The organism is Micromonospora sp. NPDC047740 (genome assembly GCF_043204735.1).
Taxonomy (GTDB): Bacteria; Actinomycetota; Actinomycetes; order Mycobacteriales; family Micromonosporaceae; genus Micromonospora.
Window position 1 is genome coordinate 1 of sequence record NZ_JBIDCT010000010.1, and the last position, 57,671, is coordinate 57,671.

A 57,671-nucleotide genomic window follows, 5' to 3' on the forward strand; every position below is an offset into this window, starting at 1 on the left:
ACCTCCCAAGAAGCTGGCGACGTCAGCGGGCGACCGGACCACCATTTTCACGCCTGCGTGGCGTCCGGAACAGGTCGGAATGACTCTGATCAGCTTAGCGATCCTGAGTCGGATTGAGTTTCCGGGATCGTTTCCCACCGTGGTGGAGATGCGTGGGCGTGGAGGTGGAATCCGGCGCCCAGTGCGGCTCCTCGTGGCCGGTGGCCGGTGGTGGTGGGTGTGCTGGTCGTGGTCACGCTCTGGTGTCGGTGGGCTGCGCGGGGCAGCTTCCGGTCCGTTGGTGCGTGTCCCTCCGGACGCTTGCCCGCCCGGCTGTGGGGCCGGGTGGGGGAGGGTGCCCTGCGTCGCCTGGGCGCGGGGCGTGTTGGCTTGTGCCGGGTGGGGCTGGTCTTCGACCGGTCCCTCCGGCTGGCATTGGAGCTCGGGGTGACGACGGCGTTGGCTTCGAGCATGTCCACGACCGAGCGGATCACCATCGCCCCGGTGGTGCGGTCGATGGCTGTCTTGGCTTGATGGGTGAGTCCGCGGGCGGCGATACGCCGCCAGCCGCCGTGGTCACGGTCGCCCTGCCAGCCGCACCCGGTGTTGGGGCAGATGGCCCACTTCCATCCCGACGCGGTGGGCCGGTCGGGGGCTTTACGGTGCTGTAGCGGGGTCAAACATTGCGGGCAGTAGAAAGACCTCGAAGCGTTTGGGAGCTGAGGTCAGGAACGTCCTCCCTGGTGGGATAGACGGGCTTGATGTCCCAGACCTACCGAGGAGGACGTTCGTGGCCAAGCGTAGCGGGTTGACTCGAGGAGATCGGCGGCGGAACAACCGAATCGCCGTGTTGCGGGCGCTGGTGCGAGAAGACCGGGCGATCCTGGCGATCGACCTGGGCGAGGACAAGCAGGTCGCGGCGTTGATGGACCACGATGGTCGGGTGCTGGGGCGCAGGACGATGCTGGTCAAGGCTCATGCGTTGGGCGGGCTGTTGGCTTGGGCCGCCGGGCAGGCGGCTCGGCACGGGTATGCCGGGATCGTGGTCGGTTGCGAGCCGACCGGGCACCGCTGGCGGTCGGTGATGGGCCTGGCCGACGCCGCCGAGATGGGATCTGTGTGCGTGCAGTCCCTCGCGGTGCACCTGGCACGCGAGGCTGACGACTACACCCGTGACAAGACCGACCATAAAGACGCGGTGCTCATCGGCAGGTTGATCGCTCGGCTGGACTGCTACCTGCCCGAACGCGCCGACGCCGACTGGGCTCGGCTGCGGCACCTGGGTGCCCGCCGGTTCCGGCTGGTCGTCGAGACCGTCGCGTGTGGGCGGCAGATCGCTGATCTGCTGTCGTGCTGTTGGCCGGCGGCGCTGGCGTGTGCGGCCAAGCCCTTGGACTCCACGACCTGGCTGGCGTGCCTGGCAGCGACCGTCGACCGCTGCGCTGGCGACCCGGCCCGGCTACGGCGGCTCGGCCGTGACGGGTTCTTCGCCGCCGCACGCGGGCAGCTGCCCCGCTTCGGCGCGGAGCGGCTGTGCCACCGGGTGGCCGGACGGTTCTTCGACGCCCTGGCCGATCGTGGCGGGGTGGGCGCCCAGCGCCGTGGTGGGCTGGAACGGGTGCGTTTCCTGCTCGACGACTGGCGTGCCGCCCTGGCCCGCCTGGATGATGTCGAGCAGCGCATGGTGGACGTCCTGGATACCCTGGGCCTGACCGACCTGGCCGCATCGATTCCTGGGGTGTCGGCAGTCGGGGCGGCGGTGATCCTGGCCGAGACCGGCGACCCGGCCCGGTTCGCCAGCGCCCGCAGCGTGGTCAAACACGCCGGGCTCAACCCGTCCGAGAACACCTCGGCCACCTTCCGCGGCCTGACCCGCGTGTCCCGGCGGGGCCGTCCCGGGCTGCGGGCCGCAGCATGGCGCGCCATGTGGGGCGCACTGCCCCACAACCCGGTCCTGGCCGACAAGTTCACCCACCTGACCACCCGCGAGCGCGGCCGGCTGACGCCGGCCCAAGCCCGGGTGGCCTGCGCCGCAGCCCTGCTGCGCTGGCTATACGCCATTGTCACTCACCGGCGGGCGTGGGATGCCACCATCGCCGCTGGCGCCGATGACGCCTCCCGTCCCGCCCTCGCCGCCGCAGCCTGACCAGCCCCCGACGACCAGCGCGACCCACGACAACTGCATAGACCGCCCTCCGCCGCGGGGCAAGCCCGTAAGGCAGTTGAGCCACCAAGCTCGTCAAGCACCAAGGGCCGCCCCGCCGCACCCCGCACAAGCTCGGTTGCGCGCTGTCGGGACCCCGCCGAAGCGGGACAAGCCCGGTTAACGATCTACGAAGAGACGCGGGATGTGCAGCGGAGCCCCCGCCACCCACGGACGGCGACCACACCTACGCCGATCGGCAGCCGCCACCGACCGGCCGCCCCCGCCTGCCCGCGACCGATCCCCCGCTGCCCACCACACGCGCACCCACGCAGCCGCACCACCACGAACAGCGCAAACTCCTGACCCACGACACTCTCAGCGACCGACTTGACAACCAGCTCTTACGTTGGTGCTTGGACGTGTTGCGGGCGGGGACAGTGACCACGGCGATGCCGTGCTCGGCGGCGAGGTGCCGCATCCGGTCGCTGATCTTTCCGCGGACCTGCTGGGACAGGCGCGTGTTCAGGCTGCGCCCCATGCCCTTGGCTTCCAACGACCGCAGATCCTCCAGATAGATCACCGTCGCCCGGGCGGCGATCGCCTGGTCCACCGTCCAGCGGGCGGCAGCCCACGCGAGCGCATCGTTGAGGTTGGATCGGCGGGTGGACACGTGGCGGATCTCGCCGGCCAGCACCTCACGTTTCGCCCTCAGATGCTCGTCGGGGCGGCCGCCGAGCAGCCGCGCGTACTGGTCGGCCTTCGCATGCAGCCGTTCTGACAGGCGTCGGAGCAGGTGCTGCTTGGCGAGGATGCCGGCGGCGCGGAACTGTCCACCAGCCCCCAACGCCGTGATCCGCCCATCCTCTCCCAGTCGTAGGGCTCCGGCGCTGAGGAGGGTGTTGAGGCCCCAATCCACACCGACCGCCACCGTGTGGCCGGTGCGCGCGGCTTTCGGCACCGGGTGCGTGTATGCAACATCGGCACGCACCTGCCCGCCGGTTATTCGGAGGGTGGGCAGGTGCAGCAACGCCGAGGCGGGAACCGTGGACGGCAGCCTGATCGGGCAGGCGACCCACGTCCAGTCCCGATACGTCTGCGGATCCGGACGGGTGGGCAACTGCAGCCGCAGCAGCGCCCTGCCCGGGTCGGTGTCGCTGCGCTCGATCGTGGCCTGCTGCCGATCACACGCGGCCAACAGCAACATCCGTCCGATCCTCGGGACGCCTTCGAGTTCGAACACGTCCACCGGCAGCCGACCGTTGGCCTTGGCGAACGTGACGGCCTGCCGGGTGCGGCCCTTGATGACGCTGGATGGCAGATGCTGCCCGCCGGGGATCGAGGCCCGCACCTGATCCCACTCCGCGGGCGTGCGCTTGCGCGGATCAGCCGGCCACGTCGCCAGGACCCCGCCGGTCACATCGGCGCGCCACTTCACCGAACGCAGCGCACGCCCCGCCTGCTCCTGCGCCATCCGCACGACCCGGTCATTGACCCTCACACCCCCAGGCGCAGTCACCGCCCACCCCAGGCGCCGCAGCGCCATCCACGCGTTCGACGGCAACCTCCGCCCACCCGCATCCACCCGGAAGCCAACACCTGCACATCCACGCTGTTCCAATGCTCGCCGATCAGCGCGGCCACCATGCCCGCCACCAGGCCGGCACACCACCCGACCCGCTGCGCCAGCACCGCCTGAGACAGGACCTCGCCGGTTGCCTCGTCCACCCCCACGCGCAGCACAGCACGGGCACACGCGGTGCGGGCCGTCTCACTCTCGGTCAGCCGCAGCTTCCCGCTCACCGACTCAACGCCTCAACACCGATCCACAAAAACCGGCCCTCACCGCCGGCCCACGCCACCGGAACCCTCCCCGAGCCAACCCAAACGTGATGCGCCACGGGGTGAACACCGACACGCTTCCCGGCCTTGGAAAGCCGAAAACGTCCCACACAGGCCAATCTATGATCACTGATCATCGATAATCAAATCGGTTAGGCCTCGATCGAACAAGCCGGTGTTGCATCCACCGCTGGCCGCACTCGGTCAGGTTGTGCAGTACTACGTGAAGGGCGTACGGAGCTTCATTGAACAGCAAGTCGGCGTGTCCATGCTGGCCATCGTGTTCGCTTTCGTGCTGGTGTGGCTTGCTGTCAACCTTCGACATTGGCCGGTGGCTACCCGCGTCGCCGGTGTGTTCATCGCGCTGGGCGCTGCTTTGAACGGCCTGGCCATCGCGCTCAACGGTCGGATGCCTTACGAACCCGCCGTGGCCGCCGCAGTGGGGGCCTGCGTCCGGGCCTGGCGACACCCAAACGAATCTGCCGACGCCAACACACGGTTGCCGTTCCTCGGCGACACTATCCCGATCGCACCCCTGCACAAGGTCATCAGCCCTGGCGATGTCCTGATCAGCGGCGGCGCCTGCGCGATGGTCGTGCTGGCCATGTGTCGCCACCGGCGGGGACAATCTGTTCCGTCACAGACCGAGGGGGGTGAATCATGACTCTGGCTGTCAACTGGCGGCGCGTCATGCTGGCGATGTTCACGCTCGCATCGCTGGCACTGCTGCTCTACACGGTGGGCGCACCGCTGACGGAGGGAAGCTAGACGCTCGCCGGCTGGAGCACATCTGGGAGGTGGCCCAGCCGGCGCGCTTCTCTGCGTTCACCCGGAAGCCAGCTGAGGCAGCACGCGAACCACGTGCCGGACCGGGCGGGACGTGCGGTAGTCAGCCGGCCGACGCGTCGGCCCGCCGTACCACTTCGGCAGCGGTGCGGACCACGGCCCGGTCCAGCAGTCGGCCGTCGGCGTCGGTCGCCACACCGGAGCCACGACGTTCTGCCCGCTCCATCGCCTCCAGGACCGCCCGGGCGGACGCCAACTCGGCGGCGGTGGGGGCGAACACGTCGTTGATGACCGCGAGTTGTCCGGGGTGGATGGCGGTGCGGGCCCGGAAGCCCTGCCGGAGCAGGGCCCGGGTCGTCTGCTCCAGCCGGGCTGCATCGCGCAGCGTTGTCTCGACGGGCCCCACGGGAGGGGTGATCCCGGCTGCGGCCGAGGCGACGACGACCTGCGAGCGGATTGGGCCGAACTCCGCCCGGTCCGCCCCCGGCTGCAGCCCGAGCTCACCGGCCAGGTCCGCCTCGCCGATGCCGAGTCGGAGCACGCGTGGCGCGGCGGCCACCTGCGCCGCGGTGAGCACCCCTCGGGCGGTCTCGATCAGCGCCACCACCTGGAAGGTCGGCGCACCCGGGCCGAGCCGCCGCTCGGCCCGGGTGAGCGCCGCGTCGACCTCATGGAGCAGGTTCGGTTCGGCCTTGGGCACCCAGATACCCACCGCCGCCGCGGAGAGGACGGCGATGTCCGCCTCGATCTGGTCACTGTTGATCCTGACCCACAGGCCAGGCCCGTTCCGCGGGGCGGCGGCGAGGAACGCGCCGACCGTCTCACGGGCCTGCTCCTTGCGGGCCGCGATCACCGCGTCCTCGAGGTCGAGTACGAGCGCGTCGGCGCCCCGCCCGGGGGCCTTGTCCAGCAGGTCCGCCCGGTCGCCGGGCACGTACAGATAACTGCGCGCCACCGTCTGCACTCCTCGCCTCCCTACCGCTGCGGCCGGGAGATGTACCGGCCGTGCGGCTCGCCGGCGACCTTGCCGTCGACGAGCACCTGCTCGCCGCGGACGAAGGTGTCGGTCACCTTGGCGGTCAGCTCGAAGCCCTCGAACGGCGTGTACTCCTGGGTCGACTCGGAGTCCTCGGCCCGAACCGTCCAGGTCACGTCCGGGTCCACCAGGCAGATGTCCGCGTCGTAGCCCTCGGCGATCGCGCCCTTGTGGTGCAGACCGAAGCGGCGGGCCGGGTTCCACGAGGTCAGCTCGGCCACCCGCTGGTACGACAGGCCGCGCCGGCTGCCCTCGGTGACCAGGCCGGGCAGCAGGTACTCGGCGCCGCCGAAGCCGGACTTCGCCACGAAGATGTCGTCGCGCGGTTCACCGAATTTCACCTCGTCCCGGCAGCAGGCGTGGTCGCTGACCACCCAGTCGATCTTGCCGTCCAGGACGTACTCCCAGAGTGCCTCGACGTCCTCGCGGGGGCGCAGCGGTGGGTTGACCTTGCCGCCGAGCCCGTGCGCGGTGCTGATGTCGGCCAGCAGGTGCCCGATTGTGACCTCCCGGCGGAAGTCGATGTGCGGGAACGCCTGTGCCATTCGCAGCGCCGCGTCAACGGCCTTGTACGAGGACAGGTGCAGCAGGTTGATCTTCGGCAGCCCGGTCTCGTGCGCCAGGTACGACGCGATCGACACGGCCAGCCCCTCCGAGTGCGGTGGCCGGGAGGCGTGATAGGCCTCCAGCCCTTGCAGCCTGCCCTCCTGCTCGACCTGCCTGGTGTAGGCGCTCATGATCTCGGCGGTCTCGCAGTGCAGCGACAGCGAGATGTCGTCGGCCAGCTCAGGGAACTGTTCACGGGCCGCCTGCACTCCCCGCATGACGAACTCGAAGTGGGCGTAGTCGTACCGCTCACCCTCCGGGATCATCAGGAATGAGTTCTGGTCGGCGGAGCGGCCGTGCAGCCCGTGGCTGCCGTAGAACATGAAGATCTTGAACGAGGTGACCCCGTGCTCCGCCACCAACTGCGGGATCTCGTTGATGTGCTCGCGCATCATCGGGGCCAGGTGGAAACCGTAGTCGATGTATGAGCGGCCCTCGGCGGCGGCGAGGACGTCCGGGAAGAAGTCGTCGTACCGGCCGCCGCGGTTGAGGTAGTACTGCCCGGTGCGCATGTAGTTCAGTGCGGTGGTCACGCCGCCCTGCACCGAGGCGCGGCTCTCCGACACGGTGTCCTCGCCCAGCGGGTTGTAGATGCCCCAGTGCTGGTGGGCGTCGACCACCCCGGGGAAGGCGAGCCGCCCCCCACCGTCGACCGCCCGGGCGGCCTCGCTCACCTCGATGTGTGGGGCGATTCGGCTGATCCGGCCGTCGGTGACAGCGACGTCCAGCAGCTCGGGTTCGGGCCGGTCGTGCCGGACGACGCGAATGTTGGTCAGCAGCAGGTCGAAGGTCGTCATGGGGGTGCTCCTCGTTGTCGGTTCAGCGGCTCGGCGCCACCGGCGCGGCGTCGGTGGCCCTCTCACACGTGATCAAGCTGGTCAGCTGCCGGACGTCGGGGGCCTGGTCCAGCCGGTGGACCTCCTCCTCGATCTGGGCGGCGATCTGCGCCGGCAGCCCGGCTGCGGTGTTGTGGTGGAACTTCACCGCCAGTTCAGCCTCGCTGAGCGGGCGTTGCGGCCCGCCGCGGTTGGCCAGGACCGCCTCGGTCCACTCCTGTCCGTCGCGGGTGACCACCCGCAGTACCGCTGGGAACTGGTTGGGGAAGATGGCGTCGCACCGTTCGTCGGGCACCACCTCGACCTTTGCCATCAGGGCCCGGCGGACCGGCTCACGGGCCAGGTCGTCGGTGAAGTCGGCCAGCCCGACGCCGAGCCCGCCGCCCCCGCACAGTCCGGCGGCGACCGCGTACGGGCCGCTGAACTGCGCCTCGTAGCCGGTCTGCGGGGCGCGCTTGCGTTCGATGGGTTGCCCGATGGTGCGGATCACCGGCGACGGCACGCCGAGTGTGATCGAGTCGATCTGGTCGATCGGCAGCCCCCGCTCCCGCAGCGCGATCGCCGCGTCGATCGCGGCGTGGGTGAAGTGGTTGGCCGGGTACGGCTTGAAGAAGATGCCGGGCACCGCCCAGTCGGTGTCGAGCCCTCGGACGACCTCGTCGGCGTCGAACTCGCCGCGCAGGAACGCCTGGAAGAAGCCGAACCGTCCCTCCAGCACCGTCGGTGGGCCGGTCACGCCGTGCCGGGCCAGCAGTGCCGCGCTGACCGCCGAATGCGCCGCCCAGCCACAGTGGATCCGTTTGACCGTGCCGCCGTTGCGGTTGGACTCGATCAGCCCGGCGGCCATCGAGGCGGCCACCCCGAGGGCGTCCAGGGTGCTGCCGGCGTCCAGCCTCAGCAGCCGGGCTGCGGCGACCGCTCCGCCGAGCGTCCCGCAGATCGAGGTGGCGTGCTGGCCGTGCTCGAAGAAGACCGAATTGCCGACGGTCCGGTCGTAGCCGGCCATGCCGAGGCGTACACACACCTCCAGGCCGACGGCGATGGCGGCGACCGTTTCTCGGCCGGACGCGCCGGCCAGTTCGGCGGCGGCGAGGGCGGCCGGCACCACCGACGCGCTGGGGTGCAGCACCGACGGCAGGTGCGTGTCGTCGTAGTCGAGGGAGTGCGCCAGCACGCCGTTGGCGAACGCCGCCAGCGCCGCGGGCACCCGCTCCGCCAGGCCGACCACCGAGGCCTGGCCCCGGCCGCCCTGCTCGGTGACGTACGCCAGGGCCGCCTGACTGGTCGGCAGCGGGTACGCCGCCACGCAGAGCCCGATGATGTCCAGCACCCGGGCGCGGACGCTGGCGACCACCTCGTCGGGGAGTGCGTCGGCGGGTGTGTCGGCGGCGAAGGCGGCCAGGCGCTGGCCCAGGGTGGGCTCAGTCACGGCTGATCACCGCCAGTGGACGCACCGGTGAGCCGGTGGCACCGTACAGCGGCAGCGGCGACATGATGAAGGTGAACTCGTACACCTCGTCGCGGGCGAGTTCCTCCAGCGCCAGCGTCTCGATCAGGTAGATGCCGTGTTCCACCAGGAGGATGCGGTGCGCCGGCAGCACGCTGTGTCCCTTGCCAGGCGGCAGGCACTCGAAGGCGATGGTGTCGGCTCCGGCGGCGTGTACCCGGCGTTCGGCCAGCCAGGTGGCACCGTCCGCGCCGATCCCGGGCACCCCGGACTCCTTCCCGATGTAGCGGGTGCGGTCCTCGTGGTCGAACAGCCGCCCCCAGCCGCTGCGGATGAGCACGACGTCGCCCGGTCCCACCGACGTGCCCTGCCGGCACACCGCGGCGTCGAGGTCGGCGTCCGTGATCTCGTAGCCGGCCGAGCAGCTCTCCTGCGCCAGCGCGCCCGGGATGTCGAGCAGGACGCCCCGGCGGACCATCGGCGCGACGGTGTGCACGCCCAACTCGTGGAACCGGCCGCCGACCTGCGCGGCGGTGGCGTCCACCCCGCCGTGCATCCGGCCGTTGTGGGACACGTGCGCGAGGGCATCGACGTGCGTGCCGACGTGGGTGCCCATCACCAGCAGGTCGTTGGCGGCGGAGCCGCCGTCGGGCCGGACCGTGTCGCCGTGCCGGCGCGGCAGGGTGATCCAGAACGGCGGGTGGTTCGGTGACTGCGGCATGCCGACGGTGAGCGGCCGGCCCAGGTCGTAGATCGTGACGCCGGCCTGCACGGCGTCGAGCAGGCTGTCGGCGGTTCTGGCAGTGGTGGCCACGGGGGTTCCTCGCGTTTCGGCTGTCATCGCGGCGTCGTCAGGCGACGATGTCGCGGGCTTTCAGGTCGGCGATCTCGGTCGGGTCGCAGCCGAGCTCGTCGACGAGCAGGGCGTCGGTGTCGGCACCGGGATCGCGGCCGGTGAACCGGATCCGGCCCGGGGTCTCCGACATCCGCCACATCACGTTGTGCATCCGCATCGGACCGAGGTCGGGGTCGTCGGCCACGGTGATCATCTCGGTGGCTTGGACGTGCGGATCCTCGACAATGTCCTTGGCGCTGTAGATCGGGGCGACGGCGGCGCCGACCTCGGCGAACGCCTGGGTCACCTCGTCGCGGGTGCGCTCACCGATCCAGGCGCCGACGTAGGCGTCGAGCTCGTCGGCGTGCGCCACCCGCCCGACGCCGGTACGGAACCAGGGCTCGTCGATCACCTCGGGGTGCCCGACCAACCGGAGGACCCGCTCGGCGATGGCCTGGGCGCTGGTGGACACGGCCACCCACGAACCGTCCTTGGTCCGATACGTGTTGCGGGGCGCGTTGTTGGTGGACCGGTTGCCCTGCCGCTGTTCCACCACCCCGAGCTGGTCGTAGACGGTGGGACCGGGACCGACGGCGGTCATGATCGGTTCCAGCAGGCTCATGTCGATGACCTGGCCCCGGCCGGAGCGTTCCCGGTGCCACAACGCCATCATCACCGCTGACGAGGTGGCGATCCCGCAGATGCTGTCAGCCAGCCCGAACGCGGGCAGCGTGGGCGGCCCGTCGGCGGTGCCGGTGAGGTGGGCGAAGCCGCTCATCGCCTCGGCCAGAGTGCCGAAGCCGGCGCGAGAGGCGTACGGCCCGGCCTGGCCGAAGCCGGTGATCCGGGCGATCACCAGACCGGGGTTGACCTGGTGCAGCCGTTCGGGGCCGATGCCCCACCGCTCCAGCGTGCCCGGGCGGAAGTTCTCCACCAGCACGTCGGCCCTGGCGGCTAGGCGCAGCAGCAGCGCCGCCCCCTCCGGCGCGGAGAGGCTCAGGCCGATCAGCCGCTTGTTGCGGGAGATCTCCTTCCACCACAGGGGATGGCCGTCCTTGGACTTGCCGTGCCCACGCATGCTGTCACCCATCGTCGGGTGCTCGATCTTGATCACCTCGGCGCCGAAGTCGCCGAGGATCTGACAGCACAGGGGCCCGGCGAGGATTGTCGAGACGTCCAGGACCCGCAGACCTGTCAGCGGTCCGTTGCTCACCCGTTCCACCTCCCCAGTCATCGCTCGGTTCAGCGGAAGACCATTCCGCCGAGCAGAAAATTTCGGTCGTACCTACTGGGTCAACGCCGTGCCGGTCGGCCTTCAACCGGCTCACCCGCGCGCTGCGCGGGCGCCCGGAAACCCAGCTCGGCGGAGATCTCCGCCGCCGCCGCGGCGACCAGGGCGCCGTGCCCGGCGCACACCTCGGGCGTGAACCGGTTCTGCGGTCCGCACAGCGAGATCGATCCGAACACCTGACCGGTGGAGTAGCGCACCGCCGCCGCCACGCTTCCCGCACCGCTCTGCCGCTCGCCCATGCTCACCGCGTACCCCTGGCGGCGGATCCGAGCCAGCTCGGCCCGCAGCCGCACCGGTGAGGTGATGGTGGACGGGGTGACCGCCTCCAGCGGCTGGTTGTCCAGATAGTCCTCGGCCTCCGCGTCGGACAGCGCGGCGAGGATGGCCTTGGACGACGACCCGGAGTGCAGCGGATGGCTGGTGCCCAGCGACACCGACATCCGCACCTCGTGCGGCGAGAGCACCTGGTCGATGTAGACCCGGTACCAGCCCTGCCGCACCGACAAGGTGGCCGTCTCACCACTGGTGCGCACCAGCCGGACCAGATACCGCCGGGCGATGTCCGGCACGTCCATGGCGCGCAGCGCGGCCAGCCCCACCGTCAGCGCGCCGGCGCCGAGCCGGTACCGCTTGGTCTCCTCGTCGAAGCTGAGGAACTCGTCGGCCACCAGCTCCTTGAGGATCCGGTGCGCGACCGCCTTCGGCAGCCCCAGCTCCCGGGCGATCGTCGACACGCCGAGGGTCTCCGGCGCCCGGGCGGCGATGATGTTGATGACATCAAGGGCACGTCCGAGGCCCGACCGGGTCCGGCTGGCGTCATTGTCAATGACGGGTGTCGTGGTCATCCTCAGTCCTTACTGTCGACGTAGGTGGGCGGGCAGCGCCGGGCGTCAGGTGGGTGCGACAGGTGTGCCGGCCGGCAGACCCTCGACCTGCCGGGGTCGTTCCACCGCGATGACCAGCGCCACCGAGGCGAGTACGACCACCCCGGCAACCACCTGCCGGCCGGTCAGCCTTTCATTCAGCATCATCATGCCGAGCAGCACCGCCACCACCGGATTGACGTACGCGTAGGTGGCGGCCAATTGCAGCGGCGCGTTTCGCAGCAACCAGGTGTAGACGCTGAACCCCACGACGGTGCAGACCACCATCAGATAGGCCCAAGCCAGCCAGGAGCGGCCGGTCACCTCCGCCAGCCGCAACCGCCCCGCCTCGCCGCTGACCACGCTCGCCACCGCCACCGCCACCCCGCCGACCAGCATCTGCCACCCGGTGCCGACCAGATGGTCCGCCGGCGACCTCAGCCGCTGTGCCAGCGTCGAGCCCAGCGCCCACACCATCGTGGAGAGCACCACCAGCAGCATCCCGCCGAGGTGCCACTGCCCGGTCGGCGCCGCGAACAGCAGCGCCAGGCCGGCCACCCCGCCCAGTACGCCAACCGCCGCCAGCGACGACGGCCGCGGCCCGACGCCCAACCGGAGCACCAGCACCCACAGCGGCATGCCGGCCACCAGCAGCGAGGCCAGTCCAGTCGGGACGTACTGCTGACCCAGGGCCAGCAGCGCGCTGCCCGCCCCGACCATCAGCAGTCCACTGGCCACCACCCCGCCCCACTCGCCCCGCGCCGGCCGCAGCCCGACCCGTCCCCGCCGCGACGCCGCCACCGCGAACAGCAGCAGCGCCGCGGCCAGGAACCGCGCCGAGGTGCACACCATCGGAGGCAGGCTCTCCAGGGCCACCCGGTTGCCCAGGTAGGTCGAGCCCCAGAGCAGGTAGATCGCCGCGAGCCCGACGGCCAGCGCCACGGGGCCGGCAGGCCGCGGCGATGCCGCCACCGGCCTCGCCGTGGCGACACGGGACAGGTCAGCGGTGTCCATCGACCTGGATCGTCACCGGAGTGTTGCCCCGCAGGGCGTTCGAGTACGGGCACAGCTGGTCCGCCAGCGCCACCGCGCGCTCCAGGTCCGCCTGGGGGCACTCCGGCGCCGACACCTCCAGCACCACCGCGATGGCGTACCGGCCCGCATCGGTCTGCCCGAGGGAGACTGAGGCGGTGACCGTGGTCGGCCCCGGTTTCGCCCCCACCTGGCGGGCGGCGATGGCCAGCGCGCTGTCGAAGCAGGCCGCGTAACCGGCGGCGAAGAGTTCCTCGGGATCGGTGCCCGCCGCGTCCGGGCCCCGCTGGGCCGGCCGGGTGAGGTCGACCCGTAGCGACCCGGTCAACGACCGCGCCGCCCCGCCCCGCCCGCCCGACACCCGCACCGCCGCGGTGTAGATGACGTTCGCCGGGACCGCCGTCGCGGCCTCGGCCGGTGTCCCGATGCTCATGCCGGCCGCCCTTCCAGGTCCGCCTGCACCTGCGCGGCCACTGCGTCGGCGAACGCCTCCGGCTGCTCGTCGGCGACGAAGTCCGTCCCGCCGGGGATGGTGACCAGCGGCGCGTGCGGCAGCGCGGCCCGCACCTGCGGCGTCATCCGGTCGAGCAGGTCGTCGGCTCCGTGCAGCAGCACGATGGGCAGCGCGTCCAACGCCGCGGTGTCCACGTGATGGTCGAAGACCGCCCGGTACGCCGTGGCGTAGTCCGGTCCGGTCAACAGGTACTCGGTGACCTGCCGGTTCGCCTCCTCCGGGGTCAGTCTCGGGTAGAGGCCGTACACCCGGTCCCAGATCACCCGCAGGTGCCCGCCGTCACGCGCCGGGAGGTAACCCGGGGCGTACGACCGCTTCTTCTCCGCCCGCTCCTGCTCGTCGTAGAGCGGGATACCCTGCAGGATCAGCCGGTGTACCCGCTGCGGGGCGCGCATCATCGCCTCGGCCCCGATGATCGCGCCGGTGTGCTGCCCGAGCAGGTGCAGCCGGGGCAGTCCGAGGGCGTCGGCGATCTGCCACACGGCGTCGGCGTATTCGGGAATGGACCAGGGGCGTGGCGGCGGGTCGGACATCCCGAACCCCGGCGTGTCCAGGGCGACGACCCGCAGGCCCCGCCGGGCCAGGGGCTCGACGACCGCGTCGTAGGTCGCCGAGGACAGCGGGGACTGGTGGAGGATCAGCAGTACCGGCCGGTCGGGGTCGCCGCCGTGGCGGTAGTGCACCTGTCCCCACGGCAGGTCGACGTATGCCCGGCGGGCCACCCCGCGCGCCCGGCTCACTTCGCCACCGCCATGGCCGCCATGATCTCGATGACGTGCTTGATGCCGGCGCGGTAGTCGTCCAGCCGGATGTGCTCGTTGGGGCCGTCCACCCCGGAATCGGCCCGGGACACGCCGATCCCGACGATCGGGCGGTCGGCGAGCACCCCCTGGTTGCCGATCCACTGGGTGTACGGCTCGACCACCGGCTCCGTCCCGTACACCCGGCGGGCCGCGTCGGCGACCAGCGCGACGAACGGATCGCGATGGTCGGTGATGTTGGGCTGGCTGGTGGCCATGACCTCGATGCGCAGGTCACCGAAGCCGGTCGCCGCCAGGTGGTCCCGGAGGCAGCCCAGCACCCGCTCCGGGTCTTGGCCCGGGACCAGCCGGATCTCCAGCTTCGCCGACGCGGTCGACGGGATGCCCAGCGTCACGTCGTCGCGCATGTCGCCGCCGGCAAAACCGGCGACGGTCAGCGTCGGCACGGTACGGATGGCCAGCGCCGCCTGCCGGTCGTCGAGGTCCCCGGTGAACCGCTCGACCTCGGCCCGCTTGCGGAGGAAGTCCCCGTCGAACGCCACATTCGCCAGCAGTTCCCGTTCCGCCTCGGTCGGCGGGCGGGCGTCGTCGGCGAAGCCGGGGATCGTCACCGTACCGTCAGGGCGCTGCAACTGGGCCAGGGCGGCGGCCAGCCGGGCCGTGGCGGCGGGCAGCAGCGCGGTGTTCTGGCTGGTCAGGTCCCGGGGCAGGGTCTGCGCGGTGAGCCGCAGGTAGAGCACGCCCTTCTCGCTGAGCTTGAGCAGCAGCCGGTCGTCGCCGTCGAGCCAGGAGTTCTCCCACAGCGCCGCGTCGCTGGCCAGCCGGCGGGCGTGCGCCCGCACGAAGGAGCCGAGGCCGGGGCTGTGCAGCCACTTCTTGCCCTCGAAGATGATCCTGCTGGTGACCGGCGGGGTGAGGCCGGCCAGCCGCCAGGCCGCCACCGCGTGGATCCGGGACATGACGACGCCCTTGTCGTCGGCCACGCCGCGGGCGTAGAGCCGCCCGTCGTGGATCTCCGCCGCGTACGGCGGGCTGATCCAGTCGGCGTCGTCCCCGGCCGGCTCGACCTCCACGTCGTAGTGGGTGAAGTGCAGCAGGGCCGCCTCGCCGTCCCCGGGCACCTCGGCGAGCACGTACGGGTAGGACTGCTCCCAGGGGATTATCTCGGCGCTGCCGCCCCAGCGGCGTACCGAGCCGGCGATGAACTCGGCCGTGGCCGCCATCTGCTCCGGCTCCTGCCGGCGACTGCGGATGCGGCACAGCTGCTGTAACTCCTCGACGAACTCGTCGAAGTGCGCGTCGACCGCCGCCAGGGCGGCTGCGGTGTCAGGGTGTGGCATGCGGGTTCCTCACACAGGGGTGGCAGGGGCTCAGTGGATGGTGACGCCGCCGTCGACGAAGATCGTCTGGCCGGTGATCATGGCGGCGGCGTCGCTCAGCAGGTAGGCGACCGCGTTGGCGACGTCCTGCGGCTCGGCCATCCGACCCAACGGGATGGTGGCCATCTTGTCCGCCAGGTACGCCGGGTCGCCGCGTAGGTCGGAGGTCATGTCGGTGGGCACGATGGTCGGTCCGACCGCGTTGACCCGGATGTGGTCCGGTGCCCATTCGAGGGCCAGCACCCGCGCCATGTGCATGACGCCGGCCTTGCTCACGCAGTAGCCCAGCGTGTTCAGCACCGCGATGTGCCCGTTGGTGGAGCCGATGTTCACCACCGCGCCGCGCGCGTCCCGCAGGGCCGGGTACGCGGCCTGGCACATCCGGAACGTACCGGTCAGGTTGACGTCGACGACGGTGGTGAAGTCCTCCTCGGACATCGTCGCCGCCGGCCCGCGGCGGACCACGCCGGCGTTGTTGACCAGGAGGTCCAGGCGGCCGTGCCGGTCCAGGACCGCCGCGACCAGGCCGGCGCAGGACCGCGCCGACCGCACGTCCACCAGGTGCCGGGTGTGCGTCCCGCCGGACAGCTCGCTGTCCCAGTCGTCGAGGACGTCGGCGCGGGCCACCGTGGCCCCCCGCTCGGCGAGGGTGGCGGCGATGCGGGCGCCGATGCCGCGTGCCGCACCGGTGACCACGGCCACCCGGCCGTCGAACCGGTTCGGGTCACTGCTCATGGCCTGCTCCACGTTTTCCCGGGCCGGTCACCGGCCGGGCGGGCGGACGCCCGGCCCGACCGGTGCCGCGCGCCCGTGACGACGGTCCCGTCCACGGTCGTCACGCGCCGATCACCTTGGTCTCCTCGGCCCAGAAGGCCACCCGCTTCTGCACCAGCCGGATGACGAAGTGGGCCAGCAGACCCATCACCGACAGGACCACCAGTACGGCGAACATGCCCGCGATGTCGAAGTTGTAGTTCGTCTGGAGCAGTAGGTAGCCGAGGCCTTCCTTGGCGCCGATGAACTCACCGACGACCGCGCCGAGGATGGCGAAGACGATGCCGATGTCCAGGCCGGCGAAGATGAACGGCAGTGCGCTGGGCAGCCGTACCATCCGGAAGATCTGCGTCTTGCTCGCCCCGAACACCGTCAGCATCTGGATCTTGTCGGCGTCGGCCGCCCGTAGCCCCTCGATGACGTTGACCAGCATCGGGAAGAACGAGATCACCGCCGCCATGACCACCTTGCTGGTCAGGCCGAAGCCGAACCAGACCACGAACAGCGGGGCCAGGGCGACCTTCGGCACGGTCTGGAAGGCCACGATGTAGGGCATCAGGGTGGCCTCGACGACCTTGACCTGGGAGATGAAGGTGCCCAGCAGCACCGCGGCCCCCACGCCGATGACGAACCCGACCAGCGCTTCCTGGCTGGTCACCCGGAAGTGACCCCAGAACTGGTCGTCGCCGAGCTGCCGCCACAGGGAGTCGACCACCTGCGAGGGTCGGGGCAGGACGTACTCGTCGACACCGATCAGCTGGATGCCGTACTCCCACAGCAGCACGACCACGACGAAGACCGCCGGGACCAGCCAGAGTTGCGGCTTCTCCCGGAAGTCCAGGCGGCGCCGGGCGGCGCCGGTGGCCGCCGACGTCGGTGGCTCGGCCGGCTTGTCGACCAGGTTGGTTGTTGCCATGGCTGCCTCCTCGTCAGTCGATTACGCCGGCGGCGTTGAAGTGTCGGCGGATCCGGTCCACGTAGGTCCCGGCCCGGTCGGAGGACATGACGCTGAGGTCACGGGGCCGGTCCAGGTCGATCGGCATGATCTCGGCGATCCGGCCCGGTCGGGGGCTGAGAACGACCACCCGGTCGGAAAGGAAGACCGCCTCCGGGATGGAGTGCGTGACCAGCACGATCGTCTGCCCGCTCTCCTGCCAGATCCGCAGCAGTTCGACGTTCATGTACTCGCGGGTCATCGCGTCGAGCGCGCCGAACGGCTCGTCCATCAGCAGCACCGCCGGGTCGTGCACCAGCGCCCGGCAGATACCGGCCCGCTGCTGCATACCGCCGCTGAGCTCGTGCGGGTACTTACGCTCGAATCCGTTCAGGCCCACCATGTCCAACAGTTGCTGGGCGCGTTCCCGGTGCCGGCGGGGATCCAGCTTCTGGATCTCCGCCGGCACCATCACGTTGTCGAAGATGGTGCGCCAGGGCAGCAGGGTCGGTGCCTGGAACACCATCCCGACCTCGGGAAGGGGCTTCGTGACGTCCCGCCCGGCGATCCGCACGGTCCCCCCGGTCTTCGGGCTCAGCCCGGCGAGGATCTTCAGCAATGTGGTCTTGCCGCATCCGGACGGTCCCACGACCGAGATGAACTCGCCGCGGCGTGCGGTCAGGTTGATGTCGCTGAGCGCCTGGGTCGGGGCCGACTTGCGGGGCCGGTACTCCTTGTCCAGCCCGGCGATCTCGATCCAGGAACTCTCCGACACCGATGCCGGGGTCTGCGTCGCGCGGGCCGCCGCCTTGATGGCCATCGAAATCCCTTCCGCTACCGCTAGCTGACGGTGTAGTGGGCGGCCTTGTCGAGCACCGCCGCCTTGTCGAAGTTGTTGGCACCGGAGAGCAGGCTCGGGTCCCACAGCTTCTTCAGGTCGACCTCGCCGGTGATCTGGCCGGCCTCCTTGGTGTACGCCTGGGTCTTCGCCCACTCCTGGTCGCTGATCGCGCCCCAGTCGGCGAACTGCTCCGGCGTGCCGCTGGCCGGGGTGGCCGTCTTCAGCCAGGCCGTCAGACTCTTGGTGTCGGCAGCCAGCCGCTCGTCGACGGTCTTGCCGGCCAGGATCTGCGGGAACACCTTGTAACCGATCCGCATGGCGGCTTCCGGGTTCTTCGCCGAGAAGAGCATCGCCTTGTACCCCGCGCGCAGGAACCGCGTGTACACGTCCCGCTTGTCGGCGAAGTCGCGCGCCCCGACGCTGAAGGTCAGCGAGCGGATGCCGGTGAAGATGTCCGGGTTGGTCAGGTACTTCAGCTGGATGCCCGAGTTCTCGATCACCGCGTACGCCTGGGTGTAGAGCGCCAGCATGTCAACCTTGCCGTCGTTGAGCGCGGCGGCGGCCGGCGCCCCGACACCCACCGGCAGCAACTCGACGTCCTTGGCCGGGTCCAGCCCGGCCGCCCGGACGTAGGCGCGGGCGTACGGGGCGGAGCCGGAGGCCAGGCTGATCACACCGATCTTCTTGCCGCGCAGGTCGGCGCCGCCGGCGATGGTGCTGTCCGGCTTGACCGCCATCACCCAGGGCCAGTTCTGCACCAGGCCGCCGATCGCCTTGATCGGGACGTTCTTCTCCGCGGCGCCGAGCACCGAGCCGGAATCGGCGGCGGTGATGTCGGCGCTGCCCGAGGCGACCGCCTGCAGCGCGGCGACCGAACCGTCGGCGTTGATGGTGTCGATGGTCAGCTTCTCGTCGGCGAAGTAGCCGAGCTCCTTGGCGACCGCGTATACGGCCACCTCCTCCTTGGGGCCGATCACCGCGGAGGCGATCGCCATCGTCACCTTGGCCTCCTTGGTCCCGCCGCCGGCCGTGAACCCCTCATCGGAGCCACCGCCGCATGCGGACAGGACCAGCGCGGCGGCCAGTGCCGCCGGCAGCAAACCCCACGTGCGTTTCATCTCCAACACCTCGTCATCAGTCGGAAGGTCCGGCCGGCCGCCGATGGCGGCGACCGTCAATCAGGTGTTCAGCAGCGAGGCGGCGATCGCCAGGTCGTTGTAGACGTGCTGCTCGACGATCAGCCCGTCGTCGAGGACGAACACGTCCGCATAGCGGATGCCATCGAACGGGCTGCCGTCGTGCCACTGCCCGTACAGCCGCCCGAGTGAGGTCACCGAGATCCGTCCCTCGGCGTCGCCCACCAGGTACCGGTCGCGGTGTTTGCGGACCCACCGGTAGGTCCCGGTCGACGCGGCCGCCATCTGCTTCAGGGAGGAGTACTCCCGGCCGGCGGGGAAGACCAGCCGCGCTCCCGGCGCGAGGAACCGGCCGGCCTCGTCGAGGTTGCGGTCCTCGCACAGCTGCAGGTAGTGGTCGACCAGTCGGACCCCGTCGTGGATACCCATCAGCCGGTCTTGCCGCTCAGCGCCGCCTCCCACTGGTCCCGCAGCGGGTGCTCGGCGGGACCGTGCTCGGTGAGGATCCGCATCAGTCGGGCCAGCAGCTCGTCCCGTTCGCGGTCGAGGACCTGCTGCTCCTCCTGCCCGGCCACGAAACCGTCGACGGCGCCCGCGCCGAGGATGTTCCCGCGGACCAGCAACGCCTCCACGACGCGCAACCGCTGCCGGGTCACGTGCAGCTCGGTGGAGAGCTGCAACAGCAGGTCGAGCAGCTTGCCGACCTTGGGGTCTCCGAAGTAGTCGAACTCGGTGCTCATCACGCCTCCGGCTTGGTCGCGGCCAGTACGGCCCAGGGGAAGTGCCACTCCGAACGGTCGCCCCAGCCCTGCGGCTGGACACCGCTTCGGCGCTCGTCGAACGGGGTCCAGGACACGTCGGTGAGACCGGCCTCGGTGCACACCGCGATCAGGTCGGAGCCGAACAGGGCCCGGAAGAAGGGCTCGTTGTTCCGCTCGGCGTGCTCATAGATGGTGGCGTCGCGCAGCGGGTCGCCGGTGAGCATGAACTCCAGGAACCGCAGCGAGCCGCCCGGCTTGAGCAGGCGGGCCGCCTCCTCGATCGTTTCGCGGATCGCGTCGGCCGGCATCTCGTGCAGCACCATTGTCCCGGTGACGACGTCGCAGCTGTCGGCCTCGAAGCCGGTCGCCCGGCCGTCGACCTGGCGGTAGTCGACGGCCAGCCCGGCCGCCTCCGCCTCGGCGTGGGCGAGCCGCAGCCCAGGGGCGGCCAGGTCGACGCCGATCACCTGCGCCGTCGGGTACCGGCCCACCAGCGGGCGGGTGCTCTTGCCGAACCCGCAGCCGATGTCGACCACCCGCGTCGCCGCCGGCAGCTCCGGCAGCGCGGTCTCGGTGAACAGCTTGTGGAACTTGTAGCCGTCGTTGTCGCGCAGCATGACGATGCGCGCCCCGAACTCGTACACATACGCCGACATGTCGTCGGAGAAGAAGCTCCCCGGCTGGATGTGGATGTCGTAATCGGTGTACCAGTCCGGAAGGTCCAGCTCCGGGTCCAGCTCGAGGGAGCCCGCGGGCTGCTCGGGCAGCGCCTTCATCTGGTCGGCCAGCTCATCGCGGCGGCTCAGCACCGCGTCGCCGGCGAGCTTCCACAACATCTTCTGCTGGACCCGCTCCAGGTGGCTGAACCACGGGTACAGCGGGAGGCCGCGCAGCACCTGCCCGGCGTCAGCGACTGTCGTCGCCGGCGAGCCGGTGGCGCCGTATTCCTGGCGCAGCGCGGGGTAGACGGTGTCCGCCCAGCGCTTGCGCAGACTGAGGACGAAATCCACGGCGGAACGCTCATCCAAGGTGAGGCGCTCCTCGACATCGAACATGCCTTGTCTCCTCTTCGGACTGTGGTGGGGGACGGTCGACCAGGGCGGGCCGGGCGACCGGGTGGACGGGTCAGTGAGCGTGCAGCACCCGCTGCGCGGAGGCGGTGTCGTAGCTGCCAAGGAATGCGCCCGCCAACCGCCCCTCGTAGACGGCCTCGAAGGCGGTCCGGGGGGCGTTGGCGTCGCCGACGAGGTGGACTCGCGGACCGTCGGGCAGTGCGTCGAGCTGTCGGTACAGCTCGTCGTCGGCGAGCGCCGAGCCGGCATCGACCACCGCGGTGACCTCGTCGAGGCGGAGGTCGTCGCCGGCGAGCGGGCCGGTGAGGGTGACCGCCGAAGCGCCAGCCCCGCGGACGGCCCGTAGTGGATGGGCCACGACGCCCAGGTCCGCGAAGCGTTTGAGCAGCGCCAGCCGCGAGTACGTCGTGATCCGGGCGCTCAACCCGGCGGTGGGGGAGACCAGGTGGACGCGGGCTCCCCGCCGGGCGAGGTTCTCCGCGATCGAGGCCGCCGCCCAGGTGCCCTCGTCGTCGAGAACCACCACGGCGCCGGAGGGCCGGAAGGCCGGATCGGCCAGGCGGTCGACCGCCTGCCAGAGGTCGATCACCGGTGGGCCGTCCGGCAGCGACCGGCGGGCGGGGCGGGACCCGGTCGCCAGGATGACGTCCTGGTAGTCGCCGGCCAGCACCTCCTCAACACTGATCCGGCGGCCGAGCCGCACCTGCACACCGGCGGCCCGCACGTCGCGCGCCAGGTCCTGGGTGAGTAGGCCGAACCGCTGCCGTCCGGGCACCCGCGCGGCCAGCTCCACCTGGCCGCCGAGCCGCTCGCGTGCCTCGACCAGGGTCACCTGGTGCCCGGCCCGCCGGGCGGCGATCGCGGCCTCCAGACCGGCGGGACCACCGCCGACCACGAGGACCCGGCGGATACCGGCCGGCCCGGGCAGCTCCGGCCAGGCCTGCGACCATTCCCGCTCGGCGCCGACCTCCGGGTTGACCACGCAGGAGATCGGCAGGCTCGCCTCCAACCGGCCGATGCACCCCTGGTTGCAGGCCAGGCAGGCGCGTGTCTGGTGCTGGCGGCCCTCGGCCGCCTTGCGCACCAGGTGCGGGTCGGCGATGTGCGGGCGGGCCAGCCCGACCAGGTCGGCCTCGCCGGCGGCGATCAGCTCGGCCGCCTCGGGCAGGCTGTCGAGCCGACACACCGCCAGCACCGGCAGGTCGGGGAACTCTCGCTTGAACAACGCGGCGTGGTGCCGGAACGGGGCGTGGCCGAAGGTCATGTCGGCGATCTGCGTCGCCAGCGTGTAGCTGCCGTGATAGGCGGAGTGGCTGACGTGCACGTATGCCAGCGGGAAGTCGGCGCGCAGCTTGCCGACGATCTCCAGCACCGCCGCCGGGTCGAGCCCGCCGGGCAGGAACTCGTCGGCGCTGACCCGCAGTCCGACGGGCAACTCGGGAGCGGCGGCCAGCACGGCCGTCAGCACCTCCCGGGTCAACCGCATTCGGTTGTCGAGGCTGCCGCCGTACTCGTCCGCGCGCGTGTTGGTGTGCGGTGAGAGGAATTGCTGGAGCAGGTGGCCGTGTCCGGCATGCACCTCCAGCCCGTCGAAGCCGGCCTGCCGCATCCGCCGGGCCGCTGCGGCGAACGCGTGGACGATCACCGCGATGTCCCGACGTCCCATGGCATGCGGTACGTGGGCGCCGGCCGCCCAGGGCACCGGGGACGACGACCAGGCGGCGGTACGGGTGGCATCCCCGTTGGCCTGCCGCCCGGCATGCATGATCTGGGCGAAAATGTGCGCGCCGTGTGCGTGGACCGCCTCGGCCGTCGCTGCGTACGCCGGGATCGACGAGTCGTCGAAGCTGCCGAGGCTGATGCTGCGGCCCGCGCTGGTCGGGTGGACCCGGATCGCCTCGGTGATGATCAGGCCGACGCCGCCGCTGGCGCGCTCCTCGTGGTATGCGACGAGTCGCTGCGTGGGCACGTTGTCCCGGCCGAAGTTGGTGGTGTGTCCGGGGACGAAGACCCGGTTGCGGAGCTGGACGGAGCCGAGCTGAACTGAGGAGAGGAGGGTACGGAGCTTGTCATCAGGCATGCTCGGCCTTCCTGTTCGGGCCGTGCTCGGCTTGGCCGAGGAGTGTTCGGGTGAACCGTACGCCGTTCGATTGAGTGGAACGGTAGGACTGGCGTTCGTGGCCGTCAATGGGCTACCGACAAGTAACATCCGGGATCGAAACCCGGCTGACCTGCTGTTCTGCCCAGCCGAACGGTCGACAGAGACGTTGATCTATCAGCCGGTCCGGTCGTACCCGCCGGCCGCGCACGCCTGCCCGACCATCCCGCCGCACGCTGTCGGGCCGACTCCGACGCTGGGTTGACCGCCGGACGGTGCGGGTAAGGCGGCGGTTCAACTGGCTCTCACGCCAATGCCCGACCAAGCGGCGTTGCGAGCTGGCCAAGGGCGGTTCCCTGTGCGGGAGGCGACCGTTTGGATCTTGTGCGGCAGCAGCGCGCCAGGCGTGTAGCGTCCTGGTCGAATGACGCAGGGAGGCTGGAGGCGTAGAAATGGCGGCCTATGACGTCATCGTCGTGGGGCTCGGCGGGATGGGCAGCAGCGCCGCCTACCACCTGGCCGCGCGGGGGCAGCGTGTGCTTGGTCTGGAGCAGTTCGGGCCGGCGCACGACCGCGGGTCCAGCCACGGCGGCTCGCGCATCACCCGGCAGTCGTACTTCGAGGATCCGGCCTATGTGCCGCTCCTGCTTCGGGCGTACGAGCTGTGGGACAAGCTGGAACGCGATGCCGGACGGGAGATCATCTCGCTCACCGGCGGTGTGTTTGTCGGCCGGCCGGAGAGCCACACCTTCGCCGGCAGTCTGCGCGCTTCGCGCGAGTGGGACCTGCCGCACGAGATCCTCGACGCAAGGGAGCTACGTCGCCGCTTCCCGACCTTCAGTCCCCGGGATGAGGAGGTGGCGCTCTTCGAGGCCAAGGCCGGCTTCGTTCGCCCCGAGGCGACCGTGGCCGCTCACCTCGAGCTGGCCGGACGGGACGGCGCCGACCTCCGCTACAACGAGCCGGTGCGGCGATGGCAGGCGCTGCCCGACGGCGGCGTGCGAGTGACGACCGAGGGGGGTTTCTACACAGCTGGCCGGCTCGTCGTCTGCCCCGGGGCGTGGGCCCCGGCACTCCTCGCCGACCTCGGTGTGCCGTTCAGCGTCGAGCGGCAGGTCATGTACTGGTTCCAGCCGGAGACCGGGGTGGGCCCCTTCCAACCCGGGCGGCATCCCATCTACATCCACGAGGACGGCGCCGGCACGCAGATCTACGGCTTCCCGGCCATCGACGGGCCCGACGGCGGTGCCAAGGTGGCGTTCTTCCGGCGCGGTCAGGTCTGCACCCCGGAGACCATCGATCGGCAGGTGCACCCGGAGGAGATCCAGGACATGCGGGAACACCTGGCCGGAGTCCTGCCCGCCCTTCCGGGGCGATTGCTGCGGGCGGCGACCTGCATGTACACCAACACGCTCGACCAGCACTTCGTGATCGCGACGCACCCGGAGCACCCGCAGGTCACGGTGGCCTGCGGGTTCTCCGGTCACGGCTTCAAGTTCGTCCCGGTCGTCGGCGAGATCCTCGCCGACCTGGCGACGAGCGGCTCGACGTTCCACCCCATCAGCCTGTTCGACCCGCGACGCGACTTCCAAGGTCACAGCTGAACCGGCCGAGGCATCGCGTCACCCATCTGTGAGCCACGCGGTAACGCATCGTTCGGAGTCGGACGCCGGGTGCTGGGCGCGTCTGTTCCCAACATCCGCAGGGTCCGTCAGATCGGTTCGACGGGCAGCCACAGCTCGCAGGTCGCGGTGCTGAAGTCGTCCGCGCGCTCGAGGATCGCGACGATCGAGGGCCCTGGCCGCAGACGCCACGGGTTGGAGGGGAACCACTCCGTCGCGGTCGCGGCCCAGGTCTTCTGCAGGGCCTGCGGATGGGGTCCGGCGGTGCGGAAGACCGCCCACCTGCCGGCCGGTACCTCGATGGTGTCGAGGTCGTCGGGGGCCGGCTTGTCCCGGGAGACAGCGACCCCGTGCAGGTAGGTCAGCTCGCTGCCCTCCGTGCCGTCGGGGTCGAGGTCGTCGCAGACCTGCAGCAGGCCTCCCGGCTCGGTGTCGCCGAGGGCCTTCAGCCGCAGGTGCGCCTCTGGCGGCAGTGCCGTGATGTGCTGCTGGATGTGCGGGTTGATGCCCTGATGGATCAGCGGAACCCGGGCTGCGTGTCCGGCGAGCCGGAATGCGGGGCGGTCGACGATGCGGGTGTCCATGGGGATGCTCCCTTCGACGGTCAGGCGGAACCTGAGCTGCGGTTGTGTGCGAAGGGGGCCTCCGTCGCGGCGAACGTCACCGGGGCCGGCGCCGTGTACCGCCCGGAACGCACGTCCGAACGCCTCGGTCGAGCCGTATCCGTGCCGGACGGCGATGCTCAGCAGATCGTCCTCGCCTCGGACGACGTCGGCAGCGGCGACGGTCATGCGGCGCCGGCGCACGTACTCCGACAGCGGCATGCCGGCCAACGACGAGAACATCCGCCGCAGGTGGTATTCGGTCGTGCCGACCGCCCTGGCCAATCCGTTGACGTCGAACTCCTCGGTGAGGTGCTCTTCGACAAGGTCGACAAGCCGGTTGAGTGCCGAGATCACGAGGCCTCCCTTCGACGTCAAGCCTGGCCGAAGGACCCCGGTCCCGCCCGACCGTTGCGGTCCGATCCGATCATGTACCTGGACCGCCGCGGTGCCAACGCATTACCGGTCAGGACGCTCCGCTCAGCAGCGGCTTGCAGGTTCCGGTGAGGGAATGGCGCGCCGGCTGTCGACCTGTGCGGATCGCCGTGAGATCGCGGGGGGTACGGCAGTTGTGCCCGAGCGCTCGTCGTAGGGCCCGCACCGACGTGGCGCGGGCCCTACGACGGTCTGCACAGCCGCTGGCAGGGGTGGGTGCGACGAACTGCCGACCTAGCGCGCTGGTGTCGCTACCGGCTGCACTCGAGCTGCCTGAGGTCGATGGCGTTGGCCATCGCCTGGTAGCCGGCGTCGCTGGGGTGCAGGTGGTCGCCGACGTCGTAGGCCGGCAGGAACCGCTTGGGGTTCGCGGGGTCGCGGGTGACCTGATCGAAGTCGATGACCCCGTCGAACTCGCCGCTCGTCCGGATCCAGGTGTTCACCTCCTCGCGGATGACTTCCTTGGCAGGGCTGTAGTAGCCGGCGCCCTCGAACGGGGTCAGCGTGGCACCGAGGATGCAGGTGTGGTTGGTGTGGGCGCGGGCGATCAGCATCCGGTAGGCCGAGATCAGCTGGTCCGCCGACGTTGCGACGCCGCCGCCGATGTCGTTGATGCCCTCCATGAGGATGACGGTGCGCACGTCGGGCTGGGAAAGCACGTCTCGGTCGAATCTGGCCTGGACGTTCACCCCGGCGCCGTCGGTGAGAACCCGGTTGCCGGAGATGCCTTCGTTCATGATGCCGAACTGGTGCGCCGGGGGCTGTTCCGCGATACGGCGGGCGAGGTAGTCCGGCCACCGGTGGTTGGCGTCGCGGGTGGACCCGTAGCCGTCGGTGATGGAATCGCCGAGCGTGGCCACAGTGTCGACCTGCTGCCGCGTGTCGACGACCAGCGCATCGACCCAGTACCAGCGGGTCGCCTGCTGGGTGAAGGCCGTCCCATCGGTGTCCGCGGCGTGATCACCAGGCCCGGAGATGTAGTTGGTCTGCATGGCCAGGTTGTGTCCGGTCAGGCTGCCGCTGGCACCCTTGACGTGGATGCTGACCGTGAGATTGGTGTCGCCGGGCACGTCGCCTGGCAGCGGGTCGCTGAGGACCTCCGCACCGTTCGGAACAGTCACCGACTCGCCGCCGGCGAAGGTGACCTGCTGGTTGGTGCCCGGTACGACCCCGGCGCCCTCGCTCTGAATGCCGACGTAGACGGAGTCGAAGGTCACGATGCGGTCACCGAACACGTTCGACAACGAGATGCGCAGGTCGCTGCCACCGATGCTGGTGTGGATGATGTTGCGGACCGTCTGGTCGGCGAACGACCCGCCGACCCGGTCCGCGCTGGCGCCCCAGGTGACGACCTGGTCGGTGGTGACCGAGGTCGCCTGCGTGGAGGCGTCGGAGCTCGGCTCGGCGGCGACTGGTCCGACGAGGGCGGCGACGGTTGCCAGGCCGGTGGCGATGGCGAGCCCGGTGGTAACTAAGGGCATGCGTGGCTGGTTCATCAGGAATGACTCCCTCAGTGAGTTCTGCATGGCGGCACTTGGCCGGGCAGGAAGGGTCCCGAGGCGACCGGTCGAGCAGGGACCGTACGTTCGGCGGTCAGGCACCGGGATCGCCGGCCGTTAGTCTGATCGCCAACGCGCGAACCACGCTAAGTGGCCTGGTGGTGACGCACGGACATCTGGTCCTGCAATTGAGATGAACGGCTCCAACTGGGCGATGAGCGGTTCTCGCGTGCCGACAAGCGGCCGCAGCCCGGACGATGGAAGGATCATGCGGTGACGCTCGAAGCGCAGCGGGAGCACATCCTCTCGGGCCGGATGTACAACGACCTCACCGATGAACTGGTGCAGGCTCGGCAGCGGGCCGTGCTGCTGACCACTGAGTACAACGACAGCTTCGGGCAGCCGCAGGAGCAGCGCGAGGCGATCCTGCGGCGACTGCTCCGCGCGGTTGGGCGGGAGTGCCATTTCGAGCCGATGTTCCGCTGCGAGTTCGGCTTCAACATCAGCGTCGGCGACCACTTCTACGCCAACTTCGACTGTGTGATGCTGGACGGGGGTGGCATCACCGTCGGTGATCATGTTCTTTTCGGCCCGCGCGTCGGCATCTACACCTCGAACCACGCCCTCGATGCTGCCGAACGGGCAGCCGGCGGGTGTTACGCCAAGCCGGTCACGATCGGCGATCACGTCTGGATCGGCGGCGGCGCCACCATCAACCAGGGCGTGACCATCGGCGACAACACAATCATCGGTTCGGGGAGCGTGGTCACCCGCTCGATCCCGTCCGGTGTCATCGCCGTCGGATCGCCGGCCCGAGTGCTGCGCGAGATCACCGACGCCGACAAGACGGGCTACCGACCTTGAGGCACGCCGAGTTGGAAGCGGAAGCTGCCGTCCCGGCACGGGCGCACCACTTCGACGGGGTTGAAAACGCCATGCCGCCGGGGATGAGGTAGGGGGCAGGATCTCGTGCCGGCAACCAGGGAAGGTGCCTGGTGGACCGGGATCATCGAGGGGTCATGGCCGGGTCCGGCCAGGATCTTGTGACCGGCGTCACCGATCGTTAGCATGGCGTGGCGTTGGAACGTTTCAATAGAGGGGACGCAGATGTTCCTGAAGCACGCCTCCCGTCCACGCGTGGCCACTCGGACGCTGGTCCTCGCGCTGGCCGTCGGGCTCGCGGTCGTTGTCGAACTGCCCATCGCGTCGCAGGGCGAGGCCGCGCCCGGCAACGCTTTTCCGTCGGCGCTCACGGTCGAGCAGCGTTCCGGGCCGGCGGACGTCGACGACGTCGATGCGCCGCTCCTCGGCTGGCACGTTCCGACGGCGCACCAGACCGCCTACCAGGTCCAGGTGGCGGAAACCTTCTCCGGCCTGAAGTCCGGCAAGGACCTCGTGTGGGACTCCCGGAAGGTGACGTCCCCGGAGAGCACGAACGTCGCGTACGCCGGGGAGACCCTCGACCGCGGCGAGCGCTACCACTGGCGGGTCCGGACATGGGACGGCGCGGGGAAGGTGTCCCCGTGGTCGCAGCCCGCCGGCTTCGGCACCTCCCTCGGTGGTGACTGGGCGCAGAGCAACCCGATCTGGCTCGGCGATCCCGCACCGCTGCAGTGGAGCGACTACACGATCGAGACGACGTTCTCGATCACCACGCAGAACGCGACCATCGTGTTCAACGCGCAGGACCCCAGCAACTACCTCATGTGGCAGCTCAGGGGGGACGGCGTCAACCAACTCGCGCCGCACCAGCGGGTCAACGGCACCTTCCAGGAGCTGAAGACAGTCCCGCTGGGCGTCGCGCTCCAACGCAACACCGATTATCGGCTCCGGATCGGAGTTTCGGGCTCCACGGTCCGCACCTGGCTCGACGACCGGCTCATCGACACCACGCAGAACGTGCGGTTCACGCGCGGCAGCATCGGGTTCCGCACCGGCGGCAGCGAGCGCAACAGCTGGGACAACCTGACGGTCATCGCACCCGACGGGCGCAAGCTCTACGCCAACGACTTCGAGGCCTCCAGCTCCGACTTCGCCTGCGGCACGGTGGCCGGCGGGAGGCTGAACGTCGGCACCGGCCAGAACTGCGTCTACGGGCTCGGCAGCACGGACTGGGCCTTCCTCCGCGGCGAGTTCAACACCGCTGACAAGGAGGTCGCCTGGGCGACCGTCTTCGCGACCGGCTCCTCGCCCGAGCCAGGCCGTCAGTACGTCTACAAGCTGTGGCTCAACGGCGACTTCGTCGGCCTCGGCCCCACGCGGTCCATCGCCGGTGAGACACGGTACGACGGCTTCGACGTGACCGACCTGGTCCGGCAGGGCGGCGCCAACGCACTCGGCGCGCTCGCATGGACCACCAGCGACCGGCGCTTCCAGGCGCAGCTGGTCGTGGAGTACGTCGACGGCACGAGGCAGACGTTCGGCACCGGGGAGAACTGGACCACGCTCAACGGCTCCGGCGTCTACCCGTCGGCCGGCTCGATCGGCACGGGCTACTACACCGCACCCAAGGAAAACGTGCAGGTGGCGGCGTACCCGACCGGCTTCGACGAGCCCGGCTTCGACGACTCCGCGTGGCAGCCGGCGGCGGCGAAGGCGCCGTACACCAAGCTGGTCGCCACCCCCACGGACAAGGTCCGGCAGCGGCTGGAACACCCGGTCGAGGTCGTCGAGAAGGAGCCGGGCCACTACTTCGTGGACTACGGCCGGACCTGGCTCGGCGGCGTGAGCCTCGACCTGGACGGCAACAGCGGCCAGGTCCTCGAGCTGCGCTTCGGCGAGGAGCTCTCCGCGCCGCAGACCGTCCGCTACAACATGCGGACCGGCAACCAGTACCAGGACCGCTGGACGCTCGTCGACGGGCCGCAGCACGCCGAGACCTGGGGCATGCGGGTGTTCCGCTACCTCGAGGTGATCGGCGCGCCGGCCGGTCTAGGAGCCGAGGACTTCCCGGCCCTCGCGCAGGTCTACCCGTTCGACGCCGACAGTGCCGTGTTCGACTCCTCCGACGACGCCCTCGACAAGGTCTGGCGCCTGTCGCGCAACACCGTCGAGGCGACCAACCACAACCTGTACGTCGACTCCTGGACGCGGGAGCGCGAGCCGTACGAGGCCGACAGCTACCTGCAGATGATGGCCAATTTCTTCACCTCCGCGGACCCGTCCCTCGGCAATTACTCCATCGACTACCTGCTCACCCGGCGCACCTGGCCCACCGAGTGGCCGATGTACACGATTCTGGCGATGCACGACAGCTATCAGCAGACCGGCGACGTGGCGCAACTGGAGCGCAGCTACGACCAGCTACGGGAGAAGCTGCCCGACCAGTGGATCGAGGAGAGCACCGGCCTGATCCGCAAGAACACCGGATCCGATGGTTGCGGCAGCCGGACCGACTGCGACATCGTCGACTGGCCGGCGTCGGAGCGGGACGGCTTCGTCTTCCGGCCCTACAACACTGTCATCAACGCCATCGGCTACCGCAGCTTCATGGACATGGCGGCAATCGCGAAGGCGCTGGGCCGCGACGACGACGCGGCCTCCTTCACCACCACCGGGGAGCGGATCCGCTCCGCGATGAACGAGCTGTTGTGGGACGACGCGAAGGGCGCCTACCGGGACGGCCTGAACGCCGACCGTACTCCGGTCGAGCACTGGGCGGTCCACGCCAGTGTCTTCGCCAGCGCGTTCGGCGTACCCGACGCCGATCAGGCGGCCCGCGCCGCGGACTACATCGGCTCGCGCGGCATGCAGTGCAGCGTGTACTGCGCCGCGTTCCTCATCGAGTCGCTCTACAACGGCGACCGCTCCGACCTGGCCTACCAGCTGCTCACCAACAGCGGCCGTCGCAGCTGGCTCAACATGATCGCCAACGGAGCGGGGGCCACGGCGGAGGCGTGGGACGCCTCCCTGAAGTCGAACATGACCTACTCCCACCCGTGGGCCGCCTCGCCGGCGTACAACATCCCGCAGGGCATGTTCGGCCTCCGGCCGACCACACCCGGCTACGCAACGTTCGACCTGCGTCCCCAACCGCAGTCGGTCACCTGGGCGAGCGTCACGCTGCCCACGCTGAAGGGCCGGATCGGCGCGGCGTTCCACACCCATGACGGTCGCACGGACGTCAGCGCATACGTGCCCGGCAACACGGTCGCGTCGGTCTTCGTCCCGGCCGGGGACGCGGCCACAGCTGTCGTGTACGTCGACGGCCGCGCGTGGCCCACGGTACGCGAGCGCGGGTACCTACGCGTCGACGGCGTCGCGAGCGGCTGCCATGTCTTCAGCACGGCCCCGGGCGGTGAGCCGAAGGACGACGAGCGCCTCACGTCCGTCTGCCACTGAACCCGCCGATCGTCGGCGGGGACGGGCAACCCAGTGTCGGGTCCGCTCCCGCCGCATCACGTGCGCTCCCTCGGTGCTGTGACGAGTCACGGCACCGAGGGAGCGGGCCGAACTCCGATACTTACCGGCATCGGCTGCAGCGCACGCGCCGAACCGCCAGACGCCTGGTGGGACCGTCGTAACGACCCCACCAGGCGCGGCCGTTGCGGTCAGGGCTACCGGCCGTGGACTCTCATGCGCGTTTCCACTGCTGGTTCGCGCCGCCGTTGCAGTACCACACGATGACATTCGTGCCGTTGGCCGTGCCGCCGCCGTTCACATCGAGGCAGTAGCCGGTCTGCACGCTGGTGATCGTGCCGTTGCTGTTGATGTTCCACTGCTGGTTCGGCAGCCCATTGCAGTCCCAGACCTGGACCTGTGCGCCAGCGGTGGTACTGGCACCAGTGACGTCCAGGCACAGCTTCCCGTACACCACCAGGGTCTTCGACGGAGTCTGCAGCCACAACTGGTTGGCGCTGCTCTTGCAGTCGTAGATGAACAGCTTCGTGCCCCAGGTGGTCGAGGAGTTGGGCACGTCGAGGCAGCGGTTGGAGGCGACGCCGCGGACCGGGGCGTTGAAGGTTCCGCCGCCGCCCCACGACCACTGCAGCCGGTTGACCCCGGAGGCGTTGTTGTTGATGAGGGTGTAATTGGGGCCGAGCCTGGTCATGCTGTAGCCGTCGTTGGCGCGCAAACCCGGCCAGTAGACCGAGCCCATGCCCAGCAAGCGAAGGTTGTCGCTGACGGCCTGGATGTAGGCGATGTAGGCGTTGCCGTTGTCCGGGCCGTTGTAGTTCAGCCCGCTCGTCATGGGCGCACCCCACTCGTCCAGAACGGTGCGGGAGGCGCACGAACCGATCCGGTTCCGGAAGTCGGTGGCCCAGGCCGCGTAGCTGACCTCGGTCGGGTTCCAGAACCCGTAAAAGTGCAGCGAAAGGAAGGTTCCGGACAACCGGCTGTCGGCGCACACGCTGGTGACGTTGTCGTTGTACCCGGTGCCACTGACGAAGATCCGGTTCTTCGGGACCGACGGGTAGGTACTGATCCACGAGGCGGCGACGTTCGCCCAGGCGCTCTGGGTGTACCCGTGGGGCTCGTTCATCGGCTCGAAGTAGACCAGGCCGTTGCCGGCGTACTTGTTGACGACCGTGGTCCACATGTTCCAGAAGGCGGTGGTGTTGTCGATCAGCCCGTCCTTGTGGGCGGAACCCTCCCAGTAGCTGAGGATGACCTTGAAGCCCTTGGCCACGGCGGCATCGATGGCACCCGTGTACGGAGCCCAGCGAGGCCCGTTGACGGTGTACGGGTTGATCGGCAGCCGCACGGTGTTCGCGCCGAGGTTGGTCTCGAACGCTCCGATGATCGAGGTGGCCTTGGTGTACGTGGTGGCATAGTCGTCGGTTGCCGACACGCCCGAGAGGACGATCGGGTCCTCGGCGTAGTTGTCCCTGGGGTCGGCCCAGTTGACCCCCTTGAACTGACTCGTGTTCGCGAGCGCAGGGGCGCTCGCGCCCACCTCGACGACGACCATCGCGGCGAGCAGGGCGACGAGGGAAGCCACCGTGGCGCCCCGTCGCGGAAAGCGGCGCAAGCCTCGCCAGAAAGCACGCATGCGCAACATGGACAGCCCCTTCCAGGCACGTGGGTGGCTGCGCGATGGGGCCGCAGGCGACGAGCAGCGCCGCCCGCGCAGAAACCCGGACAATGTTGCAGGCAACAAATCGACGGAAGTCTAAGTGTCCGCTAATTCCCCCGTCAACGCGGGCGGAAACGGCTCCGGCGGTCCGGTTGGTGAAGGGTTCGGTCATACTGGTCCGCCATGGACCTGGACGAGTATCAGCGCGGCGCCCTCCGTACTGCCGCTCCACGTGACAAGAGGAACGAGCTGCTCCACCTGGTGCTCGGGCTGGTCGGCGAATCGGGTGAGATCGCCGAGAAGTTCAAGAAGTGGGTCCGAGACCTCGACAGCGACGAGTCGCGGATCGACCGGGCCGACATAGCCAAGGAACTCGGTGACGTGCTCTGGTACGTGGCGGTGCTCGCCGACTACCTCGATCTGCCGCTGGACGACATCGCGGCGGCCAACCTGGCCAAGCTGGCCAGCCGCCAGGACCGCGGCGTGCTGGGTGGCAGCGGCGACAACCGCTGAGCCAGGGGTTTGCCTATGTGGTTTGTCGAGCCGCGTCCGGGGTGGGAACGGTTTCGGAGGGCCGGTAGCGGGTCTTGTTGTGGAGCGGCCCCTACAGGACGTCGCACCGGCGGCGGGCCAGGCAAAACGCAGGCACCGCCTCCGGCCCTGCGCCGAGCTCGGGCGAGGCCACGTCGGGCATGCGCGCCCAGCTGACGGCGAGCGCCACGGCAGCAGGAGCCACGCGGTCTCCACGACACCGCGCCGCCGGCGCCCACTCTTCGCAACCGGGTTCACCGCGCGGGACCTCTCGCTCGTGCCACGAACAGGAGACGGAGTAACGCCGCACCGAGGTTGCTCGTACTGGTCGAGAGGCCGATGAGTGTCGTGGACTCGACGCGCTCGTGGCGGGTTGCTGTCGATTGGGCCGGCGTTCGTTCGACATCGCTGGTGTGGCTGATCGCCGGCGAGGCAACCCGGCGTGCCGGCATCGATGCCAGGGCGCGGCACCCTGGGCAGACACAAACCTGCCCGACCGAGGAGCTGCTGTCCACCGCACGGTCCGTTTGACAACCGTCATCGAGACTCGTCCGTGGGGCGCTGCGCCTTGTCCCCGTCCAGGGAGGCTGGACGGTCTGGCGACTGTCCGACGAGGAAATCCCCTACTAGCCTTGGAGCCGCTGCGCCCAGTACACCTGCCCATCGGACCCCAGGTAGACCAAGGCCAGCAGCAGGTCCGACATCGCAACCGGTGCAGTGGCCGCCCTAGCCGCCGCCCGTTGCGGCCCCTCCAGATACCGGAAGGGCGCGACGAACGTAAGCGGCGAAGCGGCCCCGTCGTACACGGCCAGTCTGGAGCCGTAGCTCCACCAGGTGTTTCCCTCTCTGACGTCGCCCGCGCCCTGCAGCCAGGGATAGCGCTCCGGGATCTTGTTCTCCACTCCGGCGTACCCGGCGCTGATGGCCTCCTGCCGTGGCGACGATGCGCTGAAGCTTCCCACCTTGCGCTTGATGCGCTTGTCAATGAGGAAGATCGCGAAGTATCCGCCATCGAGTGGCTTGGGCGGGGTCTGCCAGGAAACCCGCCCGAGCACCAACTGGTCGCGTCCGCTGGACAGTGGGGCGTATACCTTGTTGCCGAGCGCGGCCTGAGCCTCCTCGTGGCCGACAAACTGAAGTGAGGACTTGATGGCCAGCGCTTCCGGGCCGTACGGCGGGTGGTTGTGCCACCAGCGCCAGCCAATGAAGGCCACCACTGCCAGGATGACCGCCAACACCAGCCCGGTCCTTCGCCACGTCATGGGCGATAGTGAAGCATGCGATCACCAGACGACCAGCCCTCCGTGATCTTCTGCTGGCCCGAAGGCCGGCATGGGCCATCCGTGGGCCAGTAAACCGTGGCCCGCAGCGGGCACGAGCGGGCACGAGACGCGACCGGGCCGACCGCCGCCCACAGGCGGTTCGGGCATCACGACCGCTTGAGCACGGGCCTCCAAACTGGCGCTCCGGGTCCAGCGCAACGAACGGCCAGTTAGTGGTACAGCCAAAAGGCGGCACAGCAGAGAAACAGCACCAGCAGAAGGCCCGAGACGAGCAGCAGCACGAGTGGTGTGAGCAGTTCGTTGCGCGCCGTCGGCGCTGAGTCCGGCGGCGGACTGCCGTCGGCGGGTGCGGGGGAGGGCATGTCGTGCATCCTGCGCTACCTGTTCTTCGTCCTCGAGGCTGCCTAGTGCGACAGCGCGCAACGACCGGATAGATGCCTTCGCCGCCGACCCTGGCTAACCGCTGGCGGCTGCGGGGTGGTGTGGCCGGGCTGCCGGCGCACACCACCCCGCCTCGGGTTCGGAGAAAGGTGTGGTCAGGTCACTTGGTGTCGGTCGCGGTGAGGGTGAACGGGACCGCGGCGCCCAGCCACAGCTGGGTGAGGATGTAGCGGGTTCCGCTGGGGATCGTGCCGGACTCGTCCGCGGCCGAGGAGGCCGCAGCGCCGAGCAGGGTGCATGACTCGTCGTAGAAGTACAGGTCGAAGTCGTACGGGGCAATGCTTTCGCTTTGCACGTGCGCCTCGTGGGCGCCGTCGCCGAAGCTGTCCGGCAACGCGGTGACCCAGCCGTCGGCGCCCTGCGCCGGTGCCGCCGGCACCGCACAGGTCGTCTTGAACGCCGTGGCGGTGATGCCGGTGGCGTCGTCGGCTGTCCCGGTGGACGGGTTTCCGGTGGCGATGACGCCGGTGTCGGTCACCGGAGCGTCCGGCGGTGACGGTGGCAGTGGCTCGACTCCGGTGGCGGTGGGGGAGAAGACCTGCAGCTCGGCGGTCTGCACGTCCGTCTTGGTCTCGCCGAGCGCGGTGTCGGCCCAGAACCGCACGTACTGCGCCTGTACCGGCTTCGGCAGGGTGAACTGCTTGTAGTGCAGGTCGGGCGCGGTCGGCCGAGGCGCCTGGTAGGTGAAGGCGTCCGCCTTGGTCAGGGCGGTCTGCCAGTTCGTCCCGTCGCTGGAGGCCTGCAGGGTGAACCCGCGCAGTCCCTCGAATCGGGCGGTGGCGAAGGCGCTGACCTGGATCGACGAGATCTGGGCCGGGGCGGCCAGTTTGATCACAGCGTTCCCGGTTCCCGGGGTGGTCTTCCAGGTGCTGGCCTCGGTGTCGTCGATAAGGCGGGCGGCGCCGGTCGTGGTGGTGGACACGATGGTGGCGCCGTTGGCGGCGGAGGCCAGGTTGGGTGCCAGGGCAAACCGCAACGCCGAGGTCTTGCCGGCGGTGACCTTGATGCTCGGGAAGGTCCGGGCGCCGAAGCCCTCGGCCGCGATCGTCACCGGGTAGGTGCCGGCGGCCACCGGCGCGGAGAACCCGCCGTCCGTTGACGACGTCCGCAGCGCCGTGACCCTGGCTTCGAACATGCCGAGCATGATGCGGGCACCGGGGATGGGCTTGCCGGTGGCCGCGTTGACGACGGCGCCGGTCAGGGTGCCGTTGCGGGCCGGGTTCGGGTGCTCGTAGGAGGGGGTGGGGTCGGTGTCGTCGCCGCCGTCGCTGACGGCATGTAGGCCCAGGCCGCGCTTGGCGAAGGCGCCGTAGACGACGTCCACGAGGGCGGCGTAGTCGGAGCGGCTGTGGTAGCGGTTGTCCAAGGCGGTGCGGATGGCGTCGCGCATGTCGATGAACGACGGGTCGGCCGGGGACAGCGGCATCGCGTCGGTGATCAGCCGCGCAGCGATCTCACCACCGGTGGCCTCCCCGTACCGGGCGACGAGTGCCTTGCGCATGTCCCACAGGATGGTGGTCCAGATCTCCCCGTCCGAGTGGACCTCGGGGCCGCCGAGGTCGTATCCGACGTCGCCGTATCCGGTGGGGTTCTGGTCGTAGCTCCAGTTGCGGATGCCGCGTTCGGTGTTGCCGGTGGCGTGCTGGCCGACCACGGCGGTGGTGGCGAGCTGGTTGCCGTAGAGGTAGTTCAGGGCATACCAGTCGCCCCAGCCCTCGCCCATCGAGCCGGACTGGTGGGTGTTGAGGGCGTTGTCCTCGCCGCTGACGTACCGGTTGGACAGCCCGTGCGCGTACTCGTGCTCGATGACGGAGGCGTCGAAGTTGCCGTCGGAGTACGGCCCTTCGAAGGTGTCGTTGACCGGCTCCCACAGGAACATGCCGCTCCAGGCGGGGATGCCGTCGGGGAGGGTGAGCATGTAGGCGTTGTCGCGGCCGGTGTAGGTGGGGGCGCCGCCGGTGGCCGCCCCGGCGTGGACCAGCCCCAGCACGGGGTCGCCACCCTGCCCGCCGTTGCCGCCGTTGTTGACCTGGAAATTGCCGGCGGACTCGGTGAAGCCCAGCGCCCGAAGCTCGTCGTGGATGCGGTTGTGGTGCCAGAACAGGTTGGTCGCCGCCGGATCGAGGTCCTGGACGTAGGCAGGCGGCACGGACTGGCCCTTGCTGCGGGCCCAGTTCGCGGTGTACGGGTAGTTGAACTGCCCGGTGAGGCTCACCGGCCGCGGCCCCTGGTCGGCGGGGACCAGGAAGTTCGAGTAGTTGGCGTAGGTGTTGGCGTTGTTGCCGAGCGTCGTCGGGCCCGCCAGGCCCGCCAGCCCGGTCGGGTCGACGTAACCCGAGGGAGACTGGGCGGTCGGCCCGAACGATTTGCGCACCGGGGCGCCGCCGGCCGGGGCTCCCGGGTAGTTCTCGTATACGGTGCCTTCGGCGTCGTGCGCCACCAGGGACGCCTGGTACAGCGTTTCCCCGGTCGCCGCGTCGACGACGGTGTCCCACGCCTGGTCGAGGGCCTTGATGAACAGCACCCGGTAGGCGGGCCGGGCGCCGTCCCGGGTCGGGAACGCCGCCTTCTGTACGTAGGACTCGCCGGCGAACGGTCCCTTGGCGAACACCTGGTAGCCGGCGCGGTCGCCGACCGGCACAGCCGTGAAGGACACCCCGGGGGCGAGCTTGCCGGCCACGCCCTCCAGCACCTTGGCCGCGGAGAGCTTGTGCGTGGCCAGCAGCGCGCCGCTCCGGGCGGAATTGCCGGCGTAGGAGAGAACCTTGCCGTCGCTGGTCACCGCCACGCCGAGGCGGCCACCGCGCACCGCCGGCAGGCCCGCGTACGTCTGTGCGAAGTTCACCACGTGCGTGCCGGTACCGACGAGTTCGTGGTCGCGTACGACAGTGAGCGACGCGACGTCCGTCGCTGTGAGGCCGAACGCGTCACGGTTGGCGTCGATGAACGACCGGGCCACCGAGGCGGGATCACCCGACCTGGGCCCGGTGAGCCAGCCGCCATCCTTGCGGATCGTCCGAGGCGTGCCGAACCGCCCGTCCCAACTGACCCGGGTACCGGCGCCCGACGCGGCGACCAGGTCGCGCACCGCGGCCAGCTGGACGTCGGTGGGCCGCACGGACTGCGAACCGCGTCTTATGTCAAGCCTGTCGATACCTGCAGAGCCGACATCGACGACGGCAGAAGCGACAGATGGGCTGAGTGTGAGAACCAGGGCGAATGCCGCCCCGACCGCGAACGGTCGACGAATACCCATCGAGACTCCTCTGCGGGTCGGTACCTGCCTGCGCCCGTGCCGGTGCCGGCTGTCTGTCGTACAGGACATCGACGGGGACGCCTGGGCCGCAACAACGGGGTGCGGAGGGGATGTCCGCGCGATGGGTGTGGTTGTCGACGCGCGCCGACCAACAAGAGCATGACTCGATCAAGAGGGGCGTTGGGTCGTCATGCGACTTCCGGGCTCTGGGGCCTGGTCGGGGTGGTGGTTGGCAGGTCAGATGGTGATGACGACTTTCGCTCGCGCGTGTTCACCTTCGAGGTACCGGATGGCTTGGGGCACCTCGTGGAGCGGATAGGTCCGGTCGATGACCGGGGTGAGGCGGCCGGCCTCGGCGTGGGCGCGGAGTGTGTCGAGGTGTTGCCAGCTGGGTGCCGTGGTGAGTGTGACGATGCGGTGTCGAACGAAGGGTGCCAGCAGTCGTCCGCGTGTGATGAGCCAGACCGGTCCGATGAGACTGCCGCCGCGGTACACGCCACCGCCGGAGAGCACCAGCGTCCCGGTTGGGACCAGCGCCCGCCGTAGCGCGGTGAGGGTGCGGTTGCCGACCAGGTCGAACACGGCATCGTAGCGGCGTGCGTCGTGGGTGAAGTCGTCTCGGGTGTAGTCGACGACGTGGTCGGCGCCGAGGGAGCGGACCAGGTCGACGTTGCGGGTGCTGCACACCCCGGTCACAGTCGCGCCGAGCAGCTTGGCCAGTTGGACGGCCAGGGTGCCGACGCCGCCGGAGGCGCCGTTGATGAGGACGCGGTGGCCGGGCTCGACCTGCGCGACGTCGCGCAGTCCCATGAGCGCGGTGATACCGGCCAGCGGCAGGGCGGCCGCCTGCTGCGGCGTCAGGTTCGCCGGCTTCGGCGCGACGAGGTTCTCGGGCACGCATACGTACTCGGCGAACGCGCCGTTGGCTTCGCCGAGGTCGCCGAAGACGGTGTCGCCGGGACGCACCTGTCGAACGTGGGTGCCAACGGCCTCGACCCGGCCGGCGAAGTCGCGGCCACGGATGCGTGCTCGGGGCCTTGATCGGCCCATGGCCAACCGTGCCATCCATGGATCGCCACGCATGGCATGCCAGTCGTACGCGTTGAGCGCGGCGGCCTCGACCCGTACGAGCACCTCGTGGGCGGCGGGCACCGGCGCGTCGACGTCCGCGAGCGTGAGGGTCTCCGGCGGGCCGTATCGGTCCTGGACGATCGCTTTCATTTCCCCTCCCTCAGGTGTACGGCGTACACCTCATAGCAGCAGATTAGGTGTACGCCGTACACCTGTCAAGGCGGTTATGGTTCAACCGTCGCCGGAAGACGAGGACCGAGATGGTTGAGCAGGCTGAAACGCTGCGCCGGACGCCGCTGAGCAGGGACCGGGTCCTGCGCGCCGCCGTCGCGCTCGCCGACGAGACCGGGATCGAGTCCCTCAGCATGCGCAACCTCGCCCAGGATCTGGGCGTCGTGCCGATGGCTCTCTACAAGCACGTGGCCAACAAAGACGAGCTGCTCGACGGCATGATCGACGTGGTCGTCGGCGAGATCGACCCGCTGATGCCCGGCGCCGACTGGAAGCACATGGTCCGCCGGCGCATCCTCTCGGCACGGCAGGTGCTGCAGCGCCACCCCTGGGCGCCGCTCGCGATCGAATCGCGGAACATGGCGACGCCGGCCATCCTCGCCTACCTCGACTCGATGGTCGGGGCGTTCCGGGCCGGCGGGTTCTCCGCCGACCTCGCCCACCACGTGATGCACGCGATGGGCAGCCGGATTCTGGGCTTCAGCCAGGAGTTGTTCGACGCCTCCCGGCGCGCCGGCCGGTCCGGCGCGGCCAACCCGGACCCGCCGGCGGCGCTACCACCGGAGGCCGCGGCCCGGTTCCCGCACCTCGCGGAGATCGCCACAGCGGCGTCTCACGACAACGCCTCGGTCGTAGGGCAGGGCTGCGACGACCAGTTCGAGTTCGAGTTCGCGCTGGACCTGCTGCTGGACGGCATCGAACGGCTGCACCAGCAAGGCTGGACGTCGTCGCGCCGACCCCGGTGAGACGGCCAGGCTGGGTGCGTAGCGATCCGGCGAAAGTCTAGGAACCCATTCGCCGGCTTCGAAGAGTCCACAAAGGGTAGCGTTCCCAGGCCTCGACGCGGTGCGACTGCGCGGGCGGCCCCACGTGAGGCTGCCACGCACAGTGAGCGCCTCTTGACACATCCTGGACCTTGTGGGAATGTGCGCAGATAGCCGGAGAGTCGCGCACTAACGATCGTCAGCGCGGAGGCTGGCGTGCCGTCTTCGAAAGGAGACACATGCCTAGCAGACGAACGCTCCTATCGGGACGGCCCGCCGTGAAAGCCCGGATGGGCGCGCGACGGAGGGGAATGCCCGCACAGCTCGGCGCGCTCGTCGCCGCTGCGAGCGTCGCGGTGGCGACCACATTGCCCATCTCTCTCGCAACTGCGGCTCCGGCAGCCGCAGCAGCAGTCCCACTGCCGGCGATCTGGCCGCCGCCCCAGTCCGTCGAGGACAAGAAGAACCTGGTTCCGGTCACGCCCAACGCTGCACTCGTGACGGGTGCGAAGACCGATCCGTCGGCGGTCGCCGTGGTCAACCGAGTGCTGACCGAGGCGGGTGTCACGAAGGTGAGGATCGTGTCCGACAAGGATCCGGCACCGGACGCCGGGATCATCCTCTACATCGGCGGGCCGAGCGAGAACTCCGCCTCCGACGAGGCCCTCCAGGAGATCGGCATCGCCGCCGACGCCACCGGCCTGCCCCGCGACGGCTATGTCCTGGGCATCGGCAAGGGTAGCGACGGTAACGCGAGGGTGGTCCTGGACGGAGTCGACCCGACCGGTACGTTCTACGCCGCGCAGACCCTGCGCCAGCTCCTCGTGCCGCACTCCGGCCGGGACGTGTTTCCTGCCGTTGCCATCCGAGACTGGCCGGCCATGCCGCTGCGCGGGGTGATCGAGGGTTTCTACGGGCAGCCGTGGTCGCAGCAGGACCGGCTGAGCCAGCTGGAGTTCTACGGCCGTACCAAGCAGAACATCTACGTCTACTCGCCCAAGGACGACCCCTACCTGCGGGAACAGTGGCGCCAGGCGTACCCGCCGGACAAGCTCGGCCCGATTCAGGAACTCGTGGCGACGGCGACGAGCAACCACGTCGAGTTCACCTACGCGCTCTCGCCGGGTCTGTCCGTTTGTTACAGCTCTGACCGCGACAAGCGAGCACTGGTGGACAAGTTCCAGTCGCTGTGGAACATCGGAGTACGTTCGTTCGCAATTCCGTTGGACGACATCAGCTACACGACATGGAACTGCGCCGAGGATGCGGCCAAGTTCGGCACGGGCGGCGGCGCGGCGGGCGCGGCACAGGCGTTCCTTCTCAACCGGGTGCAGCACGAGTTCATCGCCACCCACCCCGGCGCCGAGCGGCTGCAGATGGTGCCGACGGAGTACTACGACGTCAGCGACTCGCCCTACAAGACCGCCCTCCGCACCCAGCTCGACCCGGCGGTGATCGTCGAGTGGACCGGTGTCGGGGTGGTGGCTCCGGTCATCACCACCGTCCAGGCCAAGAGCGCGCGCGAGGTCTTCGACCACGACATCCTGGTGTGGGACAACTACCCGGTCAACGACTACGTGACCAACCGGCTGCTGCTCGGTCCGTACGTCGGGCGCGAGCCCGGCATCGGGCAGCATCTCGTCGGTGTGACGGCCAACCCGATGGTTCAGGCCGAGGCGTCGAAGATCGCGGAGTTCACGTCCGGTGCCTTCCTCTGGAACCCCGAGGCGTACGACGCGGCGCGGGCGTGGGAGGCGGCGCTGCAGGACATCGGTGGTCCGGCATGGCCGGCGCTGAAGGTCTTCGCCGAGAACAACTACTCCTCCAACATCGATCCGGTCGAGTCGCCGACCCTCAAACCGATGATCGACGCGTTCTGGTCGGCCTATGAGCGCGGCGAAGGGCTCAAGAGCGCGGCAGCCGGGCTCGAGGACTACTTCGGCCGGATGGCGAGCAGCCCGGCCGCGCTCCGTACCGGGCTGCGAAACCAGGCGTTCCTGGACGAGGTCAAGCCGTGGCTGGACAAGCTCGGCCGCTACGGTCAGGCGGGCCAGCACGCCGTGCGGATGCTGCTGGCACAGCGGGCGGGCGACGGCAACGCGGCGTGGGCCGAGCGTCAAGCGCTCAACACGGCGCGGGCCCAGGCCGATGCGATCAGCCAGAGCGTTGCGCCGGGAGTGATGCCTTCGTTCCTCGAACGGGCCACGTCAGCAAGTGACCGCTGGCTCGGGACGACCGGCGGAAGGGCGAGGGGCACGACCTCGATGGGGCAGTGGCAGGCCAACTCGCCGGCCAACATGGTCGACGGGGACCTCACCACGTTCTACTGGAGCGACCGGGCCGCGGACTCCGGCGCCTACGTGGGAGTCGACCTCGGGTCGGTTCAGCAGATCAGCACGATCGACCTTTACATGAGTAAGCCCACCAGCCCGACGGACTACATCCGCCAGGGCACGCTGGAGTTCTCCACCGACGGATCCACCTGGACCGCCATCGGCACCTACACCGACCAGCCCGAGATTCACGCCAGCGTCCCCCCAGGGACCAAGGCGAGGTACGCCCGGATGCGCGCGACGGCGGCACAGAGCACCTGGGTGGTGGTCCGGGAGTTCCAGGTCGCCGTGGTTGGCGGCACCAAGCTGACGGCGACCGGCACTCCGCCGCCAGCCACCGGATCCAGCCTGGCGAAGGCCGTCGATGGTGACGTCGGTACCCCGTATGTCGCGGACCGGGCACCGCAGCCCGGCGAGTTCCTCCAGGTCAGCATCTCGCCGGCCCGTCCCGTCGACCAGGTGGTGGTCCTCCAGTCCGGCACCGCGGCGACAGCTGCGGTCCAGGTCCGCTCCGCCGACGGCACCTGGACCACCATCGGCGTCCTGTCCGGCGGCTACACCCAGCTCGACGCGGCAGGCGTGAAGACCGACGCGATCCGGCTCGCCTGGCAGGACGCCTCCGCCGCACCGCGGATCAACGAGCTGATTCCGTGGTTTGCCGACGCTCCGGTCGCTGATCTCTCCCTCGACCCGGCGATGGTTGACGTCGAGGCGGGCGGGCAGCCCGCGAGGACGACAGCACACCTGGTGCCGGCCCGCATTGCGGACCTCACCGGCACCCTGACCGTCACCGCACCGGAGGGAATCTCCGCGCAACCGGCGAGCCAGCCGACCACGATCTTCCGTGGCCAGGACACGGCCGTCCCCGTGGCCGTCACCGTCCCGGCTGGCACGCCGACGGGGACGTACGACGTTCGGGTGACCTTCCGCCCAGCGAGCGGTGAGCCGGTCAGTGCGGTGCTGACGGTCCACGTCTATCCGAAGACCAGTGGCACCAACGCTGCGCTGGCCACGAACGGTGGCACCGCCTCGGCGTCAACCACCGAACAGAACCTCTCCCAGTTCACCCCCGATCATGGGATCGACGGTGATCGCACGACCCGCTGGTCGTCCAACCACACGGACAACGAGTGGCTGCAGGTGGAACTCGCGCAGCCGCAGCGGGTCGGCAAGGTCGTTCTGCGCTGGGAGACGGCCTACGGCCGGGCGTACCGGATCGAGACCTCTGCCGACGGCACGACCTGGACGACCGCGGCGGCCGTGACCGCGGGCGACGGCGGGACAGATACCCTGCGCTTCGATGCGCCGGCGGCGAAGTTCGTCCGGATGCAGGGCGTTCAGCGTGGCACGGGATACGGCTATTCGCTCTATGAGATGGAGGTCTACCCGGTCGCGCCGTAGCGGAGGTTGCCCCGAGACGCAGCTGTTCTCCGGTGGCCTTCCTCGGCCCCACTATCCTGAGCGGGTGATCAGCAAGGTGCGGGTGGCGGTGGCGGCCGTCGCGGTCGGGGCAGCATTGGCCGGGTGTGCCGCCGAAGGCCGCCCGGCAGCCGAGTGGAAGCCCCCAGCCGCCACGACGTCGAACGCCACGGCATCGCCGAGTGGCACCGAGCCGGGCGTGGCCCCGCCGGTCGAGCTGCGGCTGGCTTTCGCGGGCGACGTGCACTTCACGGGCCGCACGCTGCGTCTGCTCGACGACCCGGAGACGGCATTCGGTCGCATCGCCGCGGTGCTACGCGACGCCGACCTCACCTTGGTCAACCTCGAGACGGCGGTGACGAACCGCGGCACGCCGCAGCCCAAACGCTATCAATTCCGATCGCCGGAGACCGCGTACTCGGCGCTTCGCGCGGCGGGGATCGACGCGGCATCGATTGCCAACAACCACACCCTCGACTACGGCCAGGTGGGGCTGCTCGACACCCTCGACGCGGCGGCGGCCGCGGACTTCCCGGTGTTCGGTGCGGGGCGTGATGTCGACGCGGCGTACGCACCATGGCTGAGCACCGTGAAGGGCGTGCGGATCGCGGTGCTGGGGATGTCGCAGGTGCACGAGCTGGCCGCGCAGTGGAAAGCGACGGAAACCCGGCCGGGAATCGCGATGGCGTTCGACGAGGCCCGCGCCACCGCCGCGCTGCAGGCAGCCCGCCAGCAGGCCGACCTGGTGATCGTCTTCATGCACTGGGGCGTCGAGGGCAACTCCTGCCCAACCGGGGAGATGAAGACGTTCGCCCGCCGGATGGCCGCCGCCGGAGCGGACATCGTGGTCGGAACCCACGCGCACACCCTGCTCGCCGACGGTTGGCTCGGTAAGACCTACGTGCACTACGGGCTCGGCAACTTCCTCTGGTACAGCGAGTCGCACAGCACCGACTCCGGAGTCCTGCGGTTGACCGTGCGTGCGCGGACGGTGACACGCACCGAGTTCCTGCCAGCGACGGTGTCGGACACCGGGCAGCCCGTGCTCGTGTCCGGCGCGGCCAGCGAGCGGATCGAGGACAAGATCGCTACGGCGAAGAGGTGCACCGGCCTCACGACGAAACGGCCTTGACACCGTCACCGTGCCTGCTCCGGCGGCCGCCCTGCGGGCACAACGCCTGGTCGGCCCTTGGCAAGCTGCCCCGGCTCGGGCACTCAGCAGGCCGAGCGCCGCCCGCGTGGTGGTCGACAGCCAATCTGCCGAACGCGCGCAAGGGTGGGGTGACGACCGAGGCGCGCGGATATTGTGGCGCGCGGCGACGACCGGTCGCCGCCGCTTGCTCGCCGAGAAGAGGTGTCTGTGATGGCCGATGCGCCGATCTTGGTGCTTGGGGCGACCGGCGGCCAGGGCAGCGCCGTCACCGAGGCGTTGTTGGGCCACGGCGCTCGGGTGCGGGCATTGGTGCGCGACCCGAAGCGGGGTGCGGCTCGCCGGTTGGCCGACCGGGGTGTCGAGGTGGTCGCGGGGGCCGACGTACTTCTTCGACAACGCCCTCGGCGGGGCGGATCGCATTCGCAGTGGGCTGCTCGATCTGCCGCTGCCGGCGGATCGGCCGCTGCAGCAGCTTGCCCGCACCGATCTCGGCGTCTTCGCCGCGCAGATACTTCGCAACCCCGCCCCCTATGTCGGGCGGCGCATCGAGCTGGCCAGCGATGCCCCTACCCCCGCCCAGATGGCGACCGCGCTGAGCGCGGCGCTGGGACGGGAAGTGCACCACGAGAGGGTGCCGCTGGCCGAGGTCGGCAATCCGGACATGCGCGCGATGTGGACATTCTTGAATGGGCCGGGCTACCAGGTCGACATCGCCACGCTGCATGCCGCCCACCCCGAGGTTCGTTGGACCAGCTTCGCCGATTGGGCCCACCACACGTTCGGATCCGTCCGGTGAACACTCCCAGGGGCCTTCGCTGGTCCGGCGAGCTGCCGGCGGCCAGCTACCGGGGCGTACTCCCAGCGTCGTATCCGTCCGGGGTAACCAGGCCGTTCTGGTAGGCGAAGACCACCAGTTGGGCCCGGTCCCGCGCGCCGACCTTGACCATCGCCCGCGAGACGTGGGTCTTGGCAGTGAGCGTGCTGACCACCAGGCGGGAAGCGATGTCATCGTTGCTCAGGCCAGCGGCGACGAGTTGCACCACCTCCCGTTCCCGGGCGGTGAGCAGGGCCAACTCCGGCGGCGCCGGCCTCGGCCGGGCGGCCGGCTGATCCGCCCCGACCGAGCGTCTGATCACCGCTCGGGTGACGCTGGGCGACAGCAACGCGTCGCCGCGGGCAACCACGCGTACCGCCTGCAGCAGATCGTCCGGGTCGGTGTCCTTGACCAGGAAGCCGCTGGCCCCGGAGCGGAGGGCGGCGAACACGTCGTCCTCCTCGGCGAAGGTGGTCAGCACCAGCACCCGTACGCCGGACAGTTGGGCGTCGCCGGTGATCCGGCGGGTCGCGGTGACCCCGTCCACATCGGGCATCCGGATGTCCATGAGCACCACGTCCGGGCGGAGCTCCCGGGCCAGCGCCACCGCCGTACCGCCGTTGCCGGCCTCGCCCACCACGTCGATATCGGGCACGCCTTCCAGCAGCGCCCGGAACCCCGCCCGGACCAGGGCCTGGTCGTCGACGAGCAACACCCGGATCACCGCGCCCCACCCTCCAGCGTCTCCCGGGCCGGCGACGTCCCCTCCGGCGCATTCCGCGGCAGTATCGCCCGGACCTGGAAACCCCCACCCGGCCGCGGCCCCGCCTCAAACCGGCCGCTCAGTGCCTCGGCGCGTTCCCGCATCCCGGTCAACCCCCGCCCGCCGAACGGCGTCCCGCCGGCACCGGCGCCCACCCCGTCGTCGCGTACCTCTACCCACAGCGAGTCCGGCACCGCCCGCAGCAGCACCTCGGCACGAGCGGCCGCCCCGGCGTGCCGCAGCACGTTGGTCAGCGACTCCTGCACGATCCGGTACGCCACCTCGTCCAGCGCTGCGGGCAGCCGCTCGCCGGACAGCTCGCTGTTCACCTCGACCGGCAAACCCGCCGCCTGCACCGCGGCCAGCAACTCGGGCAGCGGGTGCAGTCCCGTGTCCCGCTCCGCTTGCCCGCGCCCCCGCAGGTCCGGCCCCGCCGAGCCCGGCCTGCCGTCGGAGCGCAGCTGACCGAGGGTGGCCCGCATCTCGGCCAGCGCCGCCTTGCCGGTGCCCCGGATGCTCACCAACGCCTCCCGAGCCCGCTCCGGCTCTGCGTCCAGCAGCCGCAGCGCGGCGGCGGACTGGACGGTAATGGTGGCGATCGCGTGCCCCACCGTGTCATGCAGGTCACGGGCGATCCGCAGCCGTTCCTCGGTGACCAGGCGCCGCGCCTCCAACTCGCGCTCCCGTTCTGCCTGGTCCAGCCGGTGCCGCACCTCCGCGGTGTACGCGGACCGGCTGCGCATCAACGCGGCGAGCAGCACCGCCACCGCCAGCGTCGTGGCCTGCGGCAGGAACGCGGCGAGCAGTTCCAGCGGCGGCATCTCCCGGTGCACGATCAGCACGACGGCACCGACCGCCAGGAAGAACACCGGTACCGGCACCGCCCACCACAGGCGGCCGGCGCGGGCCGCGTCGTACAGCGGTACCGCGAGCACCAGGGCCGGCGGGAAGCCCGGATAGTTGAGGGCGTAGAACAGCAACAGCACCGCTGAGACTGCGTACAGCACGACGGTCGGGTACCGCCGGCGCAGCAGCAGCGGTACCGCCATCGCCACTCCGAGCAGGTACGCGAACCAGTCCCGGTCGACCGAGCCGTCCTCGTTGCCGGTCGCTATCGCGATCTCGGCGGCGACCAACACCGCGAGCGCGATTCCGGCGTCCACCATCCACCGCCGCAGCACCGCCCCGCCCCTCAACACGCGCTCACCGTATGCGCCCGCACGCGCGATCCGCCATGGGTCATCCCGCCGACGAGGAGCGCAAACCCCTGTTCACGCTGCGGTGACGCCCGCCCACCCCGGACGGGCGTCATCGCAGCGTCGCCCTGAAGAAATCGACCACCATGTCGGTCAGCTCCTGCGTCGACGGTCGCTGTCCGGGGGTGGCCAGGGTGTGCCCGGTGCCGGCGACCTCGACGAACTCTGCCGGCACACCGGCGGTGCGCAGCCGCTCGGCGAACCGGACGGACTGGCGCGGCGCGATGTCCTCGTCCTGCGCGCCGTGCAGGATCAAGAACGGCGGCGCACTGCCAGTGACGTGGTTGATCGGGCTGGCCGAGTGGCGGGTAGCCGTGGATGTACCGATACCGGCCCAGAGCAGGAACCGGATGAACGGCGGCGCGTCGGCGAAGTCGTTGAGGTCGGTGGGGCCGAACATGTCCACCACGGCCTGGACCGCGCTGGACTGCTCGGCGTACGGGCCGGTCCCGTCCTGCCGGCCGGTCAGACCCAGCATCGACGAGAGCCAACCACCGCCACTGGCACCCCACGTACCGATGCGGGATGCGTCGATACCGAGGTCGGCGGCGTGGGCCCGGAGGAACCGGACCGCGCATTTGGCATCATCGAGCGGGGCGGGCCACGGGGCGGCGGGGGTCAACCGGTAGTCGATCGAAGCGACGACGTAGCCATCGGCGTTCAGCCGCTTCCGCAGCGGCGTGAACAGCGCCGCCTGATGGTTGGACAGTGACGCGCCAAGCCCGGAGAGTTTCCGGTCACCGAGTACCAGGCCACCGCCGTGGATGTACATCGCCACCGGGGCGCCCCGGCCGGGCGTCGCCGCACCGGCCGGTGGGGTGTAGATATCCATGGCCAGCGGGACCCCGTCGATTCGGCAATACTCCACTGTGCTGCGCTTCCCGGCGGGCAAATGGCGCGGCGGCACGGTGTCGCCGGGGAAGCCCGCTCCCGCCAACCCGTCGCTGGCTCCGCTGAACCCCACGAACGTGGCCAGGAGCACGACCAGCGTCACCGGCGTGACGGCGACCGCCTCCGCCACCCGGCGCAGCCGCGGCCGGCGCCGAGCCTGCGCCTCGGCGCCGCCGGAGCGGGCCATCGCGCGCAGAACCCACCCGATGCCGAATCCCGCAACGCCGATGACCTGCAGCCCCGCGCAGAGGTAGTCGACGAACCCGATCACCGAGTCCGCCGGTATCCACGGCGAGGGACCAGGTAGGACCGGCGTGCGGCGGGTCAGGAACCACACGACGAGTACGGCCAGCGCCGCGCCGGCAGCCAACACCACCCGACGCGACGCCGGGCGGGCCAGCACGCGGGCAACCGTGACCAACTGTGCTGTGCCCAGCGCGGCGAACAGCAGCGCGTACGGCCACGAGGTGCGCCACACTGCGGCCAGCGGAGCGAGGTAGATCAGGGCGCCGGCCGTCACGGCCAGCAGCGACGTGACCAGCAGGGGGCCCCGGCGCAACGGCAGGTGCTCTGCCGCGGGGGTCAGGACGGCGTTTGCGGCGGGTGGGGACAGCGACGTCTCTGGCATGCCACCGATCGTCGCGACCCGGACGCACGCCATCGTCCGCCCCCGGGAGGCAACCACCGCTCGCCGGTACTACTGTCGCCTACTCCGCCCGCAGTAGCCGCGCGAGCGACTGTCTCCCGCCGGCGGACGATCCCGGCCGCCCGATTGGGACAGCATCGCAGGCATGTCCATCGCATTCGCTTCCTCGTCCGGCACGACTATCGGTGTCACCGGTACTCGCGGTCTGCGTACGGCAGCCCTCGGGGCGCTCGGCTTCGACGTGTTCTACGTGATCCATCGGCTGCTGCAAGGGCTCGGCCCGGACGGGGACACTCCCGCCGCCGTCGCCGCGTTCAACGTGGCGCACCGGGCGGCACTGGTGGCCAGCGAGGTCGCTGTCGGCGCGGCGTTGCTGGCGGCGATCGCGTTCGTCGCGGCCTTGGCGCCGGTCGTACGTAGGGCTGGTCAGGACACGCTCGCCACCGCGATCGCGATCAGCGGCACGGTGTTCGTCACGCTCGGGTTCGTGTCCCAGGCCGCCGAGACCGCCCTCGTCGGCGCGGCCGGCGCGGGCGACCCGTCAGCAGTGCTGGCACTCAACCAGCTACAAGGACGCACCCCGATCGTGTGGAGCATCACCGCGCTGACCGCCACGGTTTCCCTCAGCGCACTTCGCACCGGGCTGCTGCCGAAGTGGCTCGGCGTCGGCGGGCTCGTCGCGGCTGGCGTGTTCGCCCTGGGCGCGATCTTCAGCGTCCTCGGCCGGACCGTCGAAGGCAACTCTTCCCTTTTCGGTGTCAGCCTGTTCATCGTGTGGATGCTGCTGCTGGCGGTGTTCCTGTGGCGGGTCGCCGGCCGAGTAGCCCGGTCAGAATCCGAGCAGGAACAGTAGCTCGGAGATCTGCTGCTCGGCGCGGGGCCGGACCACCTCGGCGGCATGCTGGCCCTGCGCCCCGGGCACTACCTTGTGCTGATGGCGTTGCCACTGATCAGCTTCGCCTCGTTACGCATGCTGCCCACCCCGCCGGACCGTCGGCGGCCCCTCGTCCGCCCCGGCGACCCGTGACTGAGCCCCGACCGTCGCATCCCGCGCTGAGTCTGGACGACACCGTCCATCAGCGGGTACGGCTCGGCATCCTGACCGTGCTGAGCGAGACCCGGGAGTGCAAGTTCGCCACCCTGCGGGACGAACTGGGGCTCACCGACGGCAACCTCAACCGCCACCTGCGGATCCTGGAGCAGGCCGAGCTGCTCCAGGTGAACGAGGGGTACGAGGCCCGTCGCCCGTGCACCTGGCTGCGGCTGACCCGGCAGGGGCGCGCGGCGCTGCGGGCCGAGGTCGCCGCGCTGGAGCAGTTGGTGCACCGGTTGCGCGCGGCCACGGACGAGCCGGAGGCCGGCAGAGGCGCAGGCGGCCCCGCTGGCCGGGCAGCACCAGTCGGCGCCCGTGCCCATCAGGTTTGCTGCCAGCGGATCTCGCCGCCGACGACAGTCGTCATGACCTTGGTGCGGAGCACCGCGTCCGGTGACTCCCGGTAGGGGTCGGTGTCCACCGCGATGAAGTCGGCGAGCTTGCCGGGCGCGAGGACGCCCTTGCGGTCCTCCTCGCCGGCGGCATAGGCCGCGCCCAGGGTGTGGGCGGTGACGGCCTCGGCCATGCTCAGCCGCTGCTCAGGCTGCCAGCCACCGGCCGGAGTTCCGTCGGGGCGGGCACGGGTCACCGCGGAGTACAGCGCGGCGAACGGGTTGGGATGCTCGACCGGGGCGTCGGAACCGAAGGCCAGCGTGACGCCGGCGTCCAGCATCCCGCGCCACGCGTAGGAGGCCAGCTCGTGGCCGGCCAGCAGGGCGTCGACCAGATCGATGTCGCTGGTGCAGTGCACCGGCTGCATTGACGCGACGATGCCCGACCTGGCCATCCTGGCCAGGTCGGCGGGCCGCAGGTGCTGCGCGTGCTCGATGCGGTGCCGCAGCCCCGGCGTACCGCCGACCGCCTCGTAGGCATCGATGACCAGGCGGTTGGCCTGATCACCGATGGCGTGCGTGGCCACCGCGATGCCAGCTCCCGTGGCCCTGGCGAACAGCCTGACCAGGTCCTCGTACGGGGTGACGGCGATGCCCACGTTGCCCTGCTCGCCGGCGAAGGACCTGCTCATGTGGCAGGTGTGCGAGCCGAGCGCGCCATCGCTGAAGATCTTCACGGGCCCGGTGCGGAACCAGTCGTCGCCCTGCCCGGTGCGGCGGCCCTCGGCAATGGCCGTCTCCAGGTGCACCATCGGGATCGCCTTGTGGACGCGTAGCTTCAGCTCGCCGGCGTCGCGCAGAGCCAGGTAGGCGGCCCGGCAGTCCTCGCCGTCGATGTCGTGCACGCTGGTCAGGCCGAGCGCGAGCAGCTCCTCCTGCGCGGCGAGCAGCAGGTCGCGCAGGTCGGGGGAGACCATCAGGTCGCGCAGCGGGTACGAGGCCGCCTCGCGCAGGATGCCGGTCGGCTCTCCGCTTGCGTCCCTGACGATCTCGCCGCCCATCGGGTCGGGCGTGCTCGCGTCGATGCCGGCCAGCCGCAGGGCCGCTGAGTTGGCCCACACCGTGTGGCCGTCCGCGTTGGGCAACGCGACCGGCAGTTCGGGACAGACCGAGTCCAGCGCGTACCGGTCCGGCTGCGCCGGCGGATCCCAGGTGTTGCTGTTCCAGCGTCCGCCGAACAGCCAGGCTCCCGGCCGCAGCCGTGCCGCGTGCGCGGCCACCATGGCGAGGGCGTCGTCCAGGGAGCGCACCTCGCGCAGGTCCACGGCGCCCAGGCTCTGCGCGTACTGCGCGGTGTGGATGTGGGCGTCGTAGAGCCCGGGCAGCACCGCGGCGCCCTCCAGGTCGATCAGCTCCACACCGTGGCCCGCGGCCGCCCGAACCTCCGCCTCGCGGCCGACGGCCAGCAGGCGACCCCGGTCCACGGCCATGGCCTCGGCCAAGGGGTTGCCGCTGTCTCCCGTGTGGATGGCGGCGTTGCGATACACGCGGATGCTCATGTGACTCTCACGGTCTCGAGGGGCGGTGATCCACCACTTTGCCATCCTCTACCTACGCCCCACAGGGACACCCACCGGGTATGCGGTTCGTCCGCGCCGCGATCGGCGCGTGCACCCCGGTGCGGATCGCCGAAAGATGACGAGCATGCCGGACGTGCCCGTATCACCAATCGGACCTGCTGCAGCCCGAAAAGGCTGAACAGCCCGGCCCAAGATCCGTGATAGACAGCTGTGGTGGGTGCACTGCGTGATCTCGGATTGTCTGAAGTGGCCGAACGCGCCTACCTCGCCCTGGTGCAGGGAGGTCCTCGACACCGCGAGGAGCTCGCCGCACGGCTCGAGACCGATGTGGTTGCTGTCGATGTCGCGCTCGACGAGCTGGTCGGCCTCGGCCTCGTGGAGCTCACCGGGGAGAGGTGCGTCCCGCTGCCGCCACGGTTCACCCTCGAGGTCCTCGCAGAACAGCACCTGCGTACCGCCGCAGCGGCCCGAGAGAGCTCCGAAGTGCTGGGGCGGCTGTGGGCGGAGCAGTCACCCCTGCCCGTCTACCTGGAGGTGCTCACCACCACGGACAGCACGTACGCGGCGCAGGAGAAGTTGCACCGCGAGGTGCGCGGCGAGGTCATGGCACTCTCGGTCGGACCCGTCGGCAGTGACCCACCCCAGTTGGCGCAGGCACCGGGGTCCTTCGAGGCGATGAGTCGGGGTGTCACGTACCGCGTGGTCTACAGCGCGGACATCCTTCGGCAGCCCACGGCGATGGCGCTCGTTCAACAGGCGATCCTGGTGGGAGAATCCGCCCGAGTCTTCCCGAACGTGCCCTGCAATCTCACCATCGCCGACAGCCGAAGGGCGGTCCTCACCGCACCCATGCCCGGTGCCGAGCGTCTGCACGGGCTGGTGATACTCGGCGGCGGTTTCCTCGACGCCCTGATCGGCGTCTTCGAGTCGTTCTGGGCACTTGGCGTGCCGATCTCGGCCATTCCCGCGGACGGCGCGCTCGATGCTGGGCCCAGCGAGTCGAACCGGCATCTCCTCACCTTGCTCGGTGCGGGCCTCACCGACGAGTCGATCGCGCGGGAGCTGGGCGTGAGCGAGCGTACCGTCACCAGGAGGATCGCCGCCCTGCAGAAGTCACTCGGCGCCCGCAGCCGGTTTCAGCTGGGTGTGCAGGCAGCGCGACGAGGCTGGCTCTGAACGGGAGCCGCGATCGCAAGGCGGCGAAGCTGAACAGCATCGGCGGCGCGGGGGCACGGCGGGCCGCCCGTAGCGGACGGCCCGCCTGCTCAGGAGCGCAGTCTCACTCGTTCGCGTCCGGCGCGACGAACACCGGCAACTGCTCCTCGAACTTCAGATCGATGGTGAGCGTAGGCAGGATGTGACCCTGCTTCTGTGCGGCACTGGCGAGGTCCGCACCCCAGGTTGAGGCCCTGAGCCGCTGGTTCGGGGTGCCATGGTGGCCGCCCGAGGTGAACGAGCAGTCTCCGACCTCGTAGAAGGCCCGCTCCGCCTCCAGGACCCGGCGGGTGTTCAGGGCCAGACCGCGCGCGTGGGTGACGAAGTAGGTGCCGAACGCGTCGGCCATCAGCTCGGTGCGACGCGTGGCCTCCGGACCGGTGAGCGGGCTGTCGAACAGGCCGGCTTCGTACTGGACGTGGTGGGCCATCTCGTGGCCGAGCACCGCACGCGGGCTGGCGTCGCTGATGCCCAACACCTCAAGCGCAGTGAACATGCCCTCGCCGAAGACCATCTTGTCGGGCAGGTTGGCGAAGGGCGGCTCGGTCTCGTCCACGGCGCTGAACGCGAAGGCGTTGAGGGTGAAGAGCGGGCTGTCTCCGCCGGCGAGGCCGGGAGCGGAGTCGATGATCCCGATGAGCTGCTCGGCGATGCTGAGGGCGTCCTCAGGGCTCAGGCCCCAGAAGAGCGTGACCATTCGGGCGACCCGCTCCGGATCCTGCAGCATGTCGTTCTGCATTGCGAGGAAGTCGACATCGTCGAGCGGCACGTCCCAGAACTTCTTCGCGGCGCGGAAGGCCACCGACATCGAGTTCTGGTACTGCGCGGGCAGGCCGTAGTCGGCCTGGTTCGCCGACGAGCCGTACAGCACCGCGTCGTAGGTCGGATAGTCGAGGACCCCGAAGATGAGCAGGACGAACAGGGTGCCGAAATCGATGCCGCCGACGATTTCGTCCACCCAGGCGCTGAACGCGGTGTCGCTACACACGTAGTCGTCGGGGTCGATGGCTGCGGCGATGGCGTTCTGCAAGCCGGACGGCTCGATGCCGGACTCGGCCCGCACGGCCGCCAGCCGGGCACGCCAGTCCGCAGGTAGTTGTGCGGCGATCTTGTCGATCTTCGCCTGGGCCACCGGGTCGCTTGTGGTGCCGGTGGCGAGGTCGTAGGTGTAGGTCTGCGACGCGGTCGTCGCGAGGGCTGGATCCGCTGCGGCGGCCGGCAGTCCGGGCCCCACGATGAGGGCCATACTGGAGACTGCGGTGACCAGCCAAAGGGCGTTCTTCCTCATGTACGCTCCGTGGGTTGTCGTCCAACCACCGTCCGCATCGCGGACGGTTCCGGTCCAGCCAGCATCGGCTCCGGCTCGACGAAGCGACAGGGTTCGACGGTGGCGGGAAGTCGCCATGACCGAGATCAGACGCACTGGCGGTAGAGCACGAAGCGTGGACGCACCCAGCCCATCCACACGGTCGAGGCAGGCGAAGCCATGACAGCCGATCTCCGATAGGGAATCAGCGGGCGGGAGAGCGACGCCGAACGCTCCGGACGGCGGCGACCAGGGCCAGCCCGCCCGCGATGAGAATGGGCAGACCGATCGACAGGATGGCGAGCAGCCCCAACGCCCCCAGCAGCACCCCCGACGCCGCCAGCGCCCAGCCCCGCCGGGGCGCTGCGTAGAACGCCCCGTAGCCGGCGAGGACCGCGGCCAGCGCCAGCGCGGTGACCACCCAGGCGAGGGGCTGGTCGCCCTGCTGGCGCATCACTCCCAGGTAGAGGCCGAGCATGAGCACCGCGATCAACGCCGCGGCGCCGGCCAGCAGATCGGCCCCGCTTCGCCATCGGGAAGCCATGGTTCATGGTCGCAGATCCCCTGGCGGCAGCCAACGGCCAGCGGAGTAGCTATAGGCGCCGTTCGCCGGAACCCGCGTGCCCCTGCCGGTGTCCTTGTAGTGGCTGAGGGACTCAGGCCATCGGCAGGCGGGATCGTCCGGGGGTGTGCGATGGGCTCATGGAGCAGGGTGGTGCTGGGATCGGTGCTCCTGCTGGCGGGGTGTACCACCACGGGGCGGTCGGCCGCGCCGGCCAGCACGGTCTCGCCGCGCGCGGCCGCCGGTTGCCCTTCGCCGATCGAGATGGGACCCCTGCCCGACTGGGCGGACGAGGGGTTCAGCGGCGGCGGTTCGGGACCGCCGCATGTCTTCGGCGTGAAGGGCGAGATTCTCGGGGTGCTCTTCGGTTACCCGCTGTCGCAGCACCCGGCTGACGGGCACAACAACAAGATCCTCTGGGTCGCCCGGCCCGCCCCGGCACCGTCCGACACGACATCGCCGGACACCCTGGTGATCACGGCGACGCTGGACGGCACCGACACCCGGGTGACCCACGAGGTCAGCGGCGGTCCCGGCCCGTCGATCATCGACGTGCCGCGGGCCGGCTGCTGGCACCTCGAACTCCGCTGGTCCGGGCGCACCGACACCATGGACCTCGTCTACGCCGAAAGTTAGGTCCCGGGCCCGCACCCCGGCCATCTGGTCGTCGTCCGGACCGTTGTCAAGCCGCACTGCGGCGGATCTGGGTACGGTGCCGGGGTGGAGATTGGATTCGCCGTGCCCGTGTCCGGGTCGTGGGCCACGCCGGAGCACATGATCCACGTTGCCCGCCGGGCCGAACAGCTCGGCTACCACTCGCTTTGGACATTCCAGCGCCTGCTGGTACCCGCCGACCTCGCCTGGAGCGAGTCCTATCACAGCGTCCAGGATCCGCTGACGACGCTGGCTTTCCTCGCCGCCCACACCGGGCGGATCCGGCTCGGCGTGGCGGTGCTCAACATGCCGTTTCTGTCACCGGTGGTGCTGGCCAAGCAGGCCGCGACCCTCGACATCCTCGCCGGGGGGCGACTCGACGTCGGACTCGGTCTCGGCTGGGCGGACGAGGAATATCAGGCCACCGGCGCGAGCCGGCACCAACGGGGCCGGCGGGCCGAGGAGTTCCTCACCGTGCTCCGTACCCTCTGGCAGGACGAGGTCGCGGCGCACGACGGCGCGTTCTACCAGGTCCCGCCGACGCGGATGCAGCCGAAGCCGGTGCAGCGACCGCACCCGCCGATCCTGCTCGGCGGGCACGCGCCCGCCGCGCTGGACCGGGCGGGGCGGCTCGCCGACGGCTGGGTCAGTGGCAGCCAGGCCGACCTGAAGGGCATCGGCGAGGCGGTCGCGACGGTGAAGGCCGCCGCGGCCGGCGCGGGCCGGGACCCGGAGGCGCTGCGCTTCGTCTGCCGAGGTGCCGTTCGGGTACGCGCGGCCAGCCCGCCCGACCGTGAGCCGCTCACCGGCACGCTCGACCAGATCCGGTCGGATCTGGGTGCACTCGCTGCGGCCGGCATCACCGAACTGTTCGTCGACCTCAACTTCGACCCGGAGATCGGCTCACCACGGGCGGACCCGTACGCGTCGTTGCGC

48 protein-coding genes and 1 pseudogene (1 of these 49 running past the window's edge) are annotated in these 57,671 nt (G+C 70.2%); 17 read left to right on the plus strand and 32 right to left on the minus strand.

Features of this window, described 5'->3' with window-relative positions; translation table 11 throughout:
- Positions 1–769 precede the first annotated feature (769 nt).
- Complete coding sequence (locus tag ACGF4F_RS19415; protein WP_393078971.1) at positions 770–2,125, plus strand: IS110 family transposase; 1,356 nt, start codon at positions 770–772, stop codon at positions 2,123–2,125.
- Between the two features lie 244 nt (positions 2,126–2,369).
- On the opposite strand, the gene ACGF4F_RS19420 is transcribed toward ACGF4F_RS19415, so the two are convergent.
- Positions 2,370–3,596, minus strand: a complete 1,227-nt coding sequence (locus tag ACGF4F_RS19420; RefSeq protein ID WP_393078974.1) for a hypothetical protein — start codon at positions 3,594–3,596, stop codon at positions 2,370–2,372.
- Between the two features lie 41 nt (positions 3,597–3,637).
- Positions 3,638–3,925, minus strand: coding sequence for a hypothetical protein (locus ACGF4F_RS19425; RefSeq protein WP_393078976.1), 288 nt, complete (start codon positions 3,923–3,925; stop codon positions 3,638–3,640).
- A 214-nt stretch (positions 3,926–4,139) separates the two neighbouring features.
- Between ACGF4F_RS19425 and ACGF4F_RS19430 the strand changes: the two genes are divergently transcribed.
- Positions 4,140–4,628 (plus strand): DUF5317 family protein, encoded by a 489-nt coding sequence (locus tag ACGF4F_RS19430; RefSeq protein WP_393078979.1) that lies wholly within the window; start codon positions 4,140–4,142, stop codon positions 4,626–4,628.
- Between the two features lie 225 nt (positions 4,629–4,853).
- Here the strand turns inward: ACGF4F_RS19430 and ACGF4F_RS19435 are convergent, their stop codons facing one another.
- The 18 genes from ACGF4F_RS19435 to ACGF4F_RS19520 all read right to left on the minus strand — a co-directional run bounded on the left by ACGF4F_RS19435 (position 4,854) and on the right by ACGF4F_RS19520 (position 22,949).
- Positions 4,854–5,705 (minus strand): HpcH/HpaI aldolase/citrate lyase family protein, encoded by an 852-nt coding sequence (locus ACGF4F_RS19435; protein WP_393078982.1) that lies wholly within the window; start codon positions 5,703–5,705, stop codon positions 4,854–4,856.
- 20 nt (positions 5,706–5,725) lie between these two features.
- A complete protein-coding gene (locus ACGF4F_RS19440; RefSeq protein ID WP_357439242.1) occupies positions 5,726–7,189 on the minus strand; it encodes a dihydroorotase family protein in 1,464 nt (487 codons plus the stop codon).
- Positions 7,190–7,211: 22 nt separating this feature from the next.
- Positions 7,212–8,657, minus strand: coding sequence for an MmgE/PrpD family protein (locus tag ACGF4F_RS19445; RefSeq protein WP_393078985.1), 1,446 nt, complete (start codon positions 8,655–8,657; stop codon positions 7,212–7,214).
- Entirely contained in the window at positions 8,650–9,489 is an 840-nt protein-coding gene (locus ACGF4F_RS19450) for a cyclase family protein (RefSeq protein ID WP_357439237.1), read from the minus strand. The genes ACGF4F_RS19445 and ACGF4F_RS19450 overlap by 8 nt, the downstream gene beginning before the upstream one ends.
- A gap of 37 nt (positions 9,490–9,526) precedes the next feature.
- Complete coding sequence (locus ACGF4F_RS19455) at positions 9,527–10,723, minus strand: CoA transferase (RefSeq protein WP_357439234.1); 1,197 nt, start codon at positions 10,721–10,723, stop codon at positions 9,527–9,529.
- 80 nt (positions 10,724–10,803) lie between these two features.
- Positions 10,804–11,646: an IclR family transcriptional regulator gene (locus ACGF4F_RS19460; protein WP_357439231.1), complete on the minus strand. Its 843-nt coding sequence runs from the start codon at positions 11,644–11,646 to the stop codon at positions 10,804–10,806.
- Positions 11,647–11,691: 45 nt separating this feature from the next.
- The gene (locus ACGF4F_RS19465; RefSeq protein WP_357439229.1) at positions 11,692–12,678 is read right to left on the minus strand and encodes an EamA family transporter; all 987 of its coding nucleotides are present in this window, start codon (positions 12,676–12,678) and stop codon (positions 11,692–11,694) included.
- Positions 12,665–13,129, minus strand: coding sequence for an Ohr family peroxiredoxin (locus ACGF4F_RS19470; protein WP_357439226.1), 465 nt, complete (start codon positions 13,127–13,129; stop codon positions 12,665–12,667). The genes ACGF4F_RS19465 and ACGF4F_RS19470 overlap by 14 nt, the downstream gene beginning before the upstream one ends.
- Entirely contained in the window at positions 13,126–13,950 is an 825-nt protein-coding gene (locus ACGF4F_RS19475; protein WP_357439223.1) for an alpha/beta fold hydrolase, read from the minus strand. Before ACGF4F_RS19475 ends, ACGF4F_RS19470 begins: the two co-directional genes overlap by 4 nt.
- Positions 13,947–15,311 (minus strand): M20/M25/M40 family metallo-hydrolase, encoded by a 1,365-nt coding sequence (locus ACGF4F_RS19480; protein WP_357439220.1) that lies wholly within the window; start codon positions 15,309–15,311, stop codon positions 13,947–13,949. Before ACGF4F_RS19480 ends, ACGF4F_RS19475 begins: the two co-directional genes overlap by 4 nt.
- A gap of 30 nt (positions 15,312–15,341) precedes the next feature.
- The gene (locus ACGF4F_RS19485; protein ID WP_357439218.1) at positions 15,342–16,085 is read right to left on the minus strand and encodes an SDR family oxidoreductase; all 744 of its coding nucleotides are present in this window, start codon (positions 16,083–16,085) and stop codon (positions 15,342–15,344) included.
- Between the two features lie 100 nt (positions 16,086–16,185).
- Positions 16,186–17,040, minus strand: coding sequence for an ABC transporter permease (locus ACGF4F_RS19490; RefSeq protein WP_357439215.1), 855 nt, complete (start codon positions 17,038–17,040; stop codon positions 16,186–16,188).
- A 13-nt stretch (positions 17,041–17,053) separates the two neighbouring features.
- Complete coding sequence (locus ACGF4F_RS19495; RefSeq protein ID WP_357439213.1) at positions 17,054–17,878, minus strand: ABC transporter ATP-binding protein; 825 nt, start codon at positions 17,876–17,878, stop codon at positions 17,054–17,056.
- 20 nt (positions 17,879–17,898) lie between these two features.
- The gene (locus ACGF4F_RS19500; protein ID WP_357439208.1) at positions 17,899–19,017 is read right to left on the minus strand and encodes an ABC transporter substrate-binding protein; all 1,119 of its coding nucleotides are present in this window, start codon (positions 19,015–19,017) and stop codon (positions 17,899–17,901) included.
- A gap of 60 nt (positions 19,018–19,077) precedes the next feature.
- Complete coding sequence (locus ACGF4F_RS19505; protein ID WP_357439206.1) at positions 19,078–19,464, minus strand: nuclear transport factor 2 family protein; 387 nt, start codon at positions 19,462–19,464, stop codon at positions 19,078–19,080.
- Positions 19,464–19,775: a hypothetical protein gene (locus ACGF4F_RS19510; RefSeq protein ID WP_073837166.1), complete on the minus strand. Its 312-nt coding sequence runs from the start codon at positions 19,773–19,775 to the stop codon at positions 19,464–19,466. Before ACGF4F_RS19510 ends, ACGF4F_RS19505 begins: the two co-directional genes overlap by 1 nt.
- The gene (locus ACGF4F_RS19515) at positions 19,775–20,851 is read right to left on the minus strand and encodes a methyltransferase domain-containing protein (RefSeq protein WP_357439201.1); all 1,077 of its coding nucleotides are present in this window, start codon (positions 20,849–20,851) and stop codon (positions 19,775–19,777) included. The genes ACGF4F_RS19510 and ACGF4F_RS19515 overlap by 1 nt, the downstream gene beginning before the upstream one ends.
- Positions 20,852–20,921: 70 nt before the next feature.
- The gene (locus tag ACGF4F_RS19520) at positions 20,922–22,949 is read right to left on the minus strand and encodes an FAD-dependent oxidoreductase (RefSeq protein ID WP_357439198.1); all 2,028 of its coding nucleotides are present in this window, start codon (positions 22,947–22,949) and stop codon (positions 20,922–20,924) included.
- A 470-nt stretch (positions 22,950–23,419) separates the two neighbouring features.
- Between ACGF4F_RS19520 and solA the strand changes: the two genes are divergently transcribed.
- Positions 23,420–24,571 (plus strand): N-methyl-L-tryptophan oxidase, encoded by a 1,152-nt coding sequence (gene solA / locus ACGF4F_RS19525; RefSeq protein ID WP_357439195.1) that lies wholly within the window; start codon positions 23,420–23,422, stop codon positions 24,569–24,571.
- 107 nt (positions 24,572–24,678) lie between these two features.
- Here the strand turns inward: solA and ACGF4F_RS19530 are convergent, their stop codons facing one another.
- Both ACGF4F_RS19530 and ACGF4F_RS19535 read right to left on the minus strand, forming a co-directional pair.
- Positions 24,679–25,548 (minus strand): AraC family transcriptional regulator, encoded by an 870-nt coding sequence (locus tag ACGF4F_RS19530; RefSeq protein WP_357439193.1) that lies wholly within the window; start codon positions 25,546–25,548, stop codon positions 24,679–24,681.
- A gap of 329 nt (positions 25,549–25,877) precedes the next feature.
- A complete protein-coding gene (locus tag ACGF4F_RS19535; RefSeq protein ID WP_357439190.1) occupies positions 25,878–27,122 on the minus strand; it encodes an SGNH/GDSL hydrolase family protein in 1,245 nt (414 codons plus the stop codon).
- Between the two features lie 276 nt (positions 27,123–27,398).
- Between ACGF4F_RS19535 and ACGF4F_RS19540 the strand changes: the two genes are divergently transcribed.
- Both ACGF4F_RS19540 and ACGF4F_RS19545 read left to right on the plus strand, forming a co-directional pair.
- Positions 27,399–27,989: a sugar O-acetyltransferase gene (locus ACGF4F_RS19540; protein WP_357439188.1), complete on the plus strand. Its 591-nt coding sequence runs from the start codon at positions 27,399–27,401 to the stop codon at positions 27,987–27,989.
- A 273-nt stretch (positions 27,990–28,262) separates the two neighbouring features.
- Positions 28,263–31,466 (plus strand): family 78 glycoside hydrolase catalytic domain, encoded by a 3,204-nt coding sequence (locus ACGF4F_RS19545; RefSeq protein WP_357439185.1) that lies wholly within the window; start codon positions 28,263–28,265, stop codon positions 31,464–31,466.
- A gap of 232 nt (positions 31,467–31,698) precedes the next feature.
- Here ACGF4F_RS19545 and ACGF4F_RS19550 read toward each other — a convergent pair whose 3' ends face one another.
- On the minus strand, positions 31,699–33,066 hold the full coding sequence (locus ACGF4F_RS19550; protein ID WP_393078998.1) for a ricin-type beta-trefoil lectin domain protein: 1,368 nt from the start codon (positions 33,064–33,066) through the stop codon (positions 31,699–31,701).
- A gap of 258 nt (positions 33,067–33,324) precedes the next feature.
- On the opposite strand from ACGF4F_RS19550, the gene ACGF4F_RS19555 reads away from it, so the two are divergent.
- Both ACGF4F_RS19555 and ACGF4F_RS19560 read left to right on the plus strand, forming a co-directional pair.
- Entirely contained in the window at positions 33,325–33,654 is a 330-nt protein-coding gene (locus ACGF4F_RS19555; RefSeq protein WP_357439180.1) for a nucleoside triphosphate pyrophosphohydrolase family protein, read from the plus strand.
- Between the two features lie 357 nt (positions 33,655–34,011).
- Positions 34,012–34,203 (plus strand): hypothetical protein, encoded by a 192-nt coding sequence (locus ACGF4F_RS19560; RefSeq protein ID WP_357439178.1) that lies wholly within the window; start codon positions 34,012–34,014, stop codon positions 34,201–34,203.
- A 95-nt stretch (positions 34,204–34,298) separates the two neighbouring features.
- Here ACGF4F_RS19560 and ACGF4F_RS19565 read toward each other — a convergent pair whose 3' ends face one another.
- The 3 genes from ACGF4F_RS19565 to ACGF4F_RS19575 all read right to left on the minus strand — a co-directional run bounded on the left by ACGF4F_RS19565 (position 34,299) and on the right by ACGF4F_RS19575 (position 39,873).
- Positions 34,299–34,910 (minus strand): hypothetical protein, encoded by a 612-nt coding sequence (locus ACGF4F_RS19565; RefSeq protein WP_357439175.1) that lies wholly within the window; start codon positions 34,908–34,910, stop codon positions 34,299–34,301.
- A 586-nt stretch (positions 34,911–35,496) separates the two neighbouring features.
- A complete protein-coding gene (locus ACGF4F_RS19570) occupies positions 35,497–38,514 on the minus strand; it encodes a M36 family metallopeptidase (RefSeq protein ID WP_357439172.1) in 3,018 nt (1,005 codons plus the stop codon).
- A 375-nt stretch (positions 38,515–38,889) separates the two neighbouring features.
- A complete protein-coding gene (locus ACGF4F_RS19575) occupies positions 38,890–39,873 on the minus strand; it encodes an NAD(P)-dependent alcohol dehydrogenase (RefSeq protein ID WP_393079003.1) in 984 nt (327 codons plus the stop codon).
- Positions 39,874–39,983: 110 nt separating this feature from the next.
- Between ACGF4F_RS19575 and ACGF4F_RS19580 the strand changes: the two genes are divergently transcribed.
- The 5 genes and pseudogenes from ACGF4F_RS19580 (at position 39,984) to ACGF4F_RS19600 (ending at position 46,419) form a co-directional block, all read left to right on the plus strand.
- Positions 39,984–40,700, plus strand: a complete 717-nt coding sequence (locus ACGF4F_RS19580) for a TetR/AcrR family transcriptional regulator C-terminal domain-containing protein (protein ID WP_357439167.1) — start codon at positions 39,984–39,986, stop codon at positions 40,698–40,700.
- Between the two features lie 329 nt (positions 40,701–41,029).
- A complete protein-coding gene (locus tag ACGF4F_RS19585; RefSeq protein WP_393079007.1) occupies positions 41,030–44,452 on the plus strand; it encodes a beta-N-acetylglucosaminidase domain-containing protein in 3,423 nt (1,140 codons plus the stop codon).
- A 64-nt stretch (positions 44,453–44,516) separates the two neighbouring features.
- Positions 44,517–45,602 (plus strand): CapA family protein, encoded by a 1,086-nt coding sequence (locus ACGF4F_RS19590; protein ID WP_357439161.1) that lies wholly within the window; start codon positions 44,517–44,519, stop codon positions 45,600–45,602.
- 231 nt (positions 45,603–45,833) lie between these two features.
- Positions 45,834–46,112 (plus strand): annotated as a pseudogene (locus tag ACGF4F_RS19595) (NmrA family NAD(P)-binding protein); the annotation flags it as partial.
- Positions 46,069–46,419, plus strand: a complete 351-nt coding sequence (locus ACGF4F_RS19600; RefSeq protein ID WP_393079326.1) for an NmrA family NAD(P)-binding protein — start codon at positions 46,069–46,071, stop codon at positions 46,417–46,419. The pseudogene ACGF4F_RS19595 and the gene ACGF4F_RS19600, both read left to right, overlap by 44 nt.
- A gap of 46 nt (positions 46,420–46,465) precedes the next feature.
- Here ACGF4F_RS19600 and ACGF4F_RS19605 read toward each other — a convergent pair whose 3' ends face one another.
- The 3 genes from ACGF4F_RS19605 to ACGF4F_RS19615 form a co-directional block, all read right to left on the minus strand.
- Positions 46,466–47,161 carry a response regulator transcription factor gene (locus ACGF4F_RS19605; RefSeq protein WP_357439158.1) on the minus strand — a complete coding sequence of 232 codons (696 nt, stop codon included), beginning with the start codon at positions 47,159–47,161 and terminating at the stop codon, positions 46,466–46,468.
- Positions 47,158–48,399 (minus strand): sensor histidine kinase, encoded by a 1,242-nt coding sequence (locus ACGF4F_RS19610; protein ID WP_393079010.1) that lies wholly within the window; start codon positions 48,397–48,399, stop codon positions 47,158–47,160. The genes ACGF4F_RS19605 and ACGF4F_RS19610 overlap by 4 nt, the downstream gene beginning before the upstream one ends.
- 109 nt (positions 48,400–48,508) lie before the next feature.
- On the minus strand, positions 48,509–49,975 hold the full coding sequence (locus tag ACGF4F_RS19615; protein ID WP_357439152.1) for an alpha/beta hydrolase: 1,467 nt from the start codon (positions 49,973–49,975) through the stop codon (positions 48,509–48,511).
- A gap of 163 nt (positions 49,976–50,138) precedes the next feature.
- On the opposite strand from ACGF4F_RS19615, the gene ACGF4F_RS19620 reads away from it, so the two are divergent.
- Complete coding sequence (locus tag ACGF4F_RS19620; protein WP_357439149.1) at positions 50,139–50,846, plus strand: hypothetical protein; 708 nt, start codon at positions 50,139–50,141, stop codon at positions 50,844–50,846.
- Positions 50,847–51,016: 170 nt separating this feature from the next.
- On the plus strand, positions 51,017–51,493 hold the full coding sequence (locus tag ACGF4F_RS19625) for a winged helix-turn-helix domain-containing protein (RefSeq protein ID WP_393079014.1): 477 nt from the start codon (positions 51,017–51,019) through the stop codon (positions 51,491–51,493).
- Here ACGF4F_RS19625 and ACGF4F_RS19630 read toward each other — a convergent pair.
- Positions 51,409–52,977, minus strand: a complete 1,569-nt coding sequence (locus tag ACGF4F_RS19630; RefSeq protein ID WP_357439145.1) for an amidohydrolase — start codon at positions 52,975–52,977, stop codon at positions 51,409–51,411. The genes ACGF4F_RS19625 and ACGF4F_RS19630 overlap by 85 nt on opposite strands.
- Before the next feature lie 234 nt (positions 52,978–53,211).
- Between ACGF4F_RS19630 and ACGF4F_RS19635 the strand changes: the two genes are divergently transcribed.
- A complete protein-coding gene (locus ACGF4F_RS19635) occupies positions 53,212–54,174 on the plus strand; it encodes a LuxR C-terminal-related transcriptional regulator (RefSeq protein WP_357439143.1) in 963 nt (320 codons plus the stop codon).
- A 103-nt stretch (positions 54,175–54,277) separates the two neighbouring features.
- Here ACGF4F_RS19635 and ACGF4F_RS19640 read toward each other — a convergent pair whose 3' ends face one another.
- Both ACGF4F_RS19640 and ACGF4F_RS19645 read right to left on the minus strand, forming a co-directional pair.
- Entirely contained in the window at positions 54,278–55,501 is a 1,224-nt protein-coding gene (locus tag ACGF4F_RS19640; protein ID WP_393079017.1) for a hypothetical protein, read from the minus strand.
- A 223-nt stretch (positions 55,502–55,724) separates the two neighbouring features.
- Positions 55,725–56,063 (minus strand): hypothetical protein, encoded by a 339-nt coding sequence (locus ACGF4F_RS19645; RefSeq protein WP_357439139.1) that lies wholly within the window; start codon positions 56,061–56,063, stop codon positions 55,725–55,727.
- A gap of 282 nt (positions 56,064–56,345) precedes the next feature.
- Between ACGF4F_RS19645 and ACGF4F_RS19650 the strand changes: the two genes are divergently transcribed.
- Together ACGF4F_RS19650 and ACGF4F_RS19655 are read left to right on the plus strand one after the other, a co-directional pair.
- Complete coding sequence (locus tag ACGF4F_RS19650; RefSeq protein ID WP_357439137.1) at positions 56,346–56,717, plus strand: hypothetical protein; 372 nt, start codon at positions 56,346–56,348, stop codon at positions 56,715–56,717.
- 84 nt (positions 56,718–56,801) lie between these two features.
- Positions 56,802–57,671 carry the 5' portion of a TIGR03619 family F420-dependent LLM class oxidoreductase gene (locus ACGF4F_RS19655; protein WP_357439135.1) on the plus strand. The gene runs 42 nt beyond the window's last position, so the window shows 870 of its 912 coding nt (coding positions 1–870); the start codon lies at positions 56,802–56,804; the stop codon falls past the right edge of the window.

Coding starts and splice junctions, on each gene's coding strand:
- ACGF4F_RS19440 (WP_357439242.1), bottom strand. CDS start 7,189: ATGACGACCTTCGACCTGCTGCTGACCAACATTCGCGTCGTCCGGCAC.
- ACGF4F_RS19650 (WP_357439137.1), top strand. CDS start 56,346: ATGGGACCCCTGCCCGACTGGGCGGACGAGGGGTTCAGCGGCGGCGGT.
- ACGF4F_RS19630 (WP_357439145.1), bottom strand. CDS start 52,977: ATGAGCATCCGCGTGTATCGCAACGCCGCCATCCACACGGGAGACAGC.
- ACGF4F_RS19520 (WP_357439198.1), bottom strand. CDS start 22,949: ATGCCTGATGACAAGCTCCGTACCCTCCTCTCCTCAGTTCAGCTCGGC.
- ACGF4F_RS19485 (WP_357439218.1), bottom strand. CDS start 16,085: ATGAGCAGTGACCCGAACCGGTTCGACGGCCGGGTGGCCGTGGTCACC.
- ACGF4F_RS19575 (WP_393079003.1), bottom strand. CDS start 39,873: ATGAAAGCGATCGTCCAGGACCGATACGGCCCGCCGGAGACCCTCACG.
- ACGF4F_RS19500 (WP_357439208.1), bottom strand. CDS start 19,017: ATGAAACGCACGTGGGGTTTGCTGCCGGCGGCACTGGCCGCCGCGCTG.
- ACGF4F_RS19470 (WP_357439226.1), bottom strand. CDS start 13,129: ATGAGCATCGGGACACCGGCCGAGGCCGCGACGGCGGTCCCGGCGAAC.
- ACGF4F_RS19560 (WP_357439178.1), top strand. CDS start 34,012: ATGAGTGTCGTGGACTCGACGCGCTCGTGGCGGGTTGCTGTCGATTGG.
- ACGF4F_RS19420 (WP_393078974.1), bottom strand. CDS start 3,596: ATGGCGCAGGAGCAGGCGGGGCGTGCGCTGCGTTCGGTGAAGTGGCGC.
- ACGF4F_RS19490 (WP_357439215.1), bottom strand. CDS start 17,040: ATGGCAACAACCAACCTGGTCGACAAGCCGGCCGAGCCACCGACGTCG.
- ACGF4F_RS19580 (WP_357439167.1), top strand. CDS start 39,984: ATGGTTGAGCAGGCTGAAACGCTGCGCCGGACGCCGCTGAGCAGGGAC.
- solA (WP_357439195.1), top strand. CDS start 23,420: ATGGCGGCCTATGACGTCATCGTCGTGGGGCTCGGCGGGATGGGCAGC.
- ACGF4F_RS19620 (WP_357439149.1), top strand. CDS start 50,139: ATGTCCATCGCATTCGCTTCCTCGTCCGGCACGACTATCGGTGTCACC.
- ACGF4F_RS19505 (WP_357439206.1), bottom strand. CDS start 19,464: ATGGGTATCCACGACGGGGTCCGACTGGTCGACCACTACCTGCAGCTG.
- ACGF4F_RS19495 (WP_357439213.1), bottom strand. CDS start 17,878: ATGGCCATCAAGGCGGCGGCCCGCGCGACGCAGACCCCGGCATCGGTG.
- ACGF4F_RS19515 (WP_357439201.1), bottom strand. CDS start 20,851: ATGTTCGATGTCGAGGAGCGCCTCACCTTGGATGAGCGTTCCGCCGTG.
- ACGF4F_RS19510 (WP_073837166.1), bottom strand. CDS start 19,775: ATGAGCACCGAGTTCGACTACTTCGGAGACCCCAAGGTCGGCAAGCTG.
- ACGF4F_RS19555 (WP_357439180.1), top strand. CDS start 33,325: ATGGACCTGGACGAGTATCAGCGCGGCGCCCTCCGTACTGCCGCTCCA.
- ACGF4F_RS19465 (WP_357439229.1), bottom strand. CDS start 12,678: ATGGACACCGCTGACCTGTCCCGTGTCGCCACGGCGAGGCCGGTGGCG.
- ACGF4F_RS19585 (WP_393079007.1), top strand. CDS start 41,030: ATGCCCGCACAGCTCGGCGCGCTCGTCGCCGCTGCGAGCGTCGCGGTG.
- ACGF4F_RS19535 (WP_357439190.1), bottom strand. CDS start 27,122: ATGAACCAGCCACGCATGCCCTTAGTTACCACCGGGCTCGCCATCGCC.
- ACGF4F_RS19615 (WP_357439152.1), bottom strand. CDS start 49,975: ATGCCAGAGACGTCGCTGTCCCCACCCGCCGCAAACGCCGTCCTGACC.
- ACGF4F_RS19460 (WP_357439231.1), bottom strand. CDS start 11,646: ATGACCACGACACCCGTCATTGACAATGACGCCAGCCGGACCCGGTCG.
- ACGF4F_RS19645 (WP_357439139.1), bottom strand. CDS start 56,063: ATGGCTTCCCGATGGCGAAGCGGGGCCGATCTGCTGGCCGGCGCCGCG.
- ACGF4F_RS19640 (WP_393079017.1), bottom strand. CDS start 55,501: ATGAGGAAGAACGCCCTTTGGCTGGTCACCGCAGTCTCCAGTATGGCC.
- ACGF4F_RS19480 (WP_357439220.1), bottom strand. CDS start 15,311: ATGCCACACCCTGACACCGCAGCCGCCCTGGCGGCGGTCGACGCGCAC.